Origin of the sequence: Methylobacterium sp. Leaf85, assembly GCF_001422125.1 — a bacterium.
In the GTDB taxonomy this organism is placed as follows: Bacteria; Pseudomonadota; Alphaproteobacteria; order Rhizobiales; family Beijerinckiaceae; genus Methylobacterium; species Methylobacterium bullatum.
On sequence record NZ_LMME01000033.1, the window covers coordinates 57,672 to 114,513 of the forward strand.

The 56,842-nt window shown below is 68.9% G+C and carries 50 protein-coding genes (1 of these 50 running past the window's edge); 30 read left to right on the forward strand and 20 right to left on the reverse strand.

Annotated features, from left to right (window positions below; genetic code table 11):
- Window positions 1-948 carry the 5' portion of an LLM class flavin-dependent oxidoreductase gene (locus ASF08_RS19930; protein WP_056148958.1) on the reverse strand. The gene continues 405 nt to the left of window position 1, outside the view, so only the first 948 of its 1,353 coding nucleotides appear in the window; the start codon lies at window positions 946-948; its stop codon lies beyond the left edge, outside the window.
- Between the two features lie 51 nt (window positions 949-999).
- The gene (locus ASF08_RS19935; RefSeq protein WP_056148960.1) at window positions 1,000-2,217 is read right to left on the reverse strand and encodes an acyl-CoA dehydrogenase family protein; all 1,218 of its coding nucleotides are present in this window, start codon (window positions 2,215-2,217) and stop codon (window positions 1,000-1,002) included.
- A 324-nt stretch (window positions 2,218-2,541) separates the two neighbouring features.
- Between ASF08_RS19935 and ASF08_RS19940 the strand changes: the two genes are divergently transcribed.
- From ASF08_RS19940 to ASF08_RS19950, 3 genes are all read left to right on the forward strand, one after another.
- Window positions 2,542-3,939, forward strand: coding sequence for an LLM class flavin-dependent oxidoreductase (locus ASF08_RS19940; protein ID WP_056148963.1), 1,398 nt, complete (start codon window positions 2,542-2,544; stop codon window positions 3,937-3,939).
- Window positions 3,940-3,980: 41 nt separating this feature from the next.
- A complete protein-coding gene (locus tag ASF08_RS19945) occupies window positions 3,981-4,781 on the forward strand; it encodes a MetQ/NlpA family ABC transporter substrate-binding protein (RefSeq protein ID WP_056148965.1) in 801 nt (266 codons plus the stop codon).
- Window positions 4,782-4,899: 118 nt separating this feature from the next.
- Complete coding sequence (locus tag ASF08_RS19950; protein WP_082473290.1) at window positions 4,900-5,718, forward strand: MetQ/NlpA family ABC transporter substrate-binding protein; 819 nt, start codon at window positions 4,900-4,902, stop codon at window positions 5,716-5,718.
- Here the strand turns inward: ASF08_RS19950 and ASF08_RS19955 are convergent.
- Both ASF08_RS19955 and soxC read right to left on the reverse strand, forming a co-directional pair.
- Window positions 5,682-6,269, reverse strand: coding sequence for a c-type cytochrome (locus ASF08_RS19955; RefSeq protein ID WP_056148967.1), 588 nt, complete (start codon window positions 6,267-6,269; stop codon window positions 5,682-5,684). The genes ASF08_RS19950 and ASF08_RS19955 overlap by 37 nt on opposite strands.
- Window positions 6,259-7,512, reverse strand: coding sequence for a sulfite dehydrogenase (soxC, locus tag ASF08_RS19960; RefSeq protein WP_056148970.1), 1,254 nt, complete (start codon window positions 7,510-7,512; stop codon window positions 6,259-6,261). The genes ASF08_RS19955 and soxC overlap by 11 nt, the downstream gene beginning before the upstream one ends.
- Window positions 7,513-7,994: 482 nt before the next feature.
- On the opposite strand from soxC, the gene ASF08_RS19965 reads away from it, so the two are divergent.
- The 9 genes from ASF08_RS19965 (at window position 7,995) to ASF08_RS20005 (ending at window position 17,283) form a co-directional block, all read left to right on the forward strand.
- Complete coding sequence (locus tag ASF08_RS19965; RefSeq protein ID WP_056148972.1) at window positions 7,995-9,119, forward strand: methionine ABC transporter ATP-binding protein; 1,125 nt, start codon at window positions 7,995-7,997, stop codon at window positions 9,117-9,119.
- Window positions 9,109-9,774, forward strand: a complete 666-nt coding sequence (locus ASF08_RS19970; RefSeq protein ID WP_026175832.1) for a methionine ABC transporter permease — start codon at window positions 9,109-9,111, stop codon at window positions 9,772-9,774. The genes ASF08_RS19965 and ASF08_RS19970 overlap by 11 nt, the downstream gene beginning before the upstream one ends.
- A gap of 316 nt (window positions 9,775-10,090) precedes the next feature.
- Window positions 10,091-11,122: an ABC transporter substrate-binding protein gene (locus tag ASF08_RS19975; RefSeq protein WP_056148974.1), complete on the forward strand. Its 1,032-nt coding sequence runs from the start codon at window positions 10,091-10,093 to the stop codon at window positions 11,120-11,122.
- A gap of 10 nt (window positions 11,123-11,132) precedes the next feature.
- Complete coding sequence (locus tag ASF08_RS19980) at window positions 11,133-12,038, forward strand: ABC transporter ATP-binding protein (RefSeq protein ID WP_056148977.1); 906 nt, start codon at window positions 11,133-11,135, stop codon at window positions 12,036-12,038.
- The gene (locus ASF08_RS19985; protein ID WP_056148978.1) at window positions 12,035-12,925 is read left to right on the forward strand and encodes an ABC transporter permease; all 891 of its coding nucleotides are present in this window, start codon (window positions 12,035-12,037) and stop codon (window positions 12,923-12,925) included. Before ASF08_RS19980 ends, ASF08_RS19985 begins: the two co-directional genes overlap by 4 nt.
- A 375-nt stretch (window positions 12,926-13,300) precedes the next feature.
- Complete coding sequence (locus tag ASF08_RS19990) at window positions 13,301-14,263, forward strand: sulfonate ABC transporter substrate-binding protein (protein ID WP_056148980.1); 963 nt, start codon at window positions 13,301-13,303, stop codon at window positions 14,261-14,263.
- Window positions 14,264-14,451: 188 nt separating this feature from the next.
- On the forward strand, window positions 14,452-15,222 hold the full coding sequence (locus ASF08_RS19995) for an ABC transporter permease subunit (protein WP_238253955.1): 771 nt from the start codon (window positions 14,452-14,454) through the stop codon (window positions 15,220-15,222).
- Window positions 15,219-15,947, forward strand: coding sequence for an ABC transporter ATP-binding protein (locus tag ASF08_RS20000; RefSeq protein ID WP_056148981.1), 729 nt, complete (start codon window positions 15,219-15,221; stop codon window positions 15,945-15,947). Before ASF08_RS19995 ends, ASF08_RS20000 begins: the two co-directional genes overlap by 4 nt.
- 322 nt (window positions 15,948-16,269) lie before the next feature.
- Complete coding sequence (locus ASF08_RS20005) at window positions 16,270-17,283, forward strand: NrtA/SsuA/CpmA family ABC transporter substrate-binding protein (protein ID WP_056148983.1); 1,014 nt, start codon at window positions 16,270-16,272, stop codon at window positions 17,281-17,283.
- A gap of 102 nt (window positions 17,284-17,385) precedes the next feature.
- Here ASF08_RS20005 and ASF08_RS20010 read toward each other — a convergent pair whose 3' ends face one another.
- From ASF08_RS20010 to ASF08_RS20030, 5 genes are all read right to left on the reverse strand, one after another.
- Complete coding sequence (locus ASF08_RS20010) at window positions 17,386-17,988, reverse strand: hypothetical protein (RefSeq protein WP_056148985.1); 603 nt, start codon at window positions 17,986-17,988, stop codon at window positions 17,386-17,388.
- Window positions 17,985-18,938 carry a YcxB family protein gene (locus ASF08_RS20015; protein WP_056148987.1) on the reverse strand — a complete coding sequence of 318 codons (954 nt, stop codon included), beginning with the start codon at window positions 18,936-18,938 and terminating at the stop codon, window positions 17,985-17,987. Before ASF08_RS20015 ends, ASF08_RS20010 begins: the two co-directional genes overlap by 4 nt.
- 773 nt (window positions 18,939-19,711) lie before the next feature.
- Window positions 19,712-21,142, reverse strand: a complete 1,431-nt coding sequence (locus tag ASF08_RS20020; RefSeq protein WP_056148989.1) for a phosphomannomutase — start codon at window positions 21,140-21,142, stop codon at window positions 19,712-19,714.
- Window positions 21,143-21,353: 211 nt separating this feature from the next.
- Complete coding sequence (locus tag ASF08_RS20025) at window positions 21,354-21,917, reverse strand: helix-turn-helix transcriptional regulator (RefSeq protein WP_056148991.1); 564 nt, start codon at window positions 21,915-21,917, stop codon at window positions 21,354-21,356.
- Window positions 21,918-22,505: 588 nt separating this feature from the next.
- Window positions 22,506-23,474 carry a LysR family transcriptional regulator gene (locus ASF08_RS20030; RefSeq protein ID WP_056148993.1) on the reverse strand — a complete coding sequence of 323 codons (969 nt, stop codon included), beginning with the start codon at window positions 23,472-23,474 and terminating at the stop codon, window positions 22,506-22,508.
- A gap of 143 nt (window positions 23,475-23,617) precedes the next feature.
- Between ASF08_RS20030 and ASF08_RS20035 the strand changes: the two genes are divergently transcribed.
- The 6 genes from ASF08_RS20035 (at window position 23,618) to ASF08_RS20060 (ending at window position 30,773) form a co-directional block, all read left to right on the forward strand.
- Window positions 23,618-24,640 (forward strand): carbon-nitrogen hydrolase family protein, encoded by a 1,023-nt coding sequence (locus ASF08_RS20035; protein ID WP_056148995.1) that lies wholly within the window; start codon window positions 23,618-23,620, stop codon window positions 24,638-24,640.
- A gap of 92 nt (window positions 24,641-24,732) precedes the next feature.
- The gene (locus ASF08_RS20040) at window positions 24,733-26,046 is read left to right on the forward strand and encodes a substrate-binding protein (RefSeq protein ID WP_056148997.1); all 1,314 of its coding nucleotides are present in this window, start codon (window positions 24,733-24,735) and stop codon (window positions 26,044-26,046) included.
- Between the two features lie 11 nt (window positions 26,047-26,057).
- The gene (locus tag ASF08_RS20045) at window positions 26,058-26,933 is read left to right on the forward strand and encodes a branched-chain amino acid ABC transporter permease (RefSeq protein WP_018043210.1); all 876 of its coding nucleotides are present in this window, start codon (window positions 26,058-26,060) and stop codon (window positions 26,931-26,933) included.
- A complete protein-coding gene (locus tag ASF08_RS20050; protein WP_056148999.1) occupies window positions 26,933-28,849 on the forward strand; it encodes a branched-chain amino acid ABC transporter ATP-binding protein/permease in 1,917 nt (638 codons plus the stop codon). Before ASF08_RS20045 ends, ASF08_RS20050 begins: the two co-directional genes overlap by 1 nt.
- Window positions 28,836-29,540, forward strand: coding sequence for an ABC transporter ATP-binding protein (locus ASF08_RS20055; RefSeq protein WP_018043208.1), 705 nt, complete (start codon window positions 28,836-28,838; stop codon window positions 29,538-29,540). Before ASF08_RS20050 ends, ASF08_RS20055 begins: the two co-directional genes overlap by 14 nt.
- Window positions 29,541-29,771: 231 nt before the next feature.
- The gene (locus ASF08_RS20060; protein ID WP_056149001.1) at window positions 29,772-30,773 is read left to right on the forward strand and encodes a polysaccharide pyruvyl transferase family protein; all 1,002 of its coding nucleotides are present in this window, start codon (window positions 29,772-29,774) and stop codon (window positions 30,771-30,773) included.
- A gap of 390 nt (window positions 30,774-31,163) precedes the next feature.
- Here ASF08_RS20060 and ASF08_RS20065 read toward each other — a convergent pair whose 3' ends face one another.
- Together ASF08_RS20065 and ASF08_RS20070 are read right to left on the reverse strand one after the other, a co-directional pair.
- A complete protein-coding gene (locus ASF08_RS20065) occupies window positions 31,164-31,823 on the reverse strand; it encodes a 3-oxoacid CoA-transferase subunit B (RefSeq protein ID WP_056149002.1) in 660 nt (219 codons plus the stop codon).
- Window positions 31,824-31,843: 20 nt separating this feature from the next.
- Window positions 31,844-32,572, reverse strand: a complete 729-nt coding sequence (locus tag ASF08_RS20070; RefSeq protein WP_056149004.1) for a CoA transferase subunit A — start codon at window positions 32,570-32,572, stop codon at window positions 31,844-31,846.
- Window positions 32,573-33,014: 442 nt separating this feature from the next.
- On the opposite strand from ASF08_RS20070, the gene ASF08_RS20075 reads away from it, so the two are divergent.
- Window positions 33,015-34,946 carry an AsmA family protein gene (locus tag ASF08_RS20075; RefSeq protein ID WP_056149005.1) on the forward strand — a complete coding sequence of 644 codons (1,932 nt, stop codon included), beginning with the start codon at window positions 33,015-33,017 and terminating at the stop codon, window positions 34,944-34,946.
- On the opposite strand, the gene ASF08_RS20080 is transcribed toward ASF08_RS20075, so the two are convergent.
- From ASF08_RS20080 to ASF08_RS20095, 4 genes are read right to left on the reverse strand one after another with little or no spacing between them, the layout of a single operon-like run.
- Window positions 34,934-35,719, reverse strand: a complete 786-nt coding sequence (locus ASF08_RS20080) for an ABC transporter permease (protein WP_056149008.1) — start codon at window positions 35,717-35,719, stop codon at window positions 34,934-34,936. The two genes, ASF08_RS20075 and ASF08_RS20080, sit on opposite strands and share 13 nt — an antisense overlap.
- Window positions 35,716-36,603, reverse strand: coding sequence for an ABC transporter permease (locus tag ASF08_RS20085; protein WP_056149010.1), 888 nt, complete (start codon window positions 36,601-36,603; stop codon window positions 35,716-35,718). Before ASF08_RS20085 ends, ASF08_RS20080 begins: the two co-directional genes overlap by 4 nt.
- Window positions 36,603-37,688, reverse strand: coding sequence for an ABC transporter ATP-binding protein (locus ASF08_RS20090; protein WP_056149012.1), 1,086 nt, complete (start codon window positions 37,686-37,688; stop codon window positions 36,603-36,605). The genes ASF08_RS20085 and ASF08_RS20090 overlap by 1 nt, the downstream gene beginning before the upstream one ends.
- Window positions 37,685-38,377: a Crp/Fnr family transcriptional regulator gene (locus ASF08_RS20095; RefSeq protein WP_018043200.1), complete on the reverse strand. Its 693-nt coding sequence runs from the start codon at window positions 38,375-38,377 to the stop codon at window positions 37,685-37,687. The genes ASF08_RS20090 and ASF08_RS20095 overlap by 4 nt, the downstream gene beginning before the upstream one ends.
- Window positions 38,378-38,786: 409 nt before the next feature.
- Between ASF08_RS20095 and ASF08_RS20100 the strand changes: the two genes are divergently transcribed.
- Entirely contained in the window at window positions 38,787-39,665 is an 879-nt protein-coding gene (locus ASF08_RS20100; RefSeq protein WP_056149014.1) for a UDP-3-O-acyl-N-acetylglucosamine deacetylase, read from the forward strand.
- Between the two features lie 21 nt (window positions 39,666-39,686).
- Here the strand turns inward: ASF08_RS20100 and ASF08_RS20105 are convergent, their stop codons facing one another.
- Window positions 39,687-40,622 (reverse strand): AEC family transporter, encoded by a 936-nt coding sequence (locus ASF08_RS20105; protein ID WP_056149017.1) that lies wholly within the window; start codon window positions 40,620-40,622, stop codon window positions 39,687-39,689.
- A gap of 106 nt (window positions 40,623-40,728) precedes the next feature.
- Between ASF08_RS20105 and ASF08_RS20110 the strand changes: the two genes are divergently transcribed.
- From ASF08_RS20110 to ASF08_RS20135, 6 genes are all read left to right on the forward strand, one after another.
- Window positions 40,729-42,603: an ABC-F family ATP-binding cassette domain-containing protein gene (locus ASF08_RS20110; RefSeq protein WP_056149019.1), complete on the forward strand. Its 1,875-nt coding sequence runs from the start codon at window positions 40,729-40,731 to the stop codon at window positions 42,601-42,603.
- A 71-nt stretch (window positions 42,604-42,674) separates the two neighbouring features.
- Complete coding sequence (locus tag ASF08_RS20115; RefSeq protein WP_056149021.1) at window positions 42,675-43,691, forward strand: alpha/beta fold hydrolase; 1,017 nt, start codon at window positions 42,675-42,677, stop codon at window positions 43,689-43,691.
- A gap of 74 nt (window positions 43,692-43,765) precedes the next feature.
- Complete coding sequence (locus ASF08_RS20120; protein WP_056149022.1) at window positions 43,766-44,200, forward strand: GlcG/HbpS family heme-binding protein; 435 nt, start codon at window positions 43,766-43,768, stop codon at window positions 44,198-44,200.
- 8 nt (window positions 44,201-44,208) lie between these two features.
- Window positions 44,209-45,807, forward strand: a complete 1,599-nt coding sequence (locus ASF08_RS20125; protein ID WP_056149024.1) for a peptide ABC transporter substrate-binding protein — start codon at window positions 44,209-44,211, stop codon at window positions 45,805-45,807.
- A 13-nt stretch (window positions 45,808-45,820) separates the two neighbouring features.
- Entirely contained in the window at window positions 45,821-46,744 is a 924-nt protein-coding gene (locus ASF08_RS20130; RefSeq protein WP_056149026.1) for an ABC transporter permease, read from the forward strand.
- The gene (locus ASF08_RS20135) at window positions 46,741-47,868 is read left to right on the forward strand and encodes an ABC transporter permease (RefSeq protein WP_056149028.1); all 1,128 of its coding nucleotides are present in this window, start codon (window positions 46,741-46,743) and stop codon (window positions 47,866-47,868) included. The genes ASF08_RS20130 and ASF08_RS20135 overlap by 4 nt, the downstream gene beginning before the upstream one ends.
- Before the next feature lie 293 nt (window positions 47,869-48,161).
- Here the strand turns inward: ASF08_RS20135 and ASF08_RS20140 are convergent, their stop codons facing one another.
- Window positions 48,162-49,886 (reverse strand): sensor domain-containing diguanylate cyclase, encoded by a 1,725-nt coding sequence (locus tag ASF08_RS20140; RefSeq protein WP_018043191.1) that lies wholly within the window; start codon window positions 49,884-49,886, stop codon window positions 48,162-48,164.
- Window positions 49,887-50,421: 535 nt separating this feature from the next.
- Window positions 50,422-50,676 (reverse strand): hypothetical protein, encoded by a 255-nt coding sequence (locus ASF08_RS20145; protein ID WP_056149030.1) that lies wholly within the window; start codon window positions 50,674-50,676, stop codon window positions 50,422-50,424.
- A gap of 124 nt (window positions 50,677-50,800) precedes the next feature.
- Here ASF08_RS20145 and ASF08_RS20150 point away from each other — a divergent pair, with 124 nt between their 5' ends.
- The gene (locus tag ASF08_RS20150) at window positions 50,801-52,279 is read left to right on the forward strand and encodes an MFS transporter (RefSeq protein WP_056149032.1); all 1,479 of its coding nucleotides are present in this window, start codon (window positions 50,801-50,803) and stop codon (window positions 52,277-52,279) included.
- Between the two features lie 33 nt (window positions 52,280-52,312).
- Here the strand turns inward: ASF08_RS20150 and ASF08_RS20155 are convergent, their stop codons facing one another.
- Both ASF08_RS20155 and ASF08_RS20160 read right to left on the reverse strand, forming a co-directional pair.
- A complete protein-coding gene (locus tag ASF08_RS20155) occupies window positions 52,313-53,014 on the reverse strand; it encodes an SDR family NAD(P)-dependent oxidoreductase (RefSeq protein ID WP_056149034.1) in 702 nt (233 codons plus the stop codon).
- Window positions 53,015-53,078: 64 nt separating this feature from the next.
- Entirely contained in the window at window positions 53,079-53,552 is a 474-nt protein-coding gene (locus ASF08_RS20160) for a nucleoside deaminase (protein ID WP_056149036.1), read from the reverse strand.
- Between the two features lie 139 nt (window positions 53,553-53,691).
- On the opposite strand from ASF08_RS20160, the gene ASF08_RS20165 reads away from it, so the two are divergent.
- The 3 genes from ASF08_RS20165 (at window position 53,692) to rsmD (ending at window position 56,832) form a co-directional block, all read left to right on the forward strand.
- Entirely contained in the window at window positions 53,692-53,895 is a 204-nt protein-coding gene (locus ASF08_RS20165) for a CsbD family protein (protein ID WP_026175827.1), read from the forward strand.
- A gap of 139 nt (window positions 53,896-54,034) precedes the next feature.
- Complete coding sequence (locus ASF08_RS20170; protein ID WP_156629665.1) at window positions 54,035-56,278, forward strand: pseudouridine synthase; 2,244 nt, start codon at window positions 54,035-54,037, stop codon at window positions 56,276-56,278.
- Complete coding sequence (gene rsmD / locus ASF08_RS20175) at window positions 56,275-56,832, forward strand: 16S rRNA (guanine(966)-N(2))-methyltransferase RsmD (RefSeq protein ID WP_056149039.1); 558 nt, start codon at window positions 56,275-56,277, stop codon at window positions 56,830-56,832. The genes ASF08_RS20170 and rsmD overlap by 4 nt, the downstream gene beginning before the upstream one ends.
- The last annotated feature ends 10 nt before the right edge of the window (window positions 56,833-56,842 follow it).

The window sequence follows — 56,842 nt, forward strand, 5'->3', positions numbered from 1 at the left end:
GAGCCCTGCGAGCTGTTCCAGGAGCGAGCGGCCGACGACGGGATGGATCAGCTCCTGCAACGCGCCGTACTTGTCCTCGGCCTCGGCCTGCGTGCGGCCGACCACCGGGAAGGCGCCCGGAAGGATCTTGAGTGCGTCGGGCTCGCGGCCGTGCCGGCCGAGCCGGCCCTTCACGTCGGCGTAGAAGGCGGTCGCTTCCTCCAGGGTCGCCTGGGCGGTGAAGATCACCTCGGCGGTTCGGGCCGCCAGGGCCTTGCCGGCCTCCGAGGAGCCCGCCTGCACGACGACCGGATGGCCCTGCGGCGGACGGGGCACGTTGAGCGGGCCGCGCACGGAGAAATGCTCGCCCTCATGGCCGAGCACGTGCAGCTTGGCCGGATCGAAGAAGCGCCCTTCCTCGCGGTCGCGGACGAAGGCATCGTCCTCGAACGTGTCCCAGAGCCCGGCGACCACGTCCACGAATTCCTCGGCGCGGGCGTAGCGGCGCGCATGGGCGAGATGGCTGTCGCGGCTGAAATTGTAGGCCTCGCGCGGGTCCGCCGAGGTGACGAGGTTCCAGCCCGCCCGGCCTCCGCTGAGATGGTCGAGGGAGGCGAACTTGCGCGCCACGTGGAACGGTTCGTTGTAGGTCGTGGAGGCGGTGGCCACGAGGCCGATGCGCTCCGTCACCGCCGAGAGGTGGGAGAGCAGGGTCAGCGGCTCGAACTGTCCGACGTAACGGATCGCCGTGCGGCTCAGGGCGTCGATGTCGTCGCCGCGGATGCTGACTCCGTCGGCGAGGAAGATCAGGTCGAACTTCGCCGCCTCTGCCACTTTGGCGAGGCGCCGGTAATGGGCGGGATCGATCCCCGCATCCGCCTGCGACGAGGGATGCCGCCATGCCGCGACGTGGTGCCCGCCCGGATAGAGGAAGGCACCGAGGCGCATCGTGTCCCGGCGACGTGACATGGGTCTGTCCTCGATCTCGCGTTCCGTTGGACTTGCTTGGCAGGCGGCGCTTCAGGCCGAGCCGACCCGGTATTGGCGCGGCGCGGCGGTACCGTTCACGGCGAAATCGCCCACCGCCCGGTCGCGGTAGATCCGGGGATTGTGCGAGGCGATGGTGCGGGCGTTGCGCCAGTGCCGGTCGAGGCCGAGACCGCTCTTCACCGCCGAGGCGCCGAGCGCATCGAACAGGGTCGTGGTGGCGTCGAGGACGAGGTTGGTGACCACGCTCACCGCCTGGTTCACCTCGATGTCGGCGATGCCCGCCGCATGGTCCGCCGCTTCTCCGTTGCGGTGAACGTCGTAGGTCCGCTGCAGGGCCTCCGCCGCCTTGAGGACGATGGCGCCCGCCGCATAGGCCGCGCCGCGCACGCGGCCGACCACTTGTTGGATCTGGGGATCGTCGCCGGCCCGGCTGCCGTTGCCGTGGCTGTAGACCCGCTTGCGCTCGGCCACGAGCCGCGACACGTCGATGGCGGCCGAACGGCCGATGCCGGCCAAAGTCGCCAGATGGACGAGCTGGAAGAACCCCATCGCGTAGGGGAAACGCTCCGGATCGGGCTTGATCAGCTCCGGCCCGATGAGGACGTCCGTGAAGATCGCCGTGCCGCTGGCGGTGAGCGACTGGCCGAAACCGTCCCAATCGTCGACGATTTCGACACCCGGCGCCCGCACCGGCACGGCCGCCACCAGGGACGCGCCCGCCTCGTCCTGGGCCGAGACGTGGATCCAGTCGGCGAAGAGCGAGCCGGTGGTGTAGAATTTCCGGCCGTTGAGCAGCCATTGCCCGCCGTGGGGCCGCAGGACCGTGTCGAACTGCCCGACCTTGGCCTCGCCGGTCTCGGACACGCCGCTGCCGACGGTCTGGCGATCGCCGATCCGGGCGGTCCAGCGCGCCCGCCATTCCGGTGAGGACGAGCACAGCATGTCCTCCGTGAACCCGAAATGCGCGCGCAGGGCGTTGGTGACGTTGGGGTCGGCCTGGGACAACTCGATGAGCAGGTTGAACAATTCGGGCAGGCTCGCGCCGTGGCCCCCCTCTTCGCGGGCGAGGCGCAGGGTGGTGAAGCCCGCCTCTCTCAGCCAGCCGATCTCGTCATGGGGGAGCGTGTGCGCGAGATCGCGGGCGATGGCGGTGGCGCGGATGCGCGCGAAGACCGGCCGGAAACCGGCCGCGAGCGCCTCGTAGTCCGCGCTCGGTCCCGCGCCCCATCCCGCTTCTGTCTGAGACATTCCGTCGATTCCGTGCCTGTGATGCCGTCACGCCGAAGGGGCTCGCGCTCGATGGCCCCCGGCCCCGTGGTCGTCCTGATCGACAATCCGGTCAGGGCAGACAAGTATAAATTAGGGTCGGATATGCGATTTAGCGATGTTATGCTCTAATCAATCGTAAAATAGACGATGTATGCTTGAAAGGGATGATCGTTGAAAGATCATTCTCGTTGACCGGATAGGATCACCGGCTAGGCTCATGCGCAGGAAGGCCTCCCGCATCGCGTGAACGAGGCCTCTTTCTCCATCGCACGATACCGTCGCCCCGGATTGCCTGGATCTGCCATGAGCGCACGCCGCGAATTGAGGCTGAACGCCTTCGAGATGGGGGCGCCGGGCCATACCTGGGCCGGGCTGTGGCGGCACCCGCGCGACGCGGCGGCGCGCTACAATACCCTCGAGTACTGGGTGTCGCTGGCCCGCACCGCCGAGCGCGGCCTGTTCGACGGGATCTTCCTCGCCGACGTGGTCGGGGTCTACGACGTCTACGGTGCTTCGCCCGCCACCGCCGTCGCCCGGGCGGCGCAGGCGCCCAACCTCGATCCCTTCCTGCTGGTGCCGGCCATGGCCCATGCCACGACGCATCTCGGCTTCGGGGTGACGGCGAACCTCACTTACGAACACCCTTATACCTTCACCCGCCGGCTCTCGACCCTCGACCACCTCACCAACGGTCGGATCGGCTGGAACGTGGTCACCGGCTATCTCGAGAGCGGCGCGCGCGGCATGGGCCTGCCCCAGGCCCGCGAACACGATGCGCGCTACGATGCCGGCGAGGATTTCCTGGAGGCGGCCTACAAGCTCTGGGAGGGAAGCTGGGAGGACGGCGCGGCCCTGCGCGATCGGGCGGGCGGCCTGTTCACGCAGCCGGGCCGGGTCCACCGCGTCACCCATGACGGGCCGAGCTACCGGGTCGACGGGCAGCATCTCAGCGAGCCGTCGCCGCAACGGACGCCCGTGCTCTATCAGGCCGGCGCCTCGTCGCGCGGACGTCTCTTCGCCGCCCGCCATGCCGAGAGCATCTTCCTCAACGGCCAGACCAAGGCCGTCGCGGGCAAGGCCGTGCGCGCCACGCGGCAGGCGGCGAAGGAGGCGGGCCGCGATCCCTACGACATCCGGATGTTCCTCGGGGCCACCGTGATCGTCGCCCCCACCCGCGCCGAGGCGTTCGATCTGCGCGACGAGTACGCGCGGTATCTCGACGTGGAAGGCCAGCTCGCCCTCGTCTCCGGCTGGACCGGGATCGACCTGTCCGGGCTCGATGCCCATGAGGGGCTCGCCTACGTCAAGACCAACGCCATGCAGTCGTTGCTCGAGAACCTGACGCTGCCCGGCGAACGCCCCTTCACCCGTGCCGATTTCGCCGAGTTCGGCCCGCGCGGGGCACGGGCTCCCTTCATCGTCGGATCGCCCTCGGACGTCGCCGACGCGCTGCTGTCCTGGGCCGACGAGGCCGATATCGACGGCTTCAACCTCACCCGCGCCGTCGCGCCCGAGACGATCGAGGCCTTCGTCGATCTCGTCGTGCCCGCGTTGCAGGACCGGGGCGCGTTCAAGACGCAGTATCGCGAGGGCACGCTCCGCGAAAAGCTGTTTCCGGAGGGCGGCGCCCACCTGAAGGCGACCCATCCCGGCGCCCGCTTCCGCCGGGGCGGCGGCGAGGCCCGCGCCTCCGCCGCCTGACCGGCCCCCCCTCTTCCTCTCCCCGATCACAGGCTTCCACGATGACCCCGCTCCCTACCCGCCGCAGCCTCCTCGGCGTCGCGGCCGTCTTCCTCGCTCTGGCGACCGGCCCCGCCTTCGCGGAAAAACCCCTGCGCATCGGCGCGACGCCGGGACCGGTGGGGCAGACCCTGGCCTTCGCCGCCGATCTCGCCCGCAAGCAGGGGCAGAATGTCGAGATCGTCGAGTTCACCGATTGGGTGACGCCCAACGAGGCCGTGGCCTCGGGCGATATCGACGCCAACCTGTTCCAGCACGTGCCCTACCTCCAGAGCGCCATCCGCTCGCGGGGCTACAAGCTGGTGGCCGTGGAGGGCGCCATCGTCCTGCCGGTGGGCCTGTTCTCGAAGACGGTGACCAGCCTCGACACGGTTCCCGACGGCGCTTCGGTCGCCATCGCCAACGATCCCGTCAACGCGGCGCGGGGCTTGCGCCTGCTGGAGACCGCCAAGCTGCTCACCCTGAAGCCGGGGGTCGGCGACGAGGCCTCCGTCGCCGACATCGTCGCCAATCCGAAGCACCTGCGGATCATCGAGCTCGAAGCGGCGCAATTGCCGCGCGCGATGGACGACGTGACCCTGGCGCAGGTCAGCTTCACCTACCTGATCGCCGCCGGCGGCGACCCCAGGACCTCCCTCATCACCGACGGGGCCGGGGACCGGCGCTACACACTGAGCTTCGTCGCGCGGCCCGACAATCGCGACGATCCGCGTCTGGCCGCCTTCATCCGCAGCTTCCGCTCGGCGCCGGTGCGGGACTACATCGAGCGGACCTACAAGGGTTTCCTCGAGCCGGTCTGGTAGCGCGGTCTTCGGATTCGAACCGCCGCCGCCCGTTCGTCCAAGCGCGAGCCGGCCGCCCGAACGAGCCTGCGCCAGGCTCGAAGGTTTTCGCCCCGGCACTCCCGAACAGAGAGCATCCATGCCCCTGAACCGTCGCGCCCTGCTGGGCGGCACCCTTCCCCTGCTGGGCGGCACCCTTGCCCTGCTCACGGCCTCCACGGCCCGGGCCGCGGCACCCCTCAGGGTGGTCGCCTCCTCGGTGCCGCATGCCGAGATCCTGACCTACGTCCAGGACACGCTCGCTCCGGACCTGCCCCTGCGGATCATCGAGATCAGCGGCGACATCCGCCCGAACCGCCTCGTTCTCGATGGCGATGCCGACGCCAATTTCTTCCAGCACGTGCCGTATCTGCGCAGCGAGGAGGCCGAACTCGGTGTCCGCTTCGCCGTGACCGCGAGCGTGCATGTGGAGCCCCTCGGGCTGTATTCGCGCCGCGTCCGCAGCCTCGCCGACCTGCCGAAGGGGGCGACCGTCGCCCTGTCCAACAACGTCACCAATTTCAGCCGGGGGCTGAAGCTGCTGCAGGAGAACGGCCTCATCCGTCTCAGGCCCGGCGGCGACGGCACCTTCGCCACGGCCGGCGACATCGCCGAGAATCCGAAATCCTTCAGCTTCGTCGAGGTGGCGCCGCCGCACTTGCCGCGCTCCCTCGACGACGTCGCCCTGGCGGTCATCAACGGCAACTACGCCCTCGAATCCGGCCTCGACCCGGCCAAGGATTCCCTCGGCCTGGAGCGGGCGGAGGGCAACCCCTACGCCAACGTGCTGGTGACGACGCAAGGCCTGGCCCAGGATGCGCGCATCCAGACGCTCTCCTCCCTCCTGCAATCGGCGGAGGTCGCGGGCTTCATCCGCGAGCGCTATCGCGGCGCGGTGATCCCGGTGAGAGGCGCCTGACCGGAGCGCGCCGGCACGTCGGGGCGGCTGTCCGTGGTGAAGCCGTCCCGGTTCGGCATCCGCACCTTCGGCAGGGAGGCGGCATCGAGTTCCGCCCCCTCCGGCAGGATGCCGTTGAGATGCAGCACATAGGCGCTGAGGGCGTAGGTCTCGTCGGCGCTCAGGGATTGCGGCGCGTCGTAGGGCATGGCGCGGCGGATATAGTCGAACAGGGTGGTGGCATGGGGCCAGAAGCTTCCCACCGTCCGCACCGGCTTGCTTGTCGCGAGGCTGCCCTGGCCACCCGCGAGCCTGTCGGCCGCTGCACCCTCCCCCTGCGCCCCATGGCAGGCGGCGCAGCGCGCCCCGAACAGGGCCTCGCCCTGGCGCACGCTGCCATGGCCGGCGGGCAGGCCCTGACCGTCGGCCCGCACGTCGATGTCCCAGAAGGCCAGGATCTGCGGGGTCGCGGGGCGGCCGATCCCGGACAGGGAGACGGGTCCGGACGGGTCCGCCAGGGCGGCGCCCGTCACCGTCAGGCAGGCGAGAAGGCCGAGGCCGCTAAACCGCATGGCTCACGCCTCCCTCGGCGGCGACGTGCCAGCCGGCGATTCCGTTGTTGTGGTAGAAGGATTGGGTGCCCCGGACCGAGACCAGCGCCGCGCGCGGCGGCTGGACGTAGCCCGTCTCGTCGGTGGCCCGGCTGAGGAGATGCGCCGGGCCGCCCTCCCAGTGCCAGGGGAGCCGGAACCGCGTGAGGCATCTGGGCAGGATCGGACCCTCCAGAACGGCCGCCTGCCAGCGCGCGCCGCCGTCGGTGGAGACCTCGACGCCCGCGATGCGGCCGCGCCCCGTCCAGGCGAGGCCGCGGATCTCGCGAAAGCCGGGCGCGCGCAGTTGCTCGCCGCCGGACGGCGTGGTGATGACGGATTTGGCCTCCATCACGAAGGTGAACTGGCGCGCCGACCCGTCCGGCATCAGGTCGGTGTATTTCGAGGTCTCCTCGCGGGTCTGGAACGGCTGGTCCCCGACCTTGAGCCGGCGCAGCCACTTGATGCTGAGATTGCCCTCGACCCCCGGCACGAACAGCCGCAGCGGGTAGCCCTGTTCCGGGCGGAGCCGCTCGCCGTTCTGGGCATAGGCCAGGATCGCGCCGTCCCGCGCGAGGTCGAGGGGAATGCTCCGGCTCATCCCGGCCGCGTCCGCGCCCTCCGCCAGGATCCAGGCGGCGCCGGGCTTCACTCCGACCTCGTCGAGGAGGGTGCTCAACTCCACGCCGGTCCATTCGGCGCAGGAAAGGAGACCGTGGCTTTCCTGGAGGGTCCAGCCCGGTTTGGCCCCGAGCCACGGCGTGTTGCCCGAGCATTCGAGGAAATGGATGCGCGAGACCGACGGCATCCGCACGAGATCGTCCATGGTGAGGATGAGGGGCCGTTCCACGAGGCCGTGGATCGCCAGCCGGTGGCGGTCCGGGTCGATGGCCGGCACCCCGGCATGGTGGCGCTCGAAATGCAGCCCGTTGGGCGTGATGATGCCGTGCAGGTGCTGGAGCGGCGTGCCGGTGGAGGAGGCGCCGGGAAAGGCCGGCGGCGTCCGCGATTTCCGGCCTAGGTTCTCGTAGGGCGAGGGCCGGCCATAGGGCGGCGATGCGGACGGCGCTCCGGGCGTACGGCTCCATTCGGGGACGGCGAGGGGATCGCCCGTCTCCAGGGCGTGGGCGGCGCTGGCGATCCCGCCCGCCGCGCCGCCGGCCAGCCGAAGGAAGCCGCGCCGGCTCGAAGACCGGCGCGGTGCGCGCGATGTGTCAGACGGCATGACAACGGGGTCCGGATGGGCGTTCGGAGGAGAACGCGAAGCGAGATGTCGGGGGCGATGGCGAAAGAAGAGCGTGGCTGCGTCTCTTTCGATGATTGTCATTGGACCGTATCCGGCCTTCGCAATCAACGGCATGGATTTTTCAATTCTTGCGGGGACGCGAACACATCTTCTCTCGAACCGGGACGCCGAGGGACGATTTTTCGGATCGCGTAAGGCCGCTTGGGCGATGCCGGGATTGCCCTGCCCGACGCCGCGCATGCGGCCCGTCCCGAATGCCGGGCGACTTGAATGTTGGGCAACTTGGAGGATCGTTCTCTCGCGGTAGGGCTGTGGGGATCGATCTTGCTTGAAGGGCGAAGAATTCGACAGCCGATTTCGTTGAATGCGCCAAGTATAGGTCATAGAATCGCAGGATAGATGTTCATCGTTCCGTTCCACCGCCCTGCGCCCGCGCGTGCCGGGCGCATGAGGTTTGGCGAGTGCCTGGAATTCAGATCGACCGCGGCGGCGATGCCGTCCCGCCGCCGCCGGATGCGCTGATCCGTTTCGAGCAGGTGGCGAAGACCTACTCCACCCGCGACGGCGCCGGCGTCTCGGCGCTGAGCGGGATCGACCTGTCGGTGACGGCCGGTTCGGTGCTGGGGGTGATCGGCCGCTCGGGCGCGGGGAAATCGAGCCTGATCCGGCTCATCAACGGGCTGGAACGCCCGAGCGCCGGTCGTGTCCGTGTCGGGGATGCGGAGGTCTCGTCCCTCGACGAGCGCGCGCTGCGCCACGTGCGCCGCGGCATCGGCATGATCTTCCAGCATTTCAACCTGCTCTCGTCCCGCACCGCCTTCGGCAACATCGCCCTGCCCCTGGAGATCGAGGGCCGGGGCAAGGCCGCGATCCGCGCCCGCGTCGAGGAATTGCTGGCCTTGACCGGGTTGGAGGAGCAGCGCGACCGCTATCCCGCCGAACTCTCGGGCGGCCAGAAGCAGCGTGTCGGCATCGCCCGCGCGCTGGCCACGGGGCCGAGCGTCCTCCTCTCCGACGAGGCCACCTCCGCCCTCGACCCGGAGACCACGCGGTCGATCCTGGCGCTCCTGCGCCGCATCAACCGCGACCTCGGCCTCACCATCGTGCTCATCACCCATGAGATGTCGGTGATCCGCGCCGTGGCGGACCGCGTCGCCGTGCTGGAGGCGGGCCGTATCGTCGAACAGGGCGACGTGTTCGAGGTCTTCACCCGGCCCCAGGCGGAGATGACGCGCACCCTCCTCGCCGGGGAGATGGGGCTGACTCTGCCGGCGGCACTCCGCGCCGGGATCGAGACCCGACCGATCGCGGGCGGCAGGGCGGTCCTGCGGATCGCCTTCCGCGGGCCTCACGCCAACGACCCGATCGTCGCGCGGCTCGCGCGCGAGACCGGCATCGAGGCCAACATCCTGTCCGGCACCGTCGACGAGATCGCCGGCCAGCCCTTCGGCTCGCTGACGGTGGGGCTGCCCGCGGGGCCGGACGTGGTCGGCCGGGCACGCGCCTTCCTCGACGCTCACGGCCTCGTCTCCGATCTCCTCGGCTACCTGCCGGCCCATAGCGTGGAGGCTCGCCGTGTCGCCTGAAATGATCCGCCTGTTGCTGCAGGCCACCGGCGACACCCTGTCCATGGTGGCCGTGGCGGCCGTTCTCGGCACGCTGTTCGGCCTTCCGCTGGGCGTCTTCCTGGCGACCAGCCGGCGCGGGGAATTGCTCGCCGCGCCCTGGCTCAATGGCGTGCTGGGCCTCGTCGTCAACGCCACCCGCTCGACGCCCTTCATCATCCTGGTCGTGGCCATCATCCCCTTCACCCGGCTCATCGCCGGCACTTCCATCGGGATGTGGGCTGCCACGGTGCCGCTGACGGTGGCGGCGACGCCCTTCATCGCCCGCCTGGTGGAGGCGGCGATCCGCGAGGTCGATGCCGGGCTGGTGGAGGCGGCGCGCGCCTTCGGGGCCGGCCCGCTCACCATCATCCGCAAGGTGCTGATCCCGGAGGCGCTGCCCGGCATCCTCCTCGGCCTGACCCTCGCGGTGGTGTCGCTGCTCGGCTATTCGGCCATGGTCGGCGCCGTCGGCGGCGGGGGGCTGGGCGATCTCGGCATCCGCTACGGCTACCAGCGCTTCCGCCCCGAGATGATGCTGGCCGTGGTCGTCGTGCTGATCGTGCTGGTCCAGGCGGTCCAGACCATCGGCGAGCGTCTGGCCGGCCGGCTCAACCGGCGCATCCGCCGGGCGTGATCCCGCTCCGGCAGGTTTCGTCGGGGCACGCACCGGATAACCCGCCCGGAATGTCCCATATAACGAACGACGGGCGTGATGACATAAATCGACGGTCTCCGGCCTATCATCGCTCGGCCGGAAATATTCTTCGCATTGTTGCGTCATGCTCGATAACGACTACGATCCGTCTGTTCTAGAGACGGATCATCTCCTTTGCTCGTTCTATAAAGAGAACGATTTCATTGACGGCGAGGGCGCTGCCGAGCAGATTCGGAGGACATTTTCTCTCCCCGGCTCCGCGTCCCGCGTTCGAGTTACGACAGCAGGTTTCCCCATGACGACCCGACGCCCGTCCCTCTCGCGCCGGAAAGCGGCGGCTCTTCTGGGCGGCTTCGCCCTCTCCCTGGCGAGCCTCGGCCCTGCCGCCGCCGCTGAGGGCCAGCTGCGCATCGCCAAGCAATTCGGCGTGGTCTACCTGCTTCTCAACGTCGTCGAGGACCAGAAGCTCATCGAGAAGCACGGCAAGCAGGCGGGCCTCGACATCAAGGTGGAGTACGTCCAGCTCTCCGGCGGTTCGGCCGTCAACGATGCGCTGCTGTCCGGCAATATCGAGATCGCCGGGGCCGGTGTCGGCCCGCTCTTCACCCTCTGGGACCGCACGAGGGGACGGCAGAACGTCAAGGGCGTCGCGTCGCTCGGCAACTTCCCCTACTACCTCGTCACCAACAATCCCGACGTGAAGACCATCGCCGACTTCACCGAGAAGGACCGCATCGCGGTTCCCGCCGTCGGCGTCTCGGTCCAGTCGCGCATCCTGCAACTGGCCTCGGCGAAGCTCTGGGGCGACAAGGACTTCGCCAAGCTCGACAAGATCAGCGTCGCGGTCCCGCATCCGGAGGCCGCCGCCGCGATCATCAAGGGGGGCACCGAGATCTCCGGCCATTTCGGCAACCCGCCCTTCCAGGAGCAGGAGCTGGCCGAGAACCCGAAGGCCCGGATCGTGCTCAATTCCTATGACGTGCAGGGCGGCCCGGCCTCCTCGACCGTGCTCTACGCCACCGAGAAATTCTATAAGGACAGCCCGAAGACCTACACGGCCTTCCTGGGCGCCCTCGACGACGCCGCGAAGTTCATCACCGCGAATCCGGAGAAAGCGGCCGAGATCTACATTCGGATCAACGGCAGCAAGATCGACCCGGCCTTCCTGACGACGATCATCAAGAACCCCGCCGTATCCTTCAAGGTGACGCCCGAGAACACGCTCGGTCTCGGCACGTTCATGCACCGGGTCGGTGCCATCAAGGCGGAGCCGAAGACGATCGGCGACTACTTCTTCGATGACCCGCGCATCAGCAACGGCAGCTGAGCGGCGCGCCATGATCTCCACGGCTCCCCGCTCCGAATTCGCCATCACAGGGCTCCCCGATCCCCGCGCATGGGGATCCGCGCGGCGTGAGGAGGCGCGCGCCCATGCCCCGGTCGCGGCCGAGGCATCGCCGCTGCTGCGGATCAAGGGCGTGACCCTCGAATACCGCACGCCGGAACGGGTGGTGCGCGCCACCCATCGCATCGACCTCGATATCCATGAGGGGGACCGCTTCGTCCTGCTCGGGCCCTCCGGCTGCGGCAAGTCCACCCTGCTCAAGGCCGCGGCCGGTTTCCTCCGCCCCGTGGAGGGGGAGATCACCCTGGCCGGCGTGCCGGTTCGCGAGCCGGGACCCGACCGGATCGTGGTGTTTCAGGAATTCGACCAGCTGCCGCCCTGGAAGACGGTGGCCCAGAACGTCGCCTTCCCCCTGCGCGCGGCCCGTGCGCTGGGCCGTCGCGAAGCGATGGAGCGGGCCCGCCACTACATCGACAAGGTCGGGCTGACGCGTTTTGCCGAGAGCTACCCGCACCAGCTCTCGGGCGGCATGAAGCAGCGCGTGGCGATCGCCCGGGCGCTGGCGATGCAGCCGAAGGTCCTGATGATGGACGAGCCCTTCGCGGCTCTGGATGCCCTGACCCGGCGCCGGATGCAGGAGGAGTTGCTGGCCCTCTGGGACGAGGCCCGCTTCACCCTGCTCTTCGTCACCCATTCCATCGAGGAGGCCCTGGTGGTCGGCAACCGGGTGGCTCTGCTCTCGCCCCATCCGGGCCGGGTGCGGGCCGAGTTCAACAGCCATGCGTTCGATCTGACCAGCATCGGGAGCCGCGATTTTCAGGACGCGGTGCAGCGCCTGCACAGCCGCCTGTTCGAGGCCGCACCCGAAAGCCGCGCATCCACGGAGGCCTCCGCATGAGCAATGCCAGTCTCGCGGGCCGGCCCCTCGTGCCGCCGATCCGCCCGGAATACGACCACGTGCTCGCCCCCTTCAAGGACGCCCCGGTGGAACGGGTGCTGCCGTTCTCGACCCGGCTCTGGCAGCAGGATTGGCTGCGCAAGGGCCTGATCATCGTCGCCCTCGTCCTCGTCTGGGAGGGGCTGGCGCGCTGGCAGGACAACGACCTGCTGCTGCCCGGCTTCGGCGCCACGATGGCCGCCCTGGTGGAGGGCCTCGTGAACGGCGAGCTGCTGGACCGGGTGCGGATCTCCCTCGTCGTGCTGCTGCAGGGCTATGTCTGCGGCATCGTCCTGGCCTTCCTGCTGACCACCCTGGCCGTCTCGACCCAGTTCGGCCGCGACCTGCTCTCGACCCTGACGGCGATGTTCAACCCGCTGCCGGCCATCGCCCTGCTGCCGCTGGCCCTGCTCTGGTTCGGCCTCGGGTCCGGCAGCCTGATCTTCGTCCTGATCCATTCGGTGCTGTGGCCGATGGCGCTCAACACCTATGCGGGCTTTCAGGGCGTGCCCGAAACCTTGCGCATGGCCGGGCGCAACTACGGTCTGCGCGGCCCGTCCTACGTGATCCAGATCCTCATCCCCGCCGCGCTGCCGGCGATCCTGTCCGGCCTCAAGATCGGATGGGCCTTTGCCTGGCGCACGCTGATCGCGGCGGAACTCGTCTTCGGCGCCTCCTCGGGGCGCGGCGGCCTCGGCTGGTATATCTTCCAGAACCGCAACGAACTCTACACGGACCGGGTCTTCGCCGGCCTCGTCCTCGTCGTCGTCATCGGCCTCGTCATCGAGAACGTGGTGTTCGCGGCGTTCGAGCGGCTCACCGTGCGGCGCTGGGGCATGGCGCGATAGTCCCGACCGATGTCGGAGGCCAGGCTGCCCCGCGCGAAAGGTTCTGCTTTCACAAGTGTCCGGCAGAGCAGCTTTCGGTCGTTCTACCTCTATCTTTAAAAGATCATATTATCGACTTTTGCTGATTGCGGCGAGTATAACGGCTCTCGCAAAAGCTTTTATTCAGTATTTCGTCCGCCGGCGGGACCGGGGTGCCGGCCGGATGGCCCCGCTTCGATCGCATCGTCGTCCCGTCTCGCCCTCGACGCCATCGGGCTCCGGCATGGCGCCGGGCCCATCCTCGACCTCTTGCGCCTGCCATGAGGGCGTGAGCGACCGCTTCACCGATGCCGCACCTTTTCGCCGGGCGGATGCAGATTCAAGGGAGATCAATCCGTGACGATCACCAGACGCCGCGTGCCGGGCCTGCTCCTCGCGCTCGGAGCCGGCCTCGCCGCCCTCACCGGTGCCGTCGCCGAGGAGGCCGCGCCGAAGGAGTTCCGGATCGGCTACCAGAAGATCGGCCTCATCGTCGTCGCCCGGCAGCAGGGGGTGATCGAGAAGCGCCTGGCCGCGCAGGGCACCAAGGTGCAGTGGGTCGAGTTCCAGGCCGGGCCTCCCCTGCTCGAAGCCCTGAGCGCGGGCAGTATCGATTTCGGCTATACCGGCGACGCGCCACCGATCTTCTCGCAGTCGGCGGGCGGCAACCTCGTCTATGTCAGCGCCGCGGCGCCCTCCGGCGACGGCGAGGCGATCCTGGTCAAGGAATCTTCGCCGATCCGGTCGGTCGCCGATCTGAAGGGCAAGAAGGTCGCGTTCGGTCGCGGCACGAGCGCGCACAACCTCATCATCGCCGCCCTGGAGAAGGCCGGCCTCACCTTCTCGGACATCACGCCCGCCTACCTGACGCCGGCCGATGCCGGCTCGGCCTTTGCCAACGACAGCGTCGACGCGTGGTCGATCTGGGATCCCTACTTCGCCGTGGCGCAGGCGCGGAGCAAGACCAGGGTCCTGGCGACCTCCGGCCAGACCCTCGACGTGTCGGCCTACTTCCTGGCCAACAGAACCTTCGCCGACACGCATCCGGGCGTCATCGTCCATAGTCTGGCGGGTCTCACCGAGGCGGCCGCCTGGGCCGACGGGCACCGCGACGAGGTGGCCAAGGCGCTGAACGCCGTGACGGGCATCCCCTACGAGATCCAGAAGGTCGCGGCGGACCGTACCCGGTTCGGGGTCCGGCCCCTCACCGACGCGATCCTCTCGGGGCAACAGGCCACGGCCGACCGCTTCCACCGTCTCGGGCTCATCCCCCGCGCCATCCAGGTGCGTGACGCCGTCTGGACCCCGCCGCGCACCTGATCGCGCCGACCCGCAAGATCCCGTCGACCTGCAAGATCCCGTCGACCTGCAAGGCCCGGAGCCCCCACATCGTGACCACCCTCGACCCCCTCGCGAGTCTGTCCCTGCCGGGAGCGGGCGTCCCGCCCCGGCGGGCGCTGCCCAAGGCCGTTTCCCCCTCCCCCTCGCGCCAGACGGCCCGGTCGGGCTTGGGCCCCTACGGTCTCTTCGTGATCTCGTGGCTCGCCCCCGTCGCCCTCGTGGCGGTCTGGGAAGTCCTCGCCCGTGCCGGCTGGATCTCGCCGCAGGTGCTTCCGGCACCGAGCAAGGTCCTGACGACCGCCTGGAAGCTGACACTGAACGGTTCGCTGCTCCTCGATCTCGGCACCAGCCTGCTGCGCGCGGCGGTGGGCTTCGCCATCGGCGGCGGAATCGGTTTCGCCCTCGGCACCCTGGTCGGGTTCTCCCGTCTCGCGGAGGCGGCCATCGACCGGAGCGTCCAGATGATCCGCGCCATCCCGTTCCTCGCCCTGCTGCCCCTGGTCATCGTGTGGTTCGGCGTCGGCGAGAGCCAGAAGATCTTCCTCGTGGCGCTGGGGGTCGCCTTTCCGATCTACATCAACACCGTGCTCGGCATCCGGCAGGTGGACCCGAAGCTCGTCGAACTCGGCCGGGTCCGGAACCTCGGTCCGATCCAGCTGATCCGCCGCATCATCCTGCCCGGCGCCCTGCCCTCGATCCTCACGGGCGTCCGCTATGCCCTGGCGACGGCCTGGCTGGCCCTGGTGGTGGCCGAGACCATCGGCGCGCAATCCGGCCTCGGTTTCCTCGCGATGGATGCCCGTGAGTTCCTGCGCACCGACGTGATCGTGCTGGCCATCGTGCTCTACGCGCTGATCGGCATCGCCGCCGATTCCATCGCCCGTCACCTGGAGCGCTCGCTCCTCGCCTGGCACCCGAATTTCGGGGACCGCCGATGAGCCGCGCTCATGCCGGGAGCGCCGTGTCCGCTTCCTCGCGTCCCGCCGTCGTCGTCACCGACCTAACCCGCGCCTACGGCCCGCGCGTCGTCATCGACGGCCTGAACCTCGTCATCGAGCGCGGTGAGTTCGTCGCCCTGCTGGGCGAGAGCGGCTGCGGCAAGACGACCTTGCTGCGGGCCCTGGCGGGGCTCGATCCCGTCGATCGCGGCCGCATCGACGCGCCCGGAGAGGCCGCCGTCGTCTTCCAGGAGCATCGGCTGCTGCCGTGGGACAGCCTCTGGCGGAACGTGGCGCTGGGCCTGCCGGACCGGGGGGCTCGGGAGCGCGCCGCCGCCGCGCTCTCCGAGGTCGGGCTCGGACATCGCCTCGACGATTGGCCGCGCAATCTCTCCGGCGGTCAGGCGCAGCGCGTGGCCTTGGCCCGCGCGCTCGTGCAGGAGCCGGAACTGCTGCTGCTCGACGAACCCTTCGCGGCGCTCGACGCCCTGACCCGCATCCGCATGCACGGGCTGGTCAAGGAACTCGTGGCCCGCCACCGGCCGGGCGTTCTCCTCGTCACCCACGATGTCGACGAAGCCATCTCGCTCGCCGACCGCGTGCTGGTGATGCGGGCGGGGATCATCGCCGCCGAGCACCGGCTCGACGGCTCCGGCGATCGGGTGGCCCTCCGCCTCCGCCTCCTCGCCGAACTCGGCGTTTACGCCGAATCCGAGCCAGCCTGAGTGTTTCTCCGAACCTGTCTGATCGGATTTCCCGGCGGATGCCCGTGCTGACTTCGATCATCCAAGCCGACCACCTCATCCTGAGGCGCCCGCGTCAGCGGGCCTCGAAGGAGCCCTCCAGACACCAGAGCGATCCCTGGACGCCTCCTTCGAGGCCGCTACGCGGCACCTCAGGATGAGGTAAAGCCTTGGAAAAACAAATCAAACAGGCCCTCACGAAACTCCCGCCGCGCCGTCGCGTCCTGAGCCAGAACCGACTGCGACAGGGAGTTGTGTGAGGCCCTCCGAACTTCCCCTCCCAGCCGATCGGCCAGAGACTCCCATGACGACCTCATTCCGCTCCCCGTCCTCCGGCCCCTCCCGTCGGCGCTTTCTCGAGACGTCCCTGCTCGGTGCCGGTGCCCTCGCGGGTGGTCTCGCGGGCCACTCGGCCGGCGCCGCCACCGGCCGCACCACCGACACGCTGCGCCTGACCTGGGGCTATACCGGCCTCACCTTCATCGCCAAGGAGCGCGGCGAACTGGTGAAGACGCTCGCCAAAGACGGGATCAAGGTGGAATGGGTCGGCCCGTTCCCCAACCACGCGCCGACCCTCCAGGCGGTCACCGGCGGCACCGCCGATTTCAGCTTCGGCGGCAGCACGACGCCGGCGCTCGCCGCCATCTCCGCAGGCTCGCCGCTGGTCTTCACCCAGTTCCTCATCTACAGCCCGCGCACCACGGCCATCATCGCCAAGGACGGATCCGGCATCGACAGGGTCGAGGATCTCGTCGGCAAGTCTGTGGCTGTGAACCGGTCGGGGCTCGGCGAGTTCCTGGTGGTGGCGGCGCTGGAAAAGCACGGCATCGACCGGTCCAAGGTCAAGTTCGTCTATCTCAACCCGCCCGATGCCGCCCCGGCGCTGGCCTCCGGCAAGGTCGATGCGTGGTCGATGTGGAGCCCCGGCGTGGACATCGCCCGCTTCGACTACAACGCCCACGACATCTTCCTCGAAGAGCGCGACCTGCCCTTCCAGATCGATTTCACCTCCTACCTGACGCGCCGGGATTTCGTCGCGAAGAACCCCGATCTCGTCCGCGCCTTCCATGCGGCGCTGAAGAACGACGCCGATTGGGCGTCCGCGAACACGGAGGAGGCCGAGCGGCTCACACAGGCCAAGGCGGGCTACAGCGACCGGGTGCGCGACCACTTCATCGGCCTGCGCAAGCAATACAAGCTCTACGAAACGGACGATCAGGCCTTCCTGGCGGAGTTCCAGAAGGCGGCCGAATGGCTGGTCACGCGCAAGGTCCTGCCCGAGCCGGTGACCGTCACCGATCATCTCGTCCGGGTCTGACGGGATCGTCGCCCCGTTCCAGGCCCCGGTCCTCGCGGCCCTGAGGCGGACCTCGTATCGCACCGGAAGGGGACGGAAGCCGATGCTTCCCGTCGGCCGGAGCTATTCCGAACGTCTCGCACTCCCGAGCAGCGCGCGGGCGGCTTCGTGACGGATCTCGCCCGTCTCGCAGGTCTTGCAGATCGCCCCGAGATAGCGACCGTCGATCACCGTCGCGGCGAACAGCCCAGACTTGAAGCGGTTCGCGGCCTGTGTCTCCACGGCGTACCAGAGGCGTGTCCCGAACCGCACCTTGCCGAATTCGCCGCGCAACGTCGCGTCCTTGCTCGTGCTTTTCAGGGCGCTGCGGATGCGGGTGTAGCGGGAGGTGGGCGAGGCGTAGAGCCCGTCGAGACGGGCCGTGTCGTCGCCGTCGTCTCCGACGGGATCGCGTCTCAGGAACAGGGTGCAGACCTCCAGGGTGCGCTTGCAGGAGAGCGTGCCGCAGACGAGACGCACGGTCATCCGGCCCGTGGCGTCACCGGTCGCCTCGGCGGGATCTTCCAGGGTCCATCCCTCCGGGAGATCGATGACGAAGCCCTGGTCCAGACGGACCGTCCGTGTCCTCGCGGTCTCCCCGCCCCAGGCCGCTCCCGCGACGGTCAGTGCCGGGAACACGCATGCGAGGGCGAGCCAGCCGGAGCGGCGTTTCGGAGCACGGCTCATGACGGTCCGCCGTCCGAAGGCAGATGGCGCGCCGCGAGCGCCTCGAAACGGGCGAGTGCGTCCGGATCGAAGGCGCGTGTCGGGAGTGGCAATACGCTGCCCCAGCGCATCGGCAGGACGATGAGCTCGCCCAGGCGCTCGCAGCCCCGGAAGTTCGTCCAGCCGAGGCGTGCCCAGGCTCCTCCTTGGGCGACCGAGAGGCCCCGGGCGTCGGCATGGGCATAGGACGTGCCGGGCCGTGCCTCCCTCGCGAGATCCCGTCCGAGCTCGCGCGCCGCCCAGCGACGGTTCCAGGGACCGAGCGCGAGGACGAGCAGGACCACCGCCGCGGCCCCTATGGCCGGCTTCAGGAAATCGGTTCCCGCCATCTCGAGGAAGAGCGGGAACGCGATGGAGAACGGGACGCGGTAGGGGTCCACCGCCCAGACGAAGGCGACGATGCCGGGAACGAGCAGGCTCAGACCGACGAAGAGCAGCACTGCCCCGCGCATCCGTGCTCGCCGCATCGCCGGCCGGTCGAGGGTCCTGGTCACGAGCGCCGCCCGATCCTCCGCCGTGAGCGTGAAGGCGATGCGCACCGCATCCCCGGCTTCGTCGGCGAAGGGATCGGTGTCGTCGGGCGGGTGGGGCGACAAGGGCCGCCCGGCGGCGGTCCAGGCCCGAACGCCGTCGGCCTGCGCCGTCGTGAGATCGGCCTTGGCGAGGACGATGGGTTCGCCCTCGACATCCGTCAGGACGAAGAGGTGGAGACGGTCCTCGTCCAGCCCCTTGATGAGATGCCAGGGCAGGAAGGCCTCCAGATCCGCATTCGTCTGCGTGATCCCGGCATCGTCGAAGCGGTAGGTCATCGGCACGGGCGTGTCTTCGCCGGGGGGGCCGATCGCGGCGACGAGCCGCTGATGCAGCAGCCACGGGTAGGCCGCGTGAAGGGTGAGGCAGGCGAGTGTCACGACCGCGAGGAGCGCGGCCAGCGGCCAGAGCGACAGGTCGGGGAGGTCCTGCAGAAACCCGGATATGGTCTTGCCTTTACGCCCCCCCTCCGTCGCCCAGGTCGAGACGAAGCCGAGCAGGGCGAAGAACCATAGCGCGGGTAGTCCGACCGTCAGGATACGCCGCCGGAACGCCGCCGAGCGAGGTCGGTGCGTCCGGGCGATGCCGGCGAGTCGATGGGTGAAGCGAAGCGGGGCGGCGAAGACGAGGGGCGCGCCGGGGGATAGCGGACGTGCCGAAATGGATGGGACGACGGGCAGGGTTGCATCTCCTACGACGCGCGGCGCGCGCTCATGGCGCTACGCGGGTTTCGCAAAAGTGGTCGCTGGTTTTGCGGCCGAAAACCTGCGACGCTCCAAAGGCCAATGCGGACCCGCACAGGTCCGGCAGGACTCCACCGTGCCCGGACCGGGCGGCTGAGACAACCGCCGACGACACGGGGTGGTTGAGAGCATCGCCGGATTCGAACGCCCGCGCACCGAATTTGCCGCCGGCGGCCGTTTCCGGGCGTGCCGACACGCGAGAGTTCGGGGCCCGATCCGACGAGACCGGGCCGCGGGCGGATTTCCCTTCGGAACCGAGCGGTCCAACGGGCTGTGTCGATCGAGGGTCCTGGCTCACCGAGCCGGGGCTAGAGCGCTCTTCGCCGAAGTGGATGCCGGTTCGGCGAAAAAGAGCGCGGCACAACAAAGACTTAGAGATGTGTCCCGACCCAACGTGGTCGGGCACAGCTCTAGACCTGCCCGGCTGCGTCTTTCATGGCCGCCGCCGCTGCTGCCAGTCCCCAGCGGACCATCTCCTCCGCGTCGGCGGCCGTCCCCGCCTCCGCGTAGCAACGCAGCTCGGGCGCATTGCCGGACGCACGGAAGTGGATCGTGCGTCCCCCGTCGAGTTCGACCCTGACACCGTCCTGTTCGTCCACGGATTGCGGCGTGCCGAGCGGGCGGAAGAAATCCGCGCGGAACGCCTCCCGGCCGAGCTGGCGCAGCAAGGCGCCGCTCCGCTCCGCCGGGGTTTCGGGCAGGCGGTCGCTGGCGGTCTCGCCGACCTTCAGGGAAACGACGAGTTCCGCGAGCGTCATTCCGGCGTCCCGTGCCGCCGCCAGGGTCGCCACGATCGGAAGGATCGCATCGCGCGTGGGCAGGGCCGCGAGGATCCTGTCGCCAACGGCAATGTCCGAACCGAGGAGGAAACCGCCATTGGCTTCGAAGCCGACGACGCTCGTGGCTCCGTCCCTCTGCGCCTGGCCCATCCCGGCGATGACGAACGGCGAGCCGACCTTGGTGCGCAGCACGCGCCGGAAGCCGCCCGCATGCTCGATGGCCGAGCCCGCCGTGACGGGGACGACGACCGTGTCGACGCCGAGATAGCGGGCGGTGATCAGCCCGAGCACATCGCCCCGGACGATCCGCCCGGCGGCGTCCGCGAGCAGCGGCCGGTCCGCGTCGCCATCGGTCGTCACCAGCGCGTCGAAGCCGCCCGTTGCCATCGCGTCGCGGATGAACGCGATATCCTCGGGGCGGTGGGCCTCCGTGTCGATGGGCACGAAACTGTCGGAGCGGCCGATGGCGACGATGTCGGCCCCGAGGGCGGCCAGCACGTCGGCGAGGAGATCGCGCGCCACGGAACTCTGCTGATAGACCGCGATCCTCTGGCCGGCCAGGATGGTGGAGGGGAAGGCTTCGGTGTAGCGCTGACGGTAGCGGTCGATCGCCCCCGGCTCCCGCGTGGCGGCGTCGGTCGGCGGCATGTCGCCGACCTGGGAGATGTCGCCCAGGGCGGCGAGGATCGCGACCTCGTCGGTCTTGGTGATCTCGCCATCGGGCCGATAGAATTTCAGGCCGTTGCGATCCGAGGGAATGTGGCTGCCGGTGACCATGACGGCGCAGGCCCCGCGCCGGATGCCTTCGAGCGCGAGGGCCGGCGTCGGCAGGGCACCGCAATCGAAGACGGTAAAACCCGCCCCCGCCGCGGCGGCGGCCACGGTCGCGGCGATCCCCTCGCTGCTGTCGCGCAGATCCCGCCCGATCACGACGTCGCCGCTGCCGCCGGTCGTCGCGGCAATCGAGCGGAAGAACGCGCTGGCATAGGCGTAGCTCGGCCATCCCACGAGGTCTGTCACCAATCCGCGCAGGCCACTGGTCCCGAATTTCAGACTGCTCATGAGCTTTCCACTTGCGATGGGCGCGACGGTGCGACGAGCCCCGCTTTTAGGTGGAGTGTGCCGCCGCCTCAATCGGTTCCCGGCGGGGCGCCTCACTCGATTTCAGGTGCCGGGGCGGATTGCCATGCGATCACCGGGCGTTCGAAGTGCCACGCGACGCTCACCGTCACCGTCACTTCAGGTCGGTTGTGGCCGCAGGCTTGAGGCCGCTTCACGCGATCGCGGTGATCCGATGGAGAAGCGACATCAGATCGGATTGGCGCCGCGTCTGCGTCTTCGAGAAGATCGACGCCAGATGTGTCCGCACGGTCCACAACGTGATGCGTTTGTCGGATGCGATTTCCGCGAGTGTCTTTCCAAAGCAGATCTGCTTGGCGATGCTGGACTCGGTCTGCGTGAGGCCGAACATCTTCTGCATGACTTCGTTACTGGGGTCCGGGTTCTCGTTCAGATCGACAATCGTCACGAGCGTATAGCCGTAAGCGTCCGTTTCATCGCCGGCGGGCATGGCGTGAATGGCCAGGGAGCGCTTTCCGTGGCGCGGCACCATGATCCACGACTCGGACCTGTGCCGGAATCGTGTTCCCCCCGCTTCGAGCACGCTCTTGAAGCCGGCCCTCAGGTCCACGGACTTGGGCGTCTCCTCGTCGTTGAATTCCTGGATGGCTCGGATAGCCGCCTGATTGGATTCCACCACATCCCCGTCGGAATCCAGAAGTAGAGCGCCACAACCCATGCGATCCAAAACGCCGAAGAAACGGCTGTTGAGCGACACGATTTGCTCCCCAATGCAGCTTTGTTCAGTATTATTGTGTCCGACGCTCGCTACGTCTTCGACGCTACAGGGACGGGGCCGGCCTGATTTGCCTCGCGAGCGGACAGGCCTGCAAGGCGAGGGGAAATCTCCAAGGTCCGCATTCCCTCGTCCAACTACTTAAGTAGCCATCATGGCGGCTCGCCAAAAGCTGCAAGCGCCGCGAACTCATTCACGCATGCCTTATAGCGATTGTTTCCACAACGAAACGTGCATGTCCATAATTCTCGCACGCTCCGATGGTTGCTAGTCCATGTTACGGGGCGGGCCGATATTTTTCCATCCCCATGATAACTGATTGACCGACGTGGGAAATTCTCGATTGTCAACAGATCGGGGATCGCGGCTCGATCTCTGCTCGAGGGATGATTTCGGTTTGTCATCCCTCATATGAGGGAGGCCGGCGAGATTTTATTTGTGGGTCGCTCCCTCGGACGTGCGATGTCAGACGCTTCCCCACGGATTAAACTAAAAATTGCATTTTTGAGATACCGACCAGTGACGCCCCCCCTTTTGGTGGGCCGCCTCCGCCGGGTCCACCGGGCGCGCTCATCCCGCGTGGTGCAACCCCTCCGGGGCAAGGGTGCGGAGGCAGGGAAGGGACGGCGACGGCATCCCGACCTGAAACGAGGGATCGGCGCGGAACAGCCGCTTGAGGAACCCCGTCACCGCCTGGATGCGGGGGGAGAAGCGCAGGTCCGTATGCACGTTGAGCCAGAGATCGCGGCTGGTCGAGGCGGTTTCATGGAGCACGGGGACGAGGTCGTCGCGCCCCTTCACGGCGAAGCTCGGCAGAAGCACGAGGCCGAGACCGCCGGCGGCGGCGTTCTTCTGGGCGATCATGCTGTTGGAATGGAACACGATGTGACGGTCGAGCACGACGTCGTCGAGCCAGCGGACGCAATCCACCTGGATCAGATCGCTGATGTAGGAGACGAAGGCGTGATGGCGCAGCTCGTCGATGCTCTGCGGCATGCCGGCCCGGGCGAGGTAGGTGGGGGCGCCGTAGAGGCCGAGCCGGAAGCGTCCCACCTGTTCGGAGACCAGCCCCTGGCCCGGCGGTTTGAAGAAGCTCAGGAAGAGGTCGGCCTCGCGCCGGTTGACGTAGACGGTCTGAGACGAGGTGACGAGTTCGATCGCGAGATCCGGGTGGGTCTCACGCAGGCGCACGAAGCGTTCTGCGAGGTAGAGCGAGGCGATGCCCTCCATCGTCGCGAGCCGCACCCGCCCGCTGGCCTGCGCCGCCGAGGGAGAAACCTCCTCGCCCATGGCGATGACCGCGCTCTCGACCCGCTCGGCATGCCCGAGGAGGCGCTGGCCCGGCTCGCTCAGCCGAAGCCCTGACGGCACGCGCTCGAAGAGCGCGATGCCGAGCGCACTCTCCAGATGGGCGAGGCGGCGGCTCACCGTCGATTGATCGACCTTCAGGCGCTTGGCCGCCCCGGCGAGGCTGCCGCCCCTGGCGGCGTTGAGGAAGACCTTCAGGTCGTCCCAGTCGAGCAGATCGAGCGCAGCCATGGGGATCGGTTGGCAAGACTCGCGCCAAGCCCGGCCGTCCGGTCGCCGCCCGCGCCGGGTCCCTTCCGCAAGGCGCCTTGCAGATTTGCCCACTTCGCGCCCGTCGGGCGCCGGCTAGGCTGGTTCACGAAAGGGTCAAGTCCATGCTTCCACGCTTCAAGGCCGCGGCGATCCACGCCGCCCCCGTCTTCCTCGATGCCGCCGCCACCACCGACAAGGCGGTCTCGTTGATCCACGAGGCGGCGCGGGCGGGGGCGGGCCTCGTCGCCTTCCCGGAGACCTTCATCCCGGCCTTTCCGGTCTGGGCGGCGCTCTCGGCTCCCATCGACAACCACGATCTCTTCGCCCTCATGGTCGAGCAATCCGTCCTGGTCGACGGGCCGGAGATCGGGCGCATCCGTCAGGCGGCGCAGAAGGCGGGCATCGTCGTGTCCTTGGGGCTCAGCGAGCGCTCGCCCGTGAGCGTCGGCTGCCTATGGAACGCCAATCTCATCATCGGCGCGGATGGCGCGATCCTGAACCATCATCGCAAGCTGATGCCGACCTATTACGAGAAGCTCATCTGGGCCCCGGGCGACGGCGCCGGGCTGAAGGTGGTGGAGACCGGGATCGGGCGCATCGGCCAGCTCATCTGCGGCGAGAACACCAACCCGCTGGCGCGCTATGCCCTGATGGCGCAGGGCGAGCAGTTCCACATCTCGTCCTGGCCCCCGGTCTGGCCGACGCGGCGGCCGAAGGGGGGCGGCAATTACGACAACCTGGCGGCCAACCGCCTGCGGGCCAGCGCCCATTGCTTCGAGGCCAAGGTCTTCGGCCTCGTGACGGCGGGCATGCTGGACGGCAAGGCCTACGATTTCCTCGCCGCCCGCGATCCCGGCGCCGCCGACGTGCTCGACGCAACGCCGCGCGCCGCCTCGTTCTTCGTCGATCCCACGGGGGCGCAGATCGGCGAGGCGCTGCAGGACGAGGGGATCCTCTATGCGGAGATCGACCTCGATGCCTGCATCGAGCCCAAGCAGTTCCACGACGTGGTCGGCTATTACAACCGCTTCGATGTGTTCGACCTCGGGGTGAACCGCCAGCGGCTCGTTCCCGCCCGGTTCCGCGACGGCCCGGAGCTTGCTGCCGCATCCGAGCCCCCGGCCCCGCCAGCGAACGGCGCGTGAGCGACCGACCCCGCGGAAGTCCGCTCCTCTTCCTTGCGTCCGATCCTTCGCCCCCGTTCCTTCGCGTCAACGACCCAGAATGGAGATGTGCCATGACCATCGACCGTCGCAAGCTCATCCTCGGAGGTGCCGCCGGACTGATGCTGCCGGATATTCGCGCAGCCTTCGCCCAGAGTCCGGCACAGATCGGAACGTTCCCGGGCGGCGTCGGCGCGGATTCGGTCTTCATCGGCCTCAACATGCCGCTCACCGGGGTCTTTTCCGGCGATGGAAGCGACCTGAAGCTCGGCTATGAACTCGCCATCGCGCAGATCAACGCGGGCGGCGAGATCCCCGCCGCCTGGGGGCTCAAGGGCAAGGGCGTCCTCGGCCGCCAGATCCGCCACAAGATCGCCGATACGGAGGGCAAGCCCAACGTGGCGGTCCAGGCCGCGACGCAGTTCATCCAGCGCGACAAGGCCATCATGTTCCAGGGCTCCGTCAGCAGTGCGGAGGCCATCGCCCTCGAGGAGCTCGCGAGCCGCGACAAGGTCCTCTACATGGTCGGCATCGCCGGCTCGAACGACGTCACCGGCAAGAACTGCCAGCGCTACGGCTTCCGCTCGCAGCAGAACGCCTACATGGCCGCCAAGGCCCTCGCTCCCGTCGTCGCCAAGGCGCTCGGCACGAAGCTCAAGGCCGCCTTCCTCGTCCCCGACTACACCTACGGCCAGACGGTCTACGATTCCTTCTCCAAGTTCTCGAAGGAGCAGGGCTGGACGCAGGTCCTGAAGGAGACGGTCCCCCTGGGGACGGCCGATTACAGCTCGGCGCTCCTCAACATCGCCAACAGCGGCGCCGACGTCTTCGTCAACATCTGCTTCGGCTCGGATGCCGTGGCCTCCACCAAGCAGGCCGAGCAGTTCGGCGTCCTGTCGAGCATGAAGCTCGTGGTGCCGAACCTGTCCTCGTTCCAGGACAAGGAGGTCGGCCCGGAACTGATGCAGGGCGTCTACGGCTCCTGCGACTTCTGGTGGACACTGCAGGATCGCTTCCCCCTCGCCAAGACGTTCGTGGAGGCCTTCCTCGCCCGGAACGCCTATCGCCCGCGCTGGGGCGCCCACATCGCCTACATGCAGACCTATCTCTGGGCGCTTTCGGTGGAGAGGGCGGGCGGTTTCAACCCCGTCGACATCATCAAGGTGATGGAGGGCTCGAAGGCGCAGCCCTACGAGACCACGATCGGCCGCGTCTATTTCCGCGCTGAGGACCACCAGATGGTCCGCCCGATCCCGATCCTGCGCGGCAAGGCGCCCTCGGCCATGAAGGGGCCGGAGGATTTCTACGAGGTCGTGGACCTTGTGGACGGCGAGACCGTGATGAACCCGCCCGATCTCTTCGGGTGCAAGCTCGGCCCCTACAGCTGAGGCGCGCCGTCATGCCGAGCACCGCCGTCCTCCTCTCGCAGGCCTTCAACGGCCTCGCCCTCGGCAGCCTCCTGGCTCTCGTCTCCAGCGGGCTCACCATCATCCTCGGGACGCTCGGCGTCCTGAACTTCGCCCATGGCGCGCTGTTCGCTGTCGGCGCCTACACGGCCTTCGTGATGATGCAGGCCACGCACTCCTTCGTGCTCGCCATGCTCGGCGGCTGCGCCATCATGCTCATCATCGGCTTCACGATGGAGCGGCTCGTCATCCGCCACTTCTATGCCCGGCCGGACGAGGACCAGATCCTCGTCACCTACGGGATCGGCATCGTCCTGGTCGAGGGATTGCGGGCCGGGTTCGGCGGCAACAGCCAGCGGGTTCCGGTGCCGTCCTGGGGCACCGGCGCGACGAAGCTCGGGTTCATGGTCTACCCGACCTATCGCCTGCAACTCATCGGCATCGTCGCGGCGCTCCTCGTGGGCCTCTATCTCGTGCTCTACCGGACCTCGGTCGGCCTCGTGGTGCGGGCCGGCATCGAGAATGCCGGCATGGTCGGCATCCTCGGCATCGACGTGCGGCGGACCTTCCTGCTCGTCTTCGCGGTGGGCATCGTCGCCGTCGGGCTCGCCGGCATGCTCTACGCCCCCGTGGTGGCGGTGACGCCCGACATGGGCGCGAGCTTCATGGTGCAGTCCTTCGTGGTCATCGTGCTCGGCGGCCTCGGGTCCTTTCCCGGCGCCATCGTCGGCGGTCTCATCGCGGGCGAGATCATCAGCCTCACCAGCGCCTTCGATTCCGCCTACTCGGAGGTCATGCTCTACGGCCTGATGGCCCTCGTCCTCGTGGCGCGGCCGCAGGGCCTGTTCGGCACGGAGGGACGCGTCTGATGACATGCGGCCCCCTCCGGGCGCTGTTGCCCGAGCTCGCCCTCTTCTTCGTTCTCCTCGCCGCCCCCATCCTCCTGCCTCCGCTCGGCTTCTCCCACGACCTGCTGTCGCGGGCGCTGAACTGGGCCTTGTTCGGCCTCGGCTTCGACATCCTCTTCGGGCTCGCCGGCCTGCTCTCCTTCGGGCAGGCGGCCTTCTACGGTGCCGGCGGCTTCGTCGCCGCCTACCTGCTGGTCTCGGGGACGATTCAGAGCGTCTGGCTCGCCTTCCTCATCGGCACGCTGGCCGCCGGCCTGTTCGGCATCGCCGTCGGCTGGCTCGCCGTGCGGCGGATCGGCATCTACTTCGCCATGATCACCCTGGCCTTCGGCCAGATGGCCTATTTCATCCAGAACTCGTCACTGTCGGACTACACGGGCGGCGAGAACGGTATCGCCGGGGTGCCCGTACCGGTGATCGGTTTCGGTGATGGCGCCTTCCGGATCACGGCTGGCCTGCCGATGTATGCGCTCCTGGCCGCGACCTTCTTCTTCGGCTTCGTGCTGGCCCGGCGCATCGTGCGGTCGCCGGTGGGCCTGATCCTGAAAGCCATCAAGGAGAACACGCCTCGCGTGGCCATGCTCGGCCACGACGTCCCCGCCTACAAGCTCGCCGCCTTCACCATCGCGGCGCTCTATGCGGGCCTGGCCGGAGCGATGCTCGGCTCCTTCCAGAGCTACATGCCGCCGGACGCCTTCGCGCTCGAGACGTCCGGCCAGCTCGTGGTGCAGACGATCGTCGGCGGGGTCGGCACCCTCGTCGGCCCCCTGGTGGGGGCGGCGCTCTGGCTCTGGCTGCGGGACAACCTTCAACTCGTCCCCGGCCTGGGTCCTCTCTGGAAGCTCATTCTCGGGATCGCCTTCATCGGTCTCGTGATGGGCCTGCGCCGCGGCATCTGCGGAGAGATCCTGCACCGCTGGGAGCGTCGTCGCAATGCGGCACTCCTGCGTGCCGCCGAGGCCCGCACCGAGGTCATCGAGGCGGCGCCCGGCGCGGTCACTCCCGAAATCCCGGCCGAGGTCGCGCTCCCCATGCCCCGGCCGGCCATCGACGGCCGCGCGTCGCACGCGGAGATCGCCCTGGAGGCTCAGGATCTCGCCCGCCATTACGGAGGCCTGAAGGCCGTGGACGGGGTCAGCTTCCGGGTCCGGCGAGGATCGATCCATGCGGTGATCGGCCCGAACGGAGCCGGCAAGAGCACCCTGTTCAAGATGCTCTCCGACGAGGTGAGCCCGAGCGCCGGCTCGGTCCTGCTGTTCGGTGAGCGGCTCACGGGGGCGGGGGGGGCCCGTGCCGCTCAGCTCGGCGTCGCCAAGAGCAACCAGCTCAACCAGCTCTTCCTCAACCTCACGGTGCGGGAGAACCTGCGGGTGGCCGCCCTCGCCCGGGCGCGGGGCAGGTTCCGCCTCGATCTCCTCGCCCCCTCGGTCGGTCGGGCGGAGGTGGAGGATCAGGTGGAGACCATGCTGGCCATCCTCGATCTCGGCCCGCGGGCGGAAACCCGCGCGAGCATCCTGGCCTACGGCGAGAAGCGCCGCCTCGAAATCGGGATGGCGCTGGCGACGAGCCCCAACGTCCTCCTCCTCGACGAACCGCTCGCCGGGATGAGTCCCTCCGAACGGGTCGCGACCTGCGCACTGATCCGGCGGATCGGACGGTCCTGCACGATCCTCATCGTCGAACACGATCTCGATGCCGTCTTCGACCTCGCCGAGCAAGTCACCGTCCTCAGCGACGGGCACCTCCTCGCGGATGGACCGGCCGAGGACGTGCGCCGCGATCCCGCCGTGCGGAAAGCCTATCTCGGCACGGGGCCGGAGGAGGACGGGACCGGCGAGTCCACCCGCATCCGGGGAGCCATGAATGAGTCTGCTTGAGGTCGAGAGCATCAACACGCTCTACGGGGATTCGCACGTCCTGTTCGACGTGTCGCTCCGGGTCGAGGAGAACGAGGTCGTGGCGCTGCTCGGCCGCAACGGCGCGGGCAAGACGACGACGCTCCGGACGCTGATGGGCGCCCTGTCTCCGCGCAGCGGGACGATCCGCCTCGACGGCAAGCCGATCCACGGCCTGCGGCCCGAGAAGATCGCGCGTGTCGGGATGCAGCTCGTCCCGGAGGAGCGCGCCGTCTTCGGCACTCTCACGGTGGAGGAGAACCTGCGCGTCGCCCGCCTGACCGCACAGAAGCCATGGTCCCTCGACCGGATCTGGGAGGTTTTTCCGCGATTGAAGGAGCGCCGCACGTCGCGGGGGCGCACCCTGTCGGGTGGCGAGCAGCAGATGCTCTCGATCGCCCGGGCGCTCATCCGCGATCCCCGGATCATCCTCCTCGACGAGCCGTTCGAGGGCCTGGCCCCCCTCATCGTCCAGGACCTGATCGCCTTGACCCGACGCCTCGCGCAGGAGGGCCGGACGATCGTGGTGGTGGAGCAGAACGTGGCGGCGGTGCTGAGCTTCGCCCAGCGGGTCTACGGTTTCAACAACGGCCACGTCGTCTACGAGGGGCAGGCCGCCGATCTCCGCGCCGACGCCGCGCCGATGCGGGCCTTCATGGGGCTTGCCGGGTAGAGCGCCCCTCCCGGATGGCGGCCTACGCGTCGGACGACGCGGCATCCGTCACACGACACGAGGCTGCATGCGAGGAGAGCACACCGAAACGCCTCGACAGGGGCTTTGCGCCCTGAGATAAACCTCCGGCGATCGCTGGATGACGAGGCGTTTTAAGTCTTTGTCGCCGCGTGGCATTTTTCCGAGAAGCGGCTCCGGATCCCGAGCCGGCTCTGTAGGGAGAGGCGAACATTGGCGAATGATGAAGAGACTATTGCCGAGAAGACGTTCCTGACCTTCCTCCGGAATGGAGAGCGGGACGCCTTCCTCCAACTGGAAGCCGAATTGCTGGGCCAGTCCGTCGAGAGATGGGGAGCCCTGGTCGCGGCGTATCGCTCCCTGCTCACCCTCGACGACATCGCGGCGGAGGCCGGGCTCGACGAGCGGTTTCGTCCGAAGATCTGGTGGATGCGCAGTCCGTTCCCGGGGAATTTCGGCGATATCCTGACACCCTACGTGCTCTGGCATGCCTTCGGCGTCATGCCCCGCTGGTACAATTCGAAGCATGCAGACGGGCTCTGCATCGGCAGTATCGCCAAGTTCGCCCGGCCCGGCATGTATCTGTGGGGGACCGGCATGCCCCGCAGCACCGACGACATCTGCCCGACCGCGATCTATTCGGCGGTTCGCGGGCCGCTCTCGCGCGACGCCGTTCTGGCCGCCGGTGGTCAATGCCCCGAAATCTACGGCGATGCCGCCATCCTGCTGCCCGAGCTCTACGCTCCTGCGGTGGAGAAGACCCACAAGGTCGGCATCATCGCGCACGTCCTGCAGGAAGCGCGGATCCGCGAGGCCGTCGAGGCGGTGGGCGCCGACCACGTCAAGGTCATCTCGCTCCTCTCGGTGTCGTTCGAGGACATCGAGCGGGTGATCCGCGAGATCCTCTCCTGCGACGAGATCGTCACCACCTCGCTGCACGGCCTCATCGTGGCGCATGCCTATGGTGTCCCCGCTCAATCGGCGCGGCTGTCGGAGGGCAAGAAGGAGGCGAAGGATTCCTTCAAGATGCGGGACTACAAGCAATCGGTGGGGCTCTCCGACGAAGCCCTCGAACTTCCCCGGACGTTCAGCGACCTAGCCTGGCTCGACCACCGCGCCTGCGTGCTGCCGCCCTCCCCCCTCGACACGAAGCCTCTGCGGGCGGCCTTCCCGTTCCTGGTCCGATTTCAGGAGCCGCCACCCGCGAGGACCTGAGCTGGTTCGCATCGGCAAGCCAACGCTTCACCTCGCTTGGGCCTTTGGAGTGTCGCAGGTTTCGGGGCGCAAAACCGGTGACCACTGTTGCTGAACCTGCTTATACCAGACCTCGATGAGTCTGACTCATCGAGGTTTGCCCGCGCGATTGCGCGGCGGCGGTCGTCCGCCGGACCTCACTGCCCCTGACCTATGGGTCAGGGGCAGTGAGACTTAGTATTAGGGGCCACGCGGAAAGATCGGTCCTGTCAGGCAAAGGGCTCCCGATGCGGTTGCATCGGGAGCCCTTTCGTTTTCGGGCCGCTGCGACTCGGAGCGCCTCGGACAAGACCCGGCCACCACCGGCTCTCGTTCGAGGTACGGCGGCGCGGCGGGAGTTTTAAAGTGCGCTCAGTTCAGTGCCACGGTGAAGGCGCCCTGGGTCTTGGAGCGGATCTCCTCCTCGGTGACGCCGTCGGCGAGCTCGACCAGGACCATGCCACCATCGCCCTTCTTGTCGATGGTGAAGACGCCGAGATCCGTGATCACCATGTCGACGACGGCGGTGCCGGTCAGCGGCAGGTCGCAGGCGGTGAGGAGCTTGGGCGCCTCCGATCCGTCCTTCCCCTTGGCGGTGTGCTCCATCACCACCACCACCTTCTTCACGCCGGCGACGAGATCCATGGCGCCGCCCATGCCCTTCACCATCTTGCCGGGGATCATCCAATTGGCGAGGTCGCCGTTCTCCGCCACCTGCATGGCACCGAGGATCGACAGGTTGATGTGCCCGCCCCGGACCATGCCGAAGGAGTCGGACGACGAGAAGTAGCTCGTGGTCGGCAACTCGGTGATCGTCTGCTTGCCCGCATTGATGAGGTCGGGGTCTTCCTCACCCTCGTAAGGGAAAGGCCCCATGCCGAGCATGCCGTTCTCGGATTGCAGCTGCACCGACATGCCGTCGGGAATGTAGTTCGAGACCAGGGTCGGAATGCCGATGCCGAGGTTCACGTAGTAGCCGTCGCGCAGCTCCTTGGCGGCGCGCGCCGCCATCTGTTCGCGGGTCCAGGCCATGGTGGTGTCTCCCTAGGATGTCAGACGGCGGCGGCGGCGGCGGCGGTCTCGCCACGCTTGCGCGTGGTGCGCTGCTCGATCCTCTTCTCGCGGATCGCCACGTGGATGATGCGCTTGACGAAGATGCCCGGCGTATGGATCGCGTCGCCGTCGATCTCGCCGGGCTGGACCAGATGCTCCACCTGGGCGACCGTCACCTTGGCGGCGGTGGCCATCATCGGATTGAAGTTGCGGGCGGTCTTCCGGTAGACGAGGTTGCCTTCGGTATCGCCCTTCCAGGCATGGACGATGGCGAGATCGGCGAAGAGACCGCGCTCCATCACGTAATCCTCGCCGTCGAACTCGCGCACTTCCTTGCCCTCGGCGATGAGGGTTCCGACGCCGGTCTTGGTGAAGAAGGCCGGGATGCCCGCCCCGCCGGCGCGGATGCGCTCGGCCAGGGTGCCCTGGGGGTTGAACTCGATGGCGAGTTCGCCGCCGAGATACTGGCGGGCGAATTCCTTGTTCTCGCCGACATAGGACGAGATCATCTTGGCGATCTGGCGGGTCTGCAGCAGCTTGCCGAGGCCGACATTGTCGATGCCGGCATTGTTGGAGATGACGGTGAGATCCTTGACCCCTGACGCCTGGATCGCGTCGATCAGCTCGTCGGGAATGCCGCACAGGCCGAAGCCGCCGGCCATGATCGTCATGCCGTCCTTGAGCAAGCCGGCGACCGCCTGCGTGGCGTCGGAATATACCTTCTTCATCTCAAGCCTTCCTCCCGAAATCCGGTTCCTGGCGCCGTTTCGGGCTGCCCTGCGAAACGCGAGCCAATCCCGCCTCCCCGGCCCGGCTCGCGCGGGGCTCGGATCGACAAGGGAGGGCCGCGTCCGTCTGTCCTGTCTCTGCGCCAGGACATGCTCTGCGCCAGGACATGGCGTTTCGGCAAGATCCTGCGGGAGAACATCGTGGTGGAAAGAATAAGGGTCACGAGACCTGTAGCAGGTTGAGCCGTCGGGGAAGGACGGCTCCAAGGACGAGAGCCCGTTTCCGAATCCTCCACTGCGGAGAAATGATGCATGGCAGACAAACCCCGTCCGGCTCGCTATGGAATGAAACGGGGGGCAGGTTTTCGAAGATCGACCGCAGCGGCTGGGCGAGGCCGTGCGCGGGACCGCGCGTCGCGGTTTTGCTCCGATAGGGAGAGATATGCCGCTCCGTCGCCTCCTGCCGGCCGTCTGTATCGGCAGCCTCGTCCTCGCCCTGATCGCTGCCTGCCTGCCCTGGTCCGTCGCCTCCGCGCGCCTCACGCGGGGCGTCGGCAAATCGCTGGCGACCGGTTACGGAATCGCGATGACGGCCGGGGGGCGGGCAGGCATCGCCCTGCTGCCCATTCCACGGCTGGATTTCGAGGGAGTCCGTCTCAGTGCCGGGACGGTCGACGGGCCGCTTCTCGCCGAGGGCGGAACGCTCACCCTCAAGCTCGGGATCCGCGCCCTCCTCGCCGGCCGTATCGAGATCGATACCCTCTCCCTCGAGCGCACCACGATCACCCTCCCCGTCGATGACGGGGACCGGCGTTGGGTCGAGCCGTTCCGCCGGCTCAAGGCGCGCCTGACCGAGGGCGGCGCGTCGCGTCCCCGTCGCATCAGCCTCACGGATGCGATCCTGGTGGGGCGCGATCCGCGCGACGGCAGTGCCCAGACCGCCAGCGACGTCGATCTGGTCCTCGCCTGGCCGTTCTGGAGTTCGCAGACCAACGTCGCGGGAAGCTTCGTCTGGAACGAGACTCCCACCCGGTTCTCGCTCTCCGGGGTTCGTCTGGACGAGCTGTTCTCGGGCCGTGAATCCCCGTTCTCCGCCAGCGCGACCTGGCCCGCAGGCCAGATGACGGCGGAGGGAAGCGGCAGCCTCGCCGACGGGGTATCGCTTCGCGGCCAGGGCAGCCTGCAGACCCGTTCCCTGCGCGAGACTTTGGCCTGGGCGGGGACGGACATCGCCCTGTCGCCGTTGCTCGATACCTTCGCCATAGACGGTACGTTCGAGAGTTCGGGCCGCAACCTGCTCCTGCCGACCATGCGTCTACGGCTCGGTGACAACAGCCTGGAAGGTGCCGGCTCGATCAGCTTCGGCCAGGGCCGCCCGGCCCTGCAGGCGACCCTGGCGGCGGAGAACCTGAACCTCGCCCCCGTTCTGGCCACCCTGGTCCGGGTCTTCGGCTCGGACGACACGCTGAACGCCAACGGCTGGAGCCGGCAGAGCCTGGCCCTGCGGCCCTTCACCGGCGGCGACCTCGATCTGCGTCTCTCGGCGGGCAGTGCCCGCCTCGGCCCGGTGGTGATGGAGGATCTCGCATCCAGCCTGCTGGTGCGCGACGGCAGCGTCGAGGGCTCTCTCGTCCGCGCGATGGTGAGGGGCGGCCTCGTCAAGGGACGGTTCGGCCTCACCACCTCCGCCACCGATCGCGGCGAGACCGAACTGCGTGCGCAGGGGGCTTTCGACCAGCTCGATCTCGGTGCCTTCCTGGTCGATGTCGGGCAGGAGGGCTGGATCCTGGGCAATGCCCAGGGGCACTTCATCCTTGAGGGATCGGGCCGTACCGCCGCCGGGCTGATCGCTCACCTCAATGGACGTTCGTCCTTGGCCATGGAGAACGGCACCCTCGCCGGCCTCGACCTCGCCGACGTGATCCACCGCAACGGCGTCGCCGCCGATGGCGCCCTGGTCCGCCGGAACGGCCGTACGCCCTTCGAACGCGCTGGGGTGGTGCTGCGCTTCGTCGACGGGATCGGCGAGATCACGGATGGAATGCTGAAGACCACGTCGCTGTCCGCATCGCTGCGCGGAACCCTGTCGCTGCCGGAGCGGACCCTCGCCGCCAGGGCGGAACTGACACCGCGTGTATCCACCGACACCGTCCTGCGGTCGGTCTCACCCAAGAACCTGTCTTCGGCCCCGGCGCAGGGGCCGCTCTTCGACATCGACGGTCCCTGGGACGCCGTCGCCGTTCGCGTCATCCCGCGGGAGGGCGGTTCCGACCTCGACTCCCGGGGCGGCTCGATCCTGGCTCCCGATGCGATGCAGGGGGCGCGGACGGGGGCGCTCGACCTGCCGACGCGGGTGCGCGCCTACGTGCCCTGAGCGCTGGCGGAGGGGCGGCCGGTGAGGAAGGACGCCGTCAACACGACGAGGGTGACGCCGCCGACCAGAAGTGTCGAGGCGGCGTTGATCTCCGGGTTCACGCCAAGGCGGACCTGACTGTAGAGCCGCATCGGCAACGTCGTCGCCCCCGGCCCCGAGACGAAGCTCGCGATGACGAGGTCGTCGAGGGAAAGGGTGAAGGCGAGGAGGAACGCCGCCGCCAGGGACGGTGCGATCAGCGGCAGGGTGACGGTGGCGAAGACGCGGATGGGTCCTGCTCCCAGATCCGCCGCCGCCTCCTCCAGGGAGCGGTCGAGCCCCTTCAACCGGGCGCCCACCACCACGGCGACGAAACCGAGGCCGAGGGTGGCGTGGGCGACGACCAGGGTCACGAGGCCACGGTCGAGGCCGAGCCCGACGAAGAGCAGCAGCAGCGACAGGCCGGTGATCACCTCCGGCATCACCATCGGCGCGTAGACGAGGCCGGTGAAGGCGCCCCGTCCGGTAAAGCGGCCGCTGCGGTCGAGAGCCAGCGCCGCCAGGGTGCCGAGGACGGTCGCCACCAGGGCGGCGAGCGACGCCACTTTCAGGGAAACGAGGGCGGCGGCGATGAGCGGGCCGTCGTTCACGAGCACTCCGTACCAGCGTGTGGAGAACCCGCCCCAGACCGTCACGAGGGACGAGGCGTTGAACGAGAAGACGACGAGGACGGCGATCGGCGCGTAGAGGAAGGCGAGCCCGAGCCCGAGGCTGATCCGGTTGAGCGGACTCATCGGCCGACCTCCCCGCGCCCGCGTTCGGCATCCCGGAACAGCACGATCGGTCCGACGATGAGGACGAGGAGCAGCACCGCCACCGCCGAGGCGAGCGGCCAGTCCCGGTTGGAGAAGAACTCGCTCCACAGGACGCGGCCGAGCATCAGCGTGTCCGAGCCGCCGAGGAGATCGGGGATGATGAACTCGCCCACCATCGGAATGAAGCAGAGGAGCGCGCCCGCGACGATGCCGGGCCGGGCCAGCGGCAGCGTGACGGTCCAGAACGCCCGCGCCGGCGAGGCCCCGAGATCGGCGGCGGCCTCCGTCAGGGTCGGGTCGAGGCGGGAGAGCACCGCGTAGAGCGGCAGCACCATGAAGGGCAGGTAGGCATAGGTCAGCCCGATCATCACCGCCGCCGGCGTGTTCAGGATGTCCAGGGGGCGGGCGATGAGACCGGTCCAGACGAGGCCGGCATTGAGCAGGCCCTCGGGCTTCAGGATCGCGATCCAGGCATAGATGCGGATGAGGAAGCTCGTCCAGAACGGCACGATCACCAGGGCGACGAGGAGCGGCTGGAGCCGGGCCGGCGAGCGGGCCAGGGCATGGGCGACGGGCGTGCCGAGGATCACCAGGATCGCCGTCGCCGTGGCCGCATAGACCAGGGAGGACAGGGCCGCGTCGCGATACAGGCTGTCCCCGGCCAGGGTCTCGAAATTGGCGAAGTCCAGGGCTTCGAGGAACGCGCCCCATCCATCGATCCCGGCGCTCCAGTCGAGCACCGGCAGGTAGGGCGGCTGCGCCGTCGCCGGCGAGGACAGGCTGATCTTGAGGGTGATGAGGCAGGGCAGCAGCACGAAGGCGGCGAGCCATAGATACGGCGCAACCGGGAGGAGCCGCTTCATCACGCCGCCATGACCGTCGCGGCGTCGGGGGTGAAGGACAGGCGGACCGGGACGCCGCCGTCGATCCCGGCTCCGGCCGGCAGGGTCGCGCGGATCGTGCTGCCGTCCACCATGCGGATCTGGAGACGGATGCGGTCGCCGAGATAGGTCGAGGCCTCGACGTGCCCGTCGAGGGCGTTGCGATCCCCGGTGGCCATCGGATCGACGGGTGAAGCCCCGATGCGCTCGGGGCGCAGGGCGACCAGCGCGGGGGCGCCGGCGGCCGGGGCGCCCTCCCCGAGGGCGAGGACCGGACCGAGGGCGGTCTCGACCCGCACCAGCGCCCCGTCGGTTTCCCCGACCGTCCCCGGAATGAGGTTCACGTCGCCCAGCAGCCCGGCGACGAAGCGATTGACCGGCCGTTCGTAGAGCGTCTCGGGCCGGCCGATCTGGACGAGACGGCCCTTGTCCATCACGCCGATCCGGTCCGCGAGCGCCATGGCCTCGGAAGGGTCGTGGGTGACGATGACGAAGGCGGTGCCGAGGCGGCGCTGGATTGCGCGCAACTCCCCCTGGGTCTCCTCGCGAAGCCCCCTGTCGAGGGCGCCGAGGGGCTCGTCGAGGAGGAGCACCTTCGGTTCGCGCGCCAGGGCGCGTGCGAGGGCGACGCGCTGGCGCTGGCCTCCGGACAGGGTCTCGGGTGCCCGGTTCCCGAATTCGTCCATCCGCACCAGGCGCAGCAACGCGTCCACGCGGGCGGAAGCGGCTGAACGGCCGAGGCCTTTCAGCCCGTAGGCGATGTTGCGCGCGACGCTGAGATGGGGAAACAGCGCATAGGACTGGAACATCATGTTCACCGGCCGCCTGTGCGGGGCGAGGCCGGTGAGATCGGTGCCGTCGAGGCGGATCGCCCCGCCCGTGGGCGTCTCGAACCCGGCGATCAGGCGAAGCAGGGTGCTCTTGCCGCAGCCGGAGGGGCCGAGCAGGCACAGGATTTCGCCCGACGGCATGTCGAGCGAGAGATCCGCCACCGCATCATGGGTGCCGAACGTCTTCGTCAGCCGTTGGAGGGTGAGGAACGGGACCACGGCGTTCCGCGCCGTCAATTGTCCTCGCGCAAGGCTTCGGCCACCCGCGCCTCCAGCAGGTCGGGCCGGCGGATGACGAGGGCGCCACGGGTCCGGTCGATCAGGCCATCGGCCGCCATCACGGTGAACTCGCGGGTCACCTGCTCGCGCCGGCAGCCGATGCGGGCGGCCAGCACGTGGTGATAGGGCGGCGGCGTCACCACCCGTTCGCCGTCGCCGCCGGCGCGCGGCACGGACAGGCGCAGCAACTCGGCATAGAGGCGGTGGCGCAGGTCGAGGAGCGCGTGTTCCATCAGCCGCGTGTTGAGTTCGCGCACGCGCTTGGCGAGCAGGCGGAACAGACGGTCGGCGATAGCCTCGGAGGCGAAGATCATCTGCCGGAAGATCGGGGCCGGGACGACACAGACCTCACCGCGGGTCAGGGCGGTGACGTTGGCCGAGCGGCCGATTCCGTCGAGGGCCGCGAGCTCGCCGAAGAACGCGCCGCCCCGCATCTCGCCGAGGATCACTTCCTTGCCCGATTGCGAGCGGTTGAGGATGCGGACCTCGCCGGAGGCGAGGAAATAGACGTCGGTGGAGATGTCGTCGTAATCGACGAGGACTTCGTTCTCGTCGAACCGGCGCCAATGGCAACGGGTCTCGTAGGTCGACAGCTCGATTCCCGGCTCCTTGAAGAAGGGGATTGTCGCCAGCCGTCCTGCGGTCACGGGTATCGTCTCCTAAAGCGGGTGATCGTTAAGCTGCCGGTCCCGTGGGTCAACCCATTCCGGCGGCCCATCCCTACCAAAAAGTCGGTCCGCCGGATTTAGGGGTCCGCTGCGGCTTCGCGATCGTGCGGAGGAAAGCGCCCTCTCCTCGCGCGTAGTTTACCTGCCTTTGCGATCGAGCGGGGTTACGATAGGCGCACGCCGGAAATGAACACCCTGTCTCATGACAATCCCGGTTGATCGCTCCGGGAGCCGAGACGTGCTGGTAAGGTCAGCGTCATCGAGAGACGTCGCGGGCGCGACCCGTCAGCCGGGGCCACCCAGGATCGAGGCGGACGTCCCCTCGCCGTGGTGGACGCGAGACGTCGCGGCCAATTCCCCCGCCCCATCGATCCAGGCCGCGCACGACGTGGCGCCGGCGAGTGCGCGCCAACGGCAGGCGACCCTGTCCGCGAGCGTCCGTCTGACGGGCTACGGCCTTCATACCGGGCGCCGCGTCACGGTCACCGTCGCGCCCGCCGGCGACGACCACGGCATCGTGTTCCGACGCGATCTCGGCCGTGGCCGCACGGTGGATGTGCCGGCCCTGTGGACTTTTCGCGAGACGCAACCGCTCTGCACCGCCCTTCGCTCGCCCCACGGACCCCTGGTCCGGACCGTGGAGCATCTTCTGGCCGCGCTCTACGCCCATCGCATCGACAACGCGCTGGTCTCCCTCGACGCGGAGGAACTGCCGATCTTCGACGGGGGCGCCCTGCCCTGGTGCGAGGGTTTGCGCGCGAGCGGCCGGACCGAGAGCGACGCGCCGCTGCGCAGCATCCGGGTGCTGCGGCCGGTCGAGGTCCGCCAGGACCACCGGACATTGAGGATCGCGCCGGCGGATGCGCTTCACCTCTCCGGTCGTCTCGAACTCTCGCGTTTCGACCCCATGCACTGGTCCGGCACGATCACCCCGGAGGTGTTCACCGAGCAGCTGGCTCCCTCGCGCAGTTTCGGGCGGGCCAAATGGGCGATTCCGGCCAAGATCTACGGGATGCTCCTGCGCAAGCCGCTGCTGCGGGGGGCGAACCTCTCTTCGACCGCCTGTATCGTCGGCGGGCGGATCATCGGCGGGATGACGGTGCCCGACGAGCCGGTGCGCCATCGCATGCTCGACCTCGTGGGCGATCTGGCGCTGGCGGGATACCCGATCCTCGGCCGGATCGAGGCCGCGCATACGGGGCACGAGCTGAACCACGCCCTGGTCGCGGCCCTGATGAACGATCCCGCCGCCTGGGAGCTGACCTGACCAGGGGGCCGCGGGGGCGTCTCAGCCGAGTCCGGCCAAGGCCAGCACGATCGCCAGGACGAGGGGGAGCGCCACCCCGGCGATCACGGTCTGGGTCGCCGTGATCCCTGCCATCAGCGGCGCGTCCCCGCCGAGCTGGCGCGATAGGATGTAGGACGACGAGGCGGTCGGCAGGGTCTGGAACAGCAGGGCCGTCACCGCGGCCGGCCCCTTGAGCCCCAAGGCGAGGCAGGCCAGGATCGTGGCAGTCGGCATCAGCCCGAACTTGATCAGGGACGCCACGGCGACCGGCCTGATCCAGCTTCGCGCCGATCCGAAATCGAGGGCGGCCCCGACGCAGAGCAGGCCCAGCGGCAGCGACGCCTGGCCCAAGGCTCGCAGCATCGGCTCGAGTCCCGGCGGCAGGCCGAGTCCCGAGGCCTGGAGCGCGATGCCGCCCAGGCTGCCGAGGACCAGCGGATTGAGGGCGATCTGCCGCGCGAGGCCGAGGGCCGAGGGTCGGCCCGCCGTGCCGAAACGGGCGAAGACCAGAACGCAGAGGACGTTGACCGTCGGCACGATCGCGGCGTTCGCCACTGCCGCCAGCGCGACGCCCTGGGCGCCGTAGAGACCCGCCGCCGCCGAGACCCCCACATAGTTGTTGAACCGGATCCCACCCTGGAACACCGAGGTGAAGGCCGGGCCGCCGAAGCCGAGGCGTGGCCGGGCCGCCAGCGTCAGGCCCGCCACCGCCAGGGTCGAGAAAACCAGGACCAGGGCGAGCGCACCCACCGGGACGTCGGCGAGGCGTGCGGTGGCGAGGCTGTCCAGGAGAAGGCTCGGCAGCAGCACGTAATAGGCGAGGCGTTCGGCCTGCGGCCAGAAGCCCTCGGCGAGGAAGCCGAGGCGGCGCAGGGCCGCGCCGAGACCTATGAGGAGCGCGATCGGAACGAGGGCGGCGAGAAGCGTCACGGTCATGGCGGCCGGATTACAGCGCTCCGCCCCCGCCGGATACGGCACCCTGCTGCCCTCGCCTCGTGACGCTCCCCTTGCAACCCTTGCCGCGCGCCGCCAGAAGCCTTCCATGCTCCGCGTCAACGACCTCACCTACCGCATCGGCGAACGCCTGATCCTCGACGGCGCCACCTTCGTCATTCCGGACCGGGCCCGCGTCGGTCTCGTGGGCCGCAACGGCGCGGGCAAGACGACGTTGTTCAAGGCGATCCTCGGCGAGTTGCCCACCGAGGGCGGCACCGTGTCGATGCCCAAGGGCATGCGCATCGGGGCCGTGGCGCAGGAGGCCCCGGCCGGCCCTGAAACGCTGCATGCCGTGGTGCTCGCCGCCGATACCGAGCGGGCGCGCCTGATGGCGGAAGCGGAGCACGCCGACGGCCTGCGCCGGGCCGAGATCGAGACGCGCCTCGTCGATATCGAAGCGCATTCGGCGCCCGCCCGCGCCGCGGCCATCCTGCACGGCCTCGGCTTCGATGCGGAGGCGCAGGGGCGGCCCTGCTCCGACTTCTCGGGCGGATGGCGCATGCGCGTGGCGCTGGCCGCCGTGCTGTTCTCGGAGCCCGACCTGCTCCTCCTCGACGAGCCCACCAACTACCTCGACATCGAGGGCACGATCTGGCTCTACGACTATCTCGAGCGCTATCCGCGCACCGCCGTCATCATTTCCCATGACCGCGACCTGCTCGACGAATGCGTCGATCACATCCTGCATCTCGACCGCGGCAAGCTCAGTATCTATCGGGGTGGCTACACCTCCTTCGCCCGTCAGGTGGCCGAGAAGCGCGTGCTGCAGTCCAAGGCCAAGGCCAAGCAGGATGCGGAGCGGGCGCATCTCCAGAGCTTCGTCGACCGGTTCAAGGCGAAGGCCACGAAGGCGCGCCAGGCCCAGTCCCGCGTCAAGCGCCTCGCCAAGATGGAGATCATCGCCTCGGTGATCGAGGACGATGTGCCGGCCTTCCGCCTGCCGAGCCCCGAACGTCCGCTCTCCCCGCCCATCGTCGCCATGGAGCGGGTACAGGCGGGCTACCCGGACCGCATCGTCCTGTCTGGCCTGAATCTCAGTCTCGCCCCCGACGACCGGGTCGCGCTTCTGGGCGCCAACGGCAACGGCAAGTCCACCTTCTGCAAGCTCATCGGCGGGCGCCTGCCTCCCTTGAGCGGCGAGATGCGGCGTTCGGGCAAGATGGAAGTTGCCTATTTTGCCCAGCACCAGCTCGACGAATTGCGCCCGGCCGAGAGCGCCTACGCCCATGTCCGCGACCTGATGCCGGACGTGCCGGAATCGAAGGCCCGCGCCGCCGCCGCCCGGCTCGGCTTCTCGGGCACCAAATCCGAGACGCCGGTCTCGCAGCTCTCGGGCGGTGAGAAAGCGCGCCTGCTGATGGGCCTCGCGGCCTTCAAGGGGCCGCATCTCCTCATCCTCGACGAGCCCACCAACCATCTCGACATCGAGAGCCGCCAGGCACTGGTGGAGGCGATCAACGACTACGAGGGCGCGGTCATTCTGGTGAGCCACGACCGCTTCCTGGTGGAGGCCTGCGCCGACCGGCTCTGGCTCGTGGCGAACGGCAGCGTGAAGGCCTTCGACGGGGACATGGACGATTACCGCCGCTTCGTCCTCGCCGGCCCCGAACGCGAGGCTCAGACGAGCGCGTCCGAGGCGACCGGCGGGGTGAAGGCGCTGGAGCGCCGCTCCAACGCCGACCGCCGCGTGGCTCTGGCCCCCCTGCGCAAGAAGCTGGAGGGCGTCGAGGCGCGGATGAAGAAGCTCACCGACGCCATGACCAAGATCGACGCGGCGCTCGCCGACGGCACCGCCTTCCAGACCAATGCCGCCAAGGCCGGAGAACTCGCCAAGATGCGCTCCGACGCCGCCGCCGCCCTGGAAGCGGCGGAGGAGGAATGGCTGGAACTCAGCGGCGAGATCGAGGGCGCGACGGCGTAGCGAGGGGTAAGCCTGGATCGACCGGGCAGCCTTCGCGTTTCTCGCAGACGATTCCCTACCCGGACGAGACGATGACCGCACCGATCCGCCGCGACAGGCCTGCATCCCGCGTGAGCCTCGCCGCCAAGCTCGCCCTCCTGCCCCTCGGCGCGGCGGGCGCCTGGATCGCCTATAGCCGGTTGGGGATCGACCACGATCAGACGCTGCATCCCGCCCTGCCGGGACGGCACGAGCGCCTGGAAACCCTGGCCGGGGATATCGGCCTTTATGGCGACGCCACCGCGCCGGGCGTTCCGCTGCTGCTGATCCACTCCGTCAACGCGGCGGCGAACGCCTATGAGATCCGACCGCTCTACCGGCATTACGCGGAGAGCCGCCCGGTCTATGCCCTCGACCTGCCGGGCTTCGGTTTCTCGGAGCGCAGCGACCGGGTCTACACGCCCCGCCTGATGTCCGATGCGATCCAGGCCGTCACCGCCGAGATCCGTGCTCGACACGGCGGCGGGAAGATCGATGCCGTCGCCCTGTCCCTGTCCTGCGAATACCTCGCCGCCGCCGCTCTCGAGGCGCCGGGCGATTATCGCAGTCTCGGCCTCATCAGCCCCACCGGCTTCGATTCCCGCTTCGTCGGCCGGCACCGCGACCGGACCCGGCACGGCGGCGCCGTCGCCCGCGCCATGCTGAACGCGCCGCTCTGGGGGGAGCCGCTGTTCGATCTCCTCGTGAGCCGGCCGAGCATGCGCTTCTTCCTGGAAAAGACCTGGGGCTCGAAGGACATCGACGAGGGCCTGCTCGCCTACGATCACGCCTCGGCGCATCGTCCGGGCGCGCGGCATGCGCCGTTCTCGTTCCTGTCCGGTGCCCTGTTTCCCGATGCGCCGGGGCGGTTCTACGAGGCGCTCGCCCTCCCGGTCTGGATGATCCACGGGGTGCGCGGGGATTTCGTCGATTACCGCCATGCCGACCGTGTCGCCGGCCGCCCGAACTGGACCGTCGATGTCCTGCCCACCGGGGCCTTCCCGCATTTCGAGGATCTGGCGGCGGTGACGCGGCACTACGATGCGTTCCTGGCCGACAGCGAGGGGTGAGGCCGGGGCTGGTCCGGCATCGACGGCCGGGCTACGTCCGGTATGACCCGTGACCTCATCCCTAGGTTAAGCCGATGCCCGACCTGACCCTCGCCGCCGCCCAGACCATCGTCGCCACCGCCCTCGAGACGGCGCGCGGGCACGGCCTGAAGCCCCTCGCGGTGGTGGTCTACGATGCGCGCGGGGCGCTCAAGGCCATGGCCGCCGAGGACGGGACGTCCCTGCGCCGGGCGGAGGTCGCCATGGGCAAGGCCAATGGCTGCCTGGCGCTGGGCCTCGGCGGGCGCGCGATCCACAAACGGGCGGAGGAGCAGGCCTATTTCGTGGCGGCCGTGAGCCATCTCGTCGGTCCGGCCGCGTTGGTGCCGGTGCCGGGCGGCGTCCTGATCCGCGACGGCGAAGCGGTCGTCGGCGCCGTCGGCATTTCGGGCGATACCTCCGACAACGACGAACTCTGCGCGCTCGCCGGGATCGAGGCGGCCGGATTCACCGCGCAGACCGGCGCCTGAGCGCCGCCATGCGCATGGACCGGCGCGCCTGCCTTCTCGGCGGCGGCGCCCTGCTCGTGGCAGGAACCGGTCCGGCGCGTGCGGCGGCCTCGCCCGTCTACCGGCGCGGCAACGATGCCGATCCGGAAACCCTCGATCCGCACAAATCCTCCACCGTGGCGGAGGCGCATATCCTGCGCGACCTCTACGAGGGGCTGCTGACCTACGACAATCACGGCGCCATCATCCCGGGCGCCGCGACGCACTGGACCGTCTCCGATGACGCCCTGACCTACACGTTCCACCTGCGCGAGAACGGACGCTGGTCGAACGGCGATCCCGTGGTGGCGGCGGATTTCGTCTTCGGTCTGCGCCGGATCATGGCCCCGGAGACGGCGGCGAAATATGCCGAGGTGCTGTATCCACTCAAGAACGCCCGCGCCGTGAACCAGGGTGAGGCCGCACCCGAGACGCTCGGCGTGACCGCGCCGGATGCCCGTACCCTCGTCGTCACCCTCGACCGGCCGACGCCCTACCTCCTCGAACTTCTCACCCACCAGACCTCGCTGCCGGTCCACCCGCCCTCGATCGCCCGGTTCGGCGATGCCTTCACCCGGCCGGGCAACCTCGTCAGCAATGGTGCCTACGCCCTCGTGGACATGGTGCCGAACGACCGCATCACCTTGCGGCGCAACCCCTATTTCCATGCGGCGGCCGGCGTCTCCATCGAGACCGTGGCCTTCCTGCCGACGCCCGACCTGTCCAGCGCGGTCCGCCGCTACGCCGCCGGCGAGATCGATTCCCTGGCCGATCTGCCGGGCGACCAGATGGCCTCCCTCAAGGCGAGGTTCGGCGATCAGGTCGTCCTCGGCCCGTCGCTCGGGCTCTATGCCCTGGCCGTCAACACCCGAAAGCCCCCCTTCGACGACGTCCGCCTGCGCCGGGCGCTGTCCCTGGTGATCGACCGGGAGTTTCTGGCCGAGAGGCTGTGGGGCGAGACCATGGCGCCGGCCTATTCCCTGTGCCCGCCGGGCCTCGACAATTACCGCGCGCCGCCGGAAATCGAAGGCCGCAGCGCCATGCCCATCGACCGCGAGGAGGAGGCGCGGTCGTTGCTCGCCGAGGCCGGGTTCGGCCCGGGCGGCAAGCCCCTCCGGGTCGAGTATCGCTTCAACAGCACCGACAACAACCGCAACACGGCAGTCGCCATCGCCGACATGTGGCGGGGCATCGGCGTCGACACGCGCCTCGTCTATACCGATGCCAAGACCCATTTCGCCTATCTGCGCGACGGCGGCGATTTCGATGTCGCCCGCATGTCCTGGGTCGCCGATTACTCCGATCCGCAGAACTTCCTGTTCCTGCTGGAGACCGGCAATGAAGGGGTCAACCCCGGCCGTTACGGCAATCCGAACTATGACGGGCTGATGCGCGAGGCGGCCGCCGAGCGGGATCTCGGCAAACGGGCCGACCTCCTGTTCCGGGCCGAGACGATCATGCTCGACGATTTGCCTTGGATCCCGGTGCTCCACACCCGGTCGAAGGCGCTGATCTCGCCCCGTCTCACCGGCTATCACCCGAACCCGCGCAACGCGTCGCCGACGCGCTTCCTGAGGCTCGAACCGTGAGGCCGGCGGCGGCATGATCGGCCTCATCCTGCGCCGCCTCGCCCAGGCGGTCCCGACCCTGTTCCTCGTGGTCACCGGCAGCTTCTTCCTGATCCGCCTCGCCCCCGGAGGGCCGTTCGACCTGGAACGTCCGCTGCCGCCGGCGGCGATGCGCAACCTCGCCGCCATCTACGGCCTCGATCAGCCGCTGATCGTCCAGTACGGGCGCTATCTCGGCGCGCTGATGCGGGGCGACCTCGGCCCGTCCTTCTCGTTCCGCGATTTGACCGTGGCCGACCTGTTCGCGCGCGGCCTGCCCGTCTCCATGACCCTGGGTGGCCTCGCCCTCGTCCTGGCGCTGGCCTGCGGGATCGGCTTAGGGAGCTGGGCCGCTCTCCGTCGCGGCGGATGGATCGACCGGACCATCGGCCTTCTTGCCGGGCTGACCCTGGCGGTGCCCAACTTCGTCGTGGCGCCGCTGCTCCAGATCGTGTTCGGGCTGACCCTGCGCTGGCTCCCCGTGGGAGGCTGGGAGGGCGGCGCGCCCTCGCATCTCGTGCTTCCCGTCCTCACCCTCGCCCTGCCGCAGATCGGCGCCATCGCCCGCCTGACGCGGGTCTCGCTCAACGAGACCCTGAACGCCCAGCCGGTCCGCACCATGCGCGCCATGGGCCTGCCGCCCCACCGCATCGCCCGCCATGCCCTGCGCGGGGCGCTGCTGCCGGTGGTGTCCGTCCTCGGGCCGACCGCCGCCGCGCTGCTCACCGGCTCCGTCGTGGTGGAGACGGTCTTCGGCCTGCCCGGCATCGGCCGCGCCTTCGTCGACGGGGCGCTCAACCGTGACTACACCCTGGTGATGGGGACCGTGGTGCTGGTGGCCGTGTTCGTCACCCTCCTCAACATCGTCGCCGACATCGTCTGCGCCCTTCTCGATCCGCGCCTGAGGACGGCCCGATGAGGCGCGCATGGACCCGGTTCGCGCGCAATCGCGGCGCCCTCGCCGCCCTCCTGCTTCTCATCGCGATGACGCTCGCCTGTCTCGTCGGGCCGCGTCTCACCGGCCACGAGCCGGGGCGGATCTACCCCGACCTCGTGCGCACCGCGCCGGGCCTCGCCGCCCATCCCGAACCCGACGAGATCGCCCCCGCCCTCACCCGCCTCGCCTTCCGCATGCGGCTCGCGGTCTCGGACATCGCGGTCACCGGCGACACGGTCCGCATGGTGTTTTCGGGTGTCTCCAAGCCCAACGATGCCAAGCCCAACGATGCTAAGTCCTTCGATACGAAGCCCATCGACGAACGGGTCCTGGTCTACCTGCCCCGCTCGGACCTGTTCGGCCCCGCCTCCATCGTCGAGCGCCGGGACGGGGGGCGCCGCCTCGTGGTCGAGGCTCCCCTGCGCCGCCTGCGCTTCCTCATGGGCACCGACATGCTGGGGCGGGACGTCCTCACCCGGAGTCTCGTCGCCGGGCGGGTCTCCCTCCTCATCGGGGCCGTCGCCACGGTCGTGGCGCTCCTCGTCGGGGTCGCCTACGGAGCGCTCGCCGGCTATCTCGGCGGCGTGGCCGACGCGGTGATGATGCGCGTCGTCGACATGCTCTACGCGCTGCCCTTCGTCTTCTTCGTGATCATGCTGCTGGTGTTCTTCCGCTCCGGGCTGGGGCTCATCCTGGTGGCCATCGGCGCGGTGGAATGGCTCGACATGGCCCGCCTCGTCCGCGCCCAGACCCTCTCCCTGCGGCATCGCGATTTCGTCCGTGCGGCCGAGGCCCTCGGCTTGTCCACGGCGGCGATCCTGCGCCGGCACATCGTCCCCAACACCCTCGGCCCCGTCACGGTGGCGGCGACCCTCCTCGTGCCCAAGGTGATCCTGCTGGAGAGCTTCCTGTCGTTCCTCGGCCTCGGGGTGCAGGAACCGGCCACGAGCTGGGGCGCCCTCATCGCGGAGGGCGCGCGCGCCCTCGAATCCGCCCCGTGGATGCTCGCCGGCCCCGCCGCCTTCCTCGTCTCGACGCTGGTGGCCCTCAACGTCCTCGGTGACGGCCTCGGCGACGCCCTCGATCCCCGGATCGCCGGCAGGTGACGGCCTCGGGGCCGTGGCCCTACGGGATACGCACATCTGCTCGACGGACGTGTCTCTACCCATGAGGGTTCGGCATGAGGCGCGACGGGCTCCCTCTCCCGTTTGGGAGAGGGTTGGGGTGAGGGGCGTGGACTCACCGAAAAGGTCACACGTCACCCTGTCCCTCTCCTTCCAGGAGAGGGGACCCGTGGTGCCCGCGAGATGCGGGAATGCCGTAGGCCGTGGCCTGAGGGAAACAGGCATGGATCCCGCCGTCCTCGAATTTGGGGCGGGCAGGGAGCCCCGAGAACTGGCTATGCCACCGATCTCAGGTCGGCGATGTCCGCCGTGAAGGTGTGGATGCAGTTGCGTCCCCGAGATTTCGCCTCGTAGAGGGCACGGTCCGCGCGCTCGATGGTGTGGTCGATGTCCTTGTCGGACGAGTCCGCCTCGGCGATGCCGATGCTGATCGTCGCCAGAAGGCGATTGTTGTCGGGCTCGAACACGGTGCTGGCCACGCTCTGGCGAATGCGCTCCGCGATCAGCGCCGCGCCGACGGCGCTGCTGTCGCCGAGCAGGACGATGAACTCCTCGCCGCCGAAGCGCGCGACCTTGTCCGTCGTCCTGATGGTGTCGCTGATGATGGAGCCGACCTTGCGGATGACCACATCGCCCGCCGGGTGGCCGTAACGGTCGTTGACCCGCTTGAAATGGTCGATGTCGATCATCAGCACCGCAATGGGGCGGCGGTAGAGCTTGAAGGCGTTCAAGGCTTCCTTCGCGAGGGGAAGGAACGCGCGCCGGTTGAGGAGGCCCGTGAGAGCGTCCTTGTTGGCGATGAGCTGCAGGGCGTGGAGGTCGTCGCCGATGCGCCTGACCCGGTCCTGCGCGGCCTGCACCGCCCGGGACGCTTCGGTCTCGACGTCTCGCGCATCGGACTCGGCGGTGCCGATCCGTCTCAGCAGCGACCTGACGGCGGCGGACAGGCGCAGCACCTCGGGCGAGCCATGGACCCGCTCCGTCATCGTCGCATTCGGCTCGCGGCCGATCCGGTCCACCGCATCCGTGAGGTTCACGAGCGGGCGGCTCAGGCGCGTCACCACCAGGAAGATGCCGAGAACGCCCACCGCACCCGCGCCGAGGCCGATCAGGGTGATGAGGAGGGTCAGGCGATTGGCTCCCGCGAGCGCCGTATCCTCCGGCTGGAGGGCGACCACGATCCAGCCGAGACCGCTGTAGTCGCCCCGGCCGCGGGTGGCCGAGACGGCGGCGAGCCGTTTGCCGTCCGGGCCGCTCGCGATGAAATGTCCCGCCGCGAGATCGGCGGGGGAGTAGGGTGTGGTCCCGAGGTCCGGCCCGAGGAGCACGCGGCCGGTCCGGTCGAGGACGACGATCTCCTCCTTCAGCTCCGGCCTGCGCGAGGACAGGACTTCCCGTCGCACCACGTCCGCCCAGCTCCAGCTGAGATGGCTTCCCAGGACGCCGATGATCCGGCCCGACGCATCGGTGACGGGAGATGCGAAATCGACGAAGCGGAACGGGGTCTTGTCCCCGCTGGGCTTGAGCAGGCTCTGCAGCAAGGCCGCGACGTGAACGTCCTCGGCGACCGCGCCCTTCATCCCATCGATGAACCAGGGACGCTGGCCGACATTCGCGCCTTCCAGGATGCCGCCGGTCGCCGCGCGGACTTTCCCGGTCTCGTCGGCAAAGCCGATCCAGGCATAGTCCGGAAGGGTTTTCTGCATCGTCTGCAGCACCTTGCGCAGACTTCCGGTCTCTTCCATCCAGTGGGGCTGGAGCGGATCGAGGGCCGCCACGTTGCGAATCTCGCGCAGGCGCTCCGCCATGTCCTGGTCCAGGCGATCGGCGACGGAGCGGGCCACCTGCAGCAGGGCGTTCTGGGCCATATCGGTGGCTTGCCCGCGCGCCAGGAGCGCGGAGCCCAATGTGCTCGCGGCTACGATGGACAGGCCGACCGCACCGGCGAACAAGCTGATCTGGTGCCGCAGGGATATCTTGTCGGCGAGCCGTCCCAGCATCGATCCTGACCCTCAATCAGACCCGACCCTGCAACTCATAGGCTTGCGAGAACGTCAATCCATAGAGTCAATTTTTCGTATAAATGGCAGTTGTCGCATATCGGACATAGACGATGGGATGGTCCATTCGGCGGTGGTCGAGCATTGCATGGCGACCACAGTCACACTTTTAGCTATTGACGATGATACTATCAGTATATTTGCAATATGTAATCTTTAGGATGCGATTTTCATCATAGGTGTATCTAGGATGCAGTTGCTTCTATCTATATGTCCGCATTCATATGTAAATCGCTCGCATTAAGGCAATGTAGGGCAGATAATATGAGTCATTCAACAGCATCAATATTTTGATTATTGAGTTTGTTTCATTATTTACCGTTGTCCCGGTCGTATTACGCTGTAGTGGCGAGCCGCCATTGAGTCGCGCGAACCAGTCGCTCTTTGCCGGGCGGAGCGGCCGCCGAATGGTCGACCCAAGGTGGAGGCTCGTATCCGCGCCGTCGGCGCGCGCCTGCGCGGCCGGGCCGGATGCTCACCGGTCGGCCAGGAGGCCGGGATAGACCACCCGCACCGTGCGCCGCTCCGCCGGGATGTCGGCGCTCGGGCGGTCCTTGATCGCCGCACCGGTACTTCCCGTCGTCGTCACGTCGGCGGGGCGCAGGCGCCAGCCTTCGGCGCCGCGCGGCGGCCTGTGTGACGCCTCATTGGCGCGCAGCGGCGGCGGCGCGAGCGCGGCACCCGTAAGCACCGTGGTGGCGAGGATGGCGGAGAGGAGGCGGGGATTCATCGGTCGAGGCACCCGGAGACGCATGCTCCGAGTGAAGCGTGAACAGGTAAAGACGCCGACGGAACCGCGAGGCTTGGCCGTTCATTGCCAACAACATTCGTGTCCGAGAGTTAACGAGGCGTCGATGACGAGTATGGTCGAGGCAAAGCCGGGCTCCGCCCCGCCGGAGCGGGTTCCGATGGGCACGGTGATCGACACCGATATTTCCGCTCGTCTCGACCGGCTGCCCTGGGGACGCTTCCACATCCTCGTCATCGTGGCGCTGGGCATCACCTGGGTGCTCGACGGCCTCGAAGTCACCCTGGCGGGCTCCCTCGTGGGCGCCCTGCGGGCCGAGCCCATGAGCTTCACCGAGTTCGATATCGGCCTGGCGGCGAGTTCCTATCTCGTCGGCGCGGTGGTGGGCGCGCTCGGCTTCGGCTGGCTCACCGACCGGATCGGCCGCAAGAAGCTGTTCTTCATCACCCTGGCCCTGTACCTCGCCGCCACCGCGGCCACCGGCCTGTCCTGGAACATCTACAGCTTCTGCATCTTCCGGTTCCTCACCGGCGCGGGCATCGGCGGCGAATACACCGCCATCAACTCCACCATCCAGGAACTCGTCCCGGCCCGTGTGCGCGGCTGGACCGACCTCGTCATCAACGGGTCGTTCTGGATCGGGGCGGCCTTGGGCTCCTTCCTCTCCATCGCCGTGCTGCGCCCCGGCATGATCGACCCGGCCTGGGGTTGGCGCATCGCCTTCTTCGTCGGCGGCGGCATCGGCCTCGTGATCCTGCTGCTGCGGACATGGATCCCCGAGAGCCCGCGCTGGCTCGCCACCCACGGCTACGTCGCCGAGGCGGACCGGGTCGTCACCAGCATCGAGAAGCGTTTCACCGACGAGGGCATCACCCTGCCGCCGGTGGACGAATCCAAGCGGATGAAGCTGCGGACCCGCAGCCACACGCCGCTCAAGGAAGTCTTCGGCACCATGCTGGTCGGCTATCGCAAGCAGACCCTGGTGGGCCTCGCCCTGATGATCGCGCAGGCGTTCTTCTACAACGCGCTGTTCTTCACCTACGCCCTCGTGCTCCAGCGCTTCTACGGGGTGCCGGGGGACCATGTCGGCTGGTACCTGCTGCCCTTCGCGCTGGGCTCCTTCCTCGGCCCGCTGCTGCTCGGCCGGCTGTTCGACACGATCGGCCGCCGCCAGATGATCGCCTTCACCTACGGCATCTCGGCGGTGCTGCTCACCATCACCGGCTACCTGTTCAAGATCGAGGTGTTCGGTCCCGTGGGCCAGACGGCGGCCTGGATGGTGGTGTTCTTCTTCGCCTCCGCCGCCGCGAGCGCCGCCTACCTCACCGTGGCCGAGACCTTCCCGCTGGAGATCCGGGCGCTCGCCATCGCGGTGTTCTACGCGCTGGGCACCGGCATCGGCGGCGTCTCCGGCCCGCTCCTGTTCGGTGCCCTGGTGGAGACGGGGTCCCGCGACAACGTGCTGATCGGCTACGGCATCGGTGCCGCGCTGATGCTGATCGCCGCCATCGTCGGCGGCATCTGGGGCACGGCCGCCGAGGGCAAGTCCCTGGAGGATGTCTCGAAGCCGCTGGCGGCGGCCTGACGGCCGGGCGGTTCCGAGGCGCTCCCAAATGCCTCAGAACCGCTCTACCCACGGACGCAGCGCGACCTCGGAGGTCCAGGCGCTGCGATCCTGCCGCAGGACGTCCCAATAGGCCGAGGCGATGGCGTCGGGATCGAGCAGGCTGTCGGGGGCATCCGCCGGCTCCGGGCGGGAGGCGCTGCGGATCCCGCCGTCGATGACGAAATGGGCGACATGGATGCCCTTCGGCTGGAGCTCCCGCGCGAGGCTCTGCGACAGGCCGCGTAAGCCGAACTTGCCCATGGCGAAGGCGGCGGATTCGGCATAGCCCTTCACGCTGGCCGACGCCCCCGTGAACAGGATGGCCCCGTGGCGGCCCGGCAGCATGCGTCTTGCTGCGGCCTGGGCCACGAGGAAACCGCCATAGGCCGAGACCATCAGGGCGTGACGCACCGCGTCCGGGTCGAGATCGGCGACGGGGCCGCGCAACCGGCCGCTGGCATTGTAGATCACCACGTCGGGCGGGCCGCCCAGGGCCGGTTCCATCCGGGCGAACAGTGCCTCCACCTCCGACGGGTCGACGGCATCGCAGGAATGCAGGGCGGCGCCGGTCTCGGCCGCCAGTTCTTCGAGCTTGCCGATGGCGCGCGAGGCGAGGCCGAGGCGAAGGCCTTCGCGGGACAGGCGGCGCGCCAGCGAGGCGCTCAGGCCTTCGCCGGCGCCGACGATGAGGGCACGCTGGTAGGTCGGGACCATGGGGCATCTCCGGATGGCGAGGGTCTGTTGCCGAACGTCCCAGGGCCCGGGAAGGCTCCTGGCCTCAGCCCTCCCGCCGATCGCGAAAAAAATCGCGCAGGAGCGTGGCGGCCTCCGCCTCGCGCAAGCCGCCATAGACCTCCGGCGCATGGTGGCAGGTGGGCTGGTTGAACACCCGTGGCCCGTGTTCCACTCCGCCGCCCTTCGGATCGAGGGCCGCGAAATAGACCCGACGGATGCGCGCGAACGAGATGGCGCCGGCGCACATCGGACAGGGCTCCAGGGTGACGTAGAGGTCGCAGCCGATGAGGCGCTCGTCGTCGATGGCGGCGCAGGCGGCGCGGATCGCCAGGATCTCCGCATGGGCGGTGGGATCGCGCAGCGCGCGGGGGCGATTATGGGCGACGCCGAGGATCGCGCCGTCCCGCACGATCACGGCCCCCACCGGCACCTCTCCTTCGTCGGCCGCGCGGCGGGCGGCATCGAAGGCGAGGCTCAGAGGGTCGGTGGCGTTGCTGGGGGAGAGGGGGGCATTCACTGTCGTCGAACCCAAGATCTGTCTTCATCGAGAAACCCGGCGGGTCGAGATCCCGTGATGGCCCGGCAGGAACATCGCGGCGATGGAGCCGTTTCCTTACCGACGCGGCAAGGCCGCAGGATCTTTTCAGGAGCAGACGATGAGCAGCACCACCGACAAGATCAAGGGTCTCGCCAACGAAGCGGTCGGCAACGTGAAGCAGGGCATCGGCAACGCCACGGACAACGACAAGCTCAAGGCCGAGGGCAAGGCCCAGGAACTGAAGGGCGAAGCCCAGAAGACCGTCGGCGATGCCAAGGACGGCGTCAAGAACGCCGCCGACACGGTGAAGAGCAAGCTCTGAGCTTCGGTACGGAACATTAGAGAAGGCGGCCGGGAGGCCGCCTTTTTCGTATGCGGCTGCAACGCCCCCTTGCGCGGCGGGCGGGCCGCTCCACGCGCAATCGCTCGCAACCTCGCCTCCGCTCTGTTATGGGGCTCGGATGAGCGACAAGACAGACGAACAGACGGGCGGGTCCGAGGACGCGCCCGAGACCAACAACGTTTCCGGCCAAGCGTGGTCCCCGGCGACCGATGCGGGTGTGCCCGGACCTTCCGCCGAAGAGCAGCCGGCTCCGCGCCGGGCCGCGCCCGCCAGGGGCGGCGACGCCCCCCTGCGCCGCAAGGCGGCGTTGCCGCGGCCGGCGGCCAAGGCCGCTGAGGCGGGTGCCACCGGTGATTCCGATTCGGCGACGCCCGAGGGCGACCGTATCGCCAAGGCCATCGCGCGCGCCGGCATCGCGTCCCGCCGCGACGTCGAGGTGATGATCGCCGAGGGCCGCGTCACCCTCAACGGCAAGGTGCTGACCTCGCCGGCGATCAACGTGACGGATGCGGACGAGATCACCGTCGACGGTGAGCCCCTGCCCGCCCGCGAGCGGACCCGGCTGTGGATCTATCACAAGCCGCGGGGCCTCGTGACCACGGCACGCGATCCGGAAGGGCGCCAGACCGTCTTCGAGGCCCTGCCCGAGGACCTGCCGCGCGTGGTCGCCATCGGCCGCCTCGACATCAACACCGAAGGCCTGCTGCTGCTCACCAACGATGGCGGCCTCGCCAAGGTGATCGCCCATCCCGATACCGGATGGCTGCGGCGCTACCGCGTCCGCGCGCATGGCGACACGAATCAGGCCGAGCTCGACAAGCTGCGCAAGGGCGTCACCATCGACGGCATGGATTACGGCCCGGTGGACGCGCTCCTCGACCGGGCCTCGGGCGACAACCTCTGGCTGACGCTGGGCCTGCGCGAAGGCAAGAACCGCGAGGTCAAGCGCATCCTCGAGCACCTGGGTCTGGCCGTGAACCGGCTGATCCGCCTGTCCTTCGGCCCGTTCCAGCTCGGCGACCTCGAAGTGGGCCTCGTCGAGGAGATCCGCACCAAGGTGCTCAAGGAGCAGCTCGGCCCCACCCTCGCCGATCAGGCTGGCGTCGATTTCACCAGCCCCAACCGTGAGCCGATCGCCCCGTTCGGTTCGCCGAAGGCCGCGCAGCAACAGACCAAGCAGCCCGCCCGCAGCGCCTCGGCCGCCGCGGCGCGAAGCGCCGGGCGCAGCTACGACGACGCCCCGCGCGGCGGCGAGCGCGGTGGCGACCGCGACCGTGGCGGCGACCGCCCCCTGCGCAGGCCCGCCGAACCCGCACGGGTTCCCACGGGCGGCAACAGCGCCGGTCCCCGCCGCTCGGTCTGGCGCGCCGAAGAGGCAGCACCCCAGGAGGATGGTGCGCGCCGGGTCAAGATCCCCCGCCGTGGCGCCGATCCCAAGGCCGAGCGTGAGGCATCCGCTGCCCGCGGCCGGGAGCGCGTGGGCGCGATCAATACCGGCGAGCGCCGTGTTCTGGTGGAGCGCCTGAAGGCGAGCCCGCAGGAGCCGGCCCCCGAGCCGCATCGCCGTGATCGCGGTGCCCGGCGTGACGAGACGGGCGGCGCCGAGCGCCCGGTCCGGACGCTGCGCCAATCCGATGCCAAGGCGGCCCGCCGCGAGGAGGCCGATGCCCGGCCGCCGCAGCGCCGGTTCGACGGAGATTCCAGGCCCCCGCGCAGCGATGCAAGGCCCCCGCGCAGCGATGCGAGGCCTCCGCGCCGGGACGATGCTCCGCGCGGCGGTTTCGGGCGGCCCGCCGATGGCGCCGAGCGGCGCGGTCCGCCTCGTGGCGGCGACGAGCGCCCCCGCAGCTTCAAGCCTCGCGATGGCGGCGGCTTCAACGACCGCGCGGAACGTCCGGCTTTCAATCGTGGCGAGCCGCGTGGGGACAAGCCGGCGGGAATCCGCAGCGAGAAGCCGGCCTTCAATCGTGGCGGCGACGATCGTCCCGGCGGCGGCCGGCCGGGCGGGTTCAAGCCCGGCGGCTTCAAGGGAGCGGGCTTCAAGGGCCGCTCCGACGACCGCCAGGGCGGCGACCGTGACATCGGCGCCGAACGCTCGGGCGCCGATCGCGGCGGCTTCCGGCCCGGTGGCAAGCCCGGTGGGTTCGGCAAGCCCGGTGGGTTCGGCAAGCCCGGTGGGTTCGGCAAGCCCGGCGGATCGGGCAAGCCCGCTGGGGCCGGAAGGCCGGGCGGCTTCAAGGCCGGTGGTTCGTCCCGTCCCGGCGGTTCGGCCAAGCCCGGTGGGTTCGGCAATCGCGGCGGTGGCGCGGGCGGCAAGCCCGGTGGCGGGGGCGGACGTCCGCCCCGTGGCGGCTCGCGGTGAGGATCGTCGGCGGCGACCTGCGTGGACGCCGCCTCGCCACCCCGAAATCGGACGCGATCCGGCCGACCTCGGATCGACTGCGCGAGGCGCTCTTCAACGTCCTCGCCCATGCCTATGACGACGCGGTGGCCGGCGCGCGGGTCCTCGATCTCTTCGCCGGAACCGGGGCGCTGAGCTTCGAGGCCCTGTCCCGCGAGGCGAGCTATGCCCTCCTGGTGGACGAGGGCGCCGAAGCGCGCGGTCTGATCCGCGAGAACATCGATGCCCTGGGCTGCGCCGGCAAAACCCGGCTGTTCCGCCGCGATGCGACCAAGCTCGGCCCGGCCGGCACCAGCGGGACCTTCACCCTGGTCTTCTGCGACCCCCCCTACAACCGCGACCTCGCGCCGGCTGCGCTGGCGAGCGCAGCCCATGGCGGGTGGCTCGCCCCCGGCGCCCTGGTGGTGGTCGAGGAGGCGGCGGGCGCCAATGTCGCGCTGCCGCCCGGCTTCACCGAATTGGAGCGGCGGGTCTACGGCGACACCGCCCTGGCTTTCTCGCGCTTCGAGGCCTGAGCCTGCGACC

Excerpts from the sequence above, each read along its gene's own strand:
- ASF08_RS20110 (WP_056149019.1), top strand. The coding sequence starts at position 40,729 with ATGCTCCGCGTCAACGACCTCACCTACCGCATCGGCGAACGCCTGATC.
- ASF08_RS20170 (WP_156629665.1), top strand. The coding sequence starts at position 54,035 with ATGAGCGACAAGACAGACGAACAGACGGGCGGGTCCGAGGACGCGCCC.
- ASF08_RS20010 (WP_056148985.1), bottom strand. The coding sequence starts at position 17,988 with ATGAGCCGTGCTCCGAAACGCCGCTCCGGCTGGCTCGCCCTCGCATGC.
- ASF08_RS20005 (WP_056148983.1), top strand. The coding sequence starts at position 16,270 with ATGACGACCTCATTCCGCTCCCCGTCCTCCGGCCCCTCCCGTCGGCGC.
- ASF08_RS20045 (WP_018043210.1), top strand. The coding sequence starts at position 26,058 with ATGCCGAGCACCGCCGTCCTCCTCTCGCAGGCCTTCAACGGCCTCGCC.
- ASF08_RS19975 (WP_056148974.1), top strand. The coding sequence starts at position 10,091 with ATGACGACCCGACGCCCGTCCCTCTCGCGCCGGAAAGCGGCGGCTCTT.
- ASF08_RS19945 (WP_056148965.1), top strand. The coding sequence starts at position 3,981 with ATGACCCCGCTCCCTACCCGCCGCAGCCTCCTCGGCGTCGCGGCCGTC.
- ASF08_RS19950 (WP_082473290.1), top strand. The coding sequence starts at position 4,900 with ATGCCCCTGAACCGTCGCGCCCTGCTGGGCGGCACCCTTCCCCTGCTG.
- ASF08_RS20055 (WP_018043208.1), top strand. The coding sequence starts at position 28,836 with ATGAGTCTGCTTGAGGTCGAGAGCATCAACACGCTCTACGGGGATTCG.
- ASF08_RS20020 (WP_056148989.1), bottom strand. The coding sequence starts at position 21,142 with ATGAGCAGTCTGAAATTCGGGACCAGTGGCCTGCGCGGATTGGTGACA.
- ASF08_RS20040 (WP_056148997.1), top strand. The coding sequence starts at position 24,733 with ATGACCATCGACCGTCGCAAGCTCATCCTCGGAGGTGCCGCCGGACTG.
- ASF08_RS20105 (WP_056149017.1), bottom strand. The coding sequence starts at position 40,622 with ATGACCGTGACGCTTCTCGCCGCCCTCGTTCCGATCGCGCTCCTCATA.
- ASF08_RS19955 (WP_056148967.1), bottom strand. The coding sequence starts at position 6,269 with ATGCGGTTTAGCGGCCTCGGCCTTCTCGCCTGCCTGACGGTGACGGGC.
- ASF08_RS20000 (WP_056148981.1), top strand. The coding sequence starts at position 15,219 with ATGAGCCGCGCTCATGCCGGGAGCGCCGTGTCCGCTTCCTCGCGTCCC.
- ASF08_RS20085 (WP_056149010.1), bottom strand. The coding sequence starts at position 36,603 with ATGAAGCGGCTCCTCCCGGTTGCGCCGTATCTATGGCTCGCCGCCTTC.
- soxC (WP_056148970.1), bottom strand. The coding sequence starts at position 7,512 with ATGCCGTCTGACACATCGCGCGCACCGCGCCGGTCTTCGAGCCGGCGC.
- ASF08_RS20150 (WP_056149032.1), top strand. The coding sequence starts at position 50,801 with ATGACGAGTATGGTCGAGGCAAAGCCGGGCTCCGCCCCGCCGGAGCGG.
- ASF08_RS20140 (WP_018043191.1), bottom strand. The coding sequence starts at position 49,886 with ATGCTGGGACGGCTCGCCGACAAGATATCCCTGCGGCACCAGATCAGC.
- ASF08_RS19980 (WP_056148977.1), top strand. The coding sequence starts at position 11,133 with ATGATCTCCACGGCTCCCCGCTCCGAATTCGCCATCACAGGGCTCCCC.
- ASF08_RS20070 (WP_056149004.1), bottom strand. The coding sequence starts at position 32,572 with ATGAAGAAGGTATATTCCGACGCCACGCAGGCGGTCGCCGGCTTGCTC.
- ASF08_RS20130 (WP_056149026.1), top strand. The coding sequence starts at position 45,821 with ATGATCGGCCTCATCCTGCGCCGCCTCGCCCAGGCGGTCCCGACCCTG.
- ASF08_RS20035 (WP_056148995.1), top strand. The coding sequence starts at position 23,618 with ATGCTTCCACGCTTCAAGGCCGCGGCGATCCACGCCGCCCCCGTCTTC.
- ASF08_RS20125 (WP_056149024.1), top strand. The coding sequence starts at position 44,209 with ATGCGCATGGACCGGCGCGCCTGCCTTCTCGGCGGCGGCGCCCTGCTC.
- ASF08_RS20165 (WP_026175827.1), top strand. The coding sequence starts at position 53,692 with ATGAGCAGCACCACCGACAAGATCAAGGGTCTCGCCAACGAAGCGGTC.
- ASF08_RS20050 (WP_056148999.1), top strand. The coding sequence starts at position 26,933 with ATGACATGCGGCCCCCTCCGGGCGCTGTTGCCCGAGCTCGCCCTCTTC.
- ASF08_RS20075 (WP_056149005.1), top strand. The coding sequence starts at position 33,015 with ATGCCGCTCCGTCGCCTCCTGCCGGCCGTCTGTATCGGCAGCCTCGTC.
- ASF08_RS20145 (WP_056149030.1), bottom strand. The coding sequence starts at position 50,676 with ATGAATCCCCGCCTCCTCTCCGCCATCCTCGCCACCACGGTGCTTACG.
- ASF08_RS20120 (WP_056149022.1), top strand. The coding sequence starts at position 43,766 with ATGCCCGACCTGACCCTCGCCGCCGCCCAGACCATCGTCGCCACCGCC.
- ASF08_RS20135 (WP_056149028.1), top strand. The coding sequence starts at position 46,741 with ATGAGGCGCGCATGGACCCGGTTCGCGCGCAATCGCGGCGCCCTCGCC.
- ASF08_RS20065 (WP_056149002.1), bottom strand. The coding sequence starts at position 31,823 with ATGGCCTGGACCCGCGAACAGATGGCGGCGCGCGCCGCCAAGGAGCTG.
- ASF08_RS20155 (WP_056149034.1), bottom strand. The coding sequence starts at position 53,014 with ATGGTCCCGACCTACCAGCGTGCCCTCATCGTCGGCGCCGGCGAAGGC.
- ASF08_RS19935 (WP_056148960.1), bottom strand. The coding sequence starts at position 2,217 with ATGTCTCAGACAGAAGCGGGATGGGGCGCGGGACCGAGCGCGGACTAC.
- ASF08_RS20030 (WP_056148993.1), bottom strand. The coding sequence starts at position 23,474 with ATGGCTGCGCTCGATCTGCTCGACTGGGACGACCTGAAGGTCTTCCTC.
- ASF08_RS19940 (WP_056148963.1), top strand. The coding sequence starts at position 2,542 with ATGAGCGCACGCCGCGAATTGAGGCTGAACGCCTTCGAGATGGGGGCG.
- ASF08_RS20115 (WP_056149021.1), top strand. The coding sequence starts at position 42,675 with ATGACCGCACCGATCCGCCGCGACAGGCCTGCATCCCGCGTGAGCCTC.
- ASF08_RS20080 (WP_056149008.1), bottom strand. The coding sequence starts at position 35,719 with ATGAGTCCGCTCAACCGGATCAGCCTCGGGCTCGGGCTCGCCTTCCTC.
- ASF08_RS19985 (WP_056148978.1), top strand. The coding sequence starts at position 12,035 with ATGAGCAATGCCAGTCTCGCGGGCCGGCCCCTCGTGCCGCCGATCCGC.